The 57,545-nt window shown below is 67.2% G+C and carries 46 protein-coding genes, 2 tRNA genes and 1 pseudogene (2 of these 49 only partly in view); 27 read left to right on the top strand and 22 right to left on the bottom strand.

Annotated elements, in window-relative coordinates:
* Both AABN02_RS06550 and AABN02_RS06545 read left to right on the top strand, forming a co-directional pair.
* Positions 1-276, top strand: the 3' end of a protein-coding gene (locus tag AABN02_RS06550) for a SurA N-terminal domain-containing protein (RefSeq protein WP_338414116.1). It extends 1,665 nt beyond the left edge of the window; only the last 276 of its 1,941 coding nucleotides appear in the window; its start codon lies off the left edge, out of view; it ends in the stop codon at positions 274-276.
* 88 nt (positions 277-364) lie between these two features.
* A tRNA-His gene (locus tag AABN02_RS06545) sits at positions 365-440 on the top strand.
* Positions 441-494: 54 nt separating this feature from the next.
* Here the strand turns inward: AABN02_RS06545 and AABN02_RS06540 are convergent.
* Positions 495-1,196: a response regulator transcription factor gene (locus AABN02_RS06540; RefSeq protein ID WP_338414115.1), complete on the bottom strand. Its 702-nt coding sequence runs from the start codon at positions 1,194-1,196 to the stop codon at positions 495-497.
* A gap of 153 nt (positions 1,197-1,349) precedes the next feature.
* On the opposite strand from AABN02_RS06540, the gene surE reads away from it, so the two are divergent.
* From surE to AABN02_RS06500, 8 genes are all read left to right on the top strand, one after another.
* Positions 1,350-2,108: a 5'/3'-nucleotidase SurE gene (surE, locus tag AABN02_RS06535; protein WP_338414114.1), complete on the top strand. Its 759-nt coding sequence runs from the start codon at positions 1,350-1,352 to the stop codon at positions 2,106-2,108.
* A 19-nt stretch (positions 2,109-2,127) separates the two neighbouring features.
* Positions 2,128-2,979 carry a protein-L-isoaspartate(D-aspartate) O-methyltransferase gene (locus tag AABN02_RS06530; RefSeq protein WP_338414113.1) on the top strand — a complete coding sequence of 284 codons (852 nt, stop codon included), beginning with the start codon at positions 2,128-2,130 and terminating at the stop codon, positions 2,977-2,979.
* A 59-nt stretch (positions 2,980-3,038) separates the two neighbouring features.
* Positions 3,039-3,977: a peptidoglycan DD-metalloendopeptidase family protein gene (locus AABN02_RS06525; RefSeq protein WP_338414112.1), complete on the top strand. Its 939-nt coding sequence runs from the start codon at positions 3,039-3,041 to the stop codon at positions 3,975-3,977.
* 17 nt (positions 3,978-3,994) lie between these two features.
* A complete protein-coding gene (gene rlmD / locus AABN02_RS06520) occupies positions 3,995-5,452 on the top strand; it encodes a 23S rRNA (uracil(1939)-C(5))-methyltransferase RlmD (RefSeq protein ID WP_338414111.1) in 1,458 nt (485 codons plus the stop codon).
* Between the two features lie 912 nt (positions 5,453-6,364).
* Positions 6,365-7,234, top strand: a complete 870-nt coding sequence (locus tag AABN02_RS06515) for a hypothetical protein (protein WP_338414110.1) — start codon at positions 6,365-6,367, stop codon at positions 7,232-7,234.
* A 78-nt stretch (positions 7,235-7,312) separates the two neighbouring features.
* Positions 7,313-7,948: a DUF2238 domain-containing protein gene (locus AABN02_RS06510; protein WP_338414109.1), complete on the top strand. Its 636-nt coding sequence runs from the start codon at positions 7,313-7,315 to the stop codon at positions 7,946-7,948.
* A 72-nt stretch (positions 7,949-8,020) separates the two neighbouring features.
* Positions 8,021-8,311, top strand: a complete 291-nt coding sequence (locus tag AABN02_RS06505) for an AbrB/MazE/SpoVT family DNA-binding domain-containing protein (RefSeq protein WP_338414108.1) — start codon at positions 8,021-8,023, stop codon at positions 8,309-8,311.
* Entirely contained in the window at positions 8,298-8,735 is a 438-nt protein-coding gene (locus tag AABN02_RS06500) for a type II toxin-antitoxin system VapC family toxin (protein WP_338414107.1), read from the top strand. Before AABN02_RS06505 ends, AABN02_RS06500 begins: the two co-directional genes overlap by 14 nt.
* A 33-nt stretch (positions 8,736-8,768) precedes the next feature.
* Here the strand turns inward: AABN02_RS06500 and AABN02_RS06495 are convergent, their stop codons facing one another.
* On the bottom strand, positions 8,769-11,402 hold the full coding sequence (locus AABN02_RS06495) for a [protein-PII] uridylyltransferase (protein ID WP_338414106.1): 2,634 nt from the start codon (positions 11,400-11,402) through the stop codon (positions 8,769-8,771).
* Between the two features lie 36 nt (positions 11,403-11,438).
* A complete protein-coding gene (map, locus tag AABN02_RS06490) occupies positions 11,439-12,251 on the bottom strand; it encodes a type I methionyl aminopeptidase (protein ID WP_338414105.1) in 813 nt (270 codons plus the stop codon).
* A gap of 40 nt (positions 12,252-12,291) precedes the next feature.
* Between map and AABN02_RS06485 the strand changes: the two genes are divergently transcribed.
* Both AABN02_RS06485 and purL read left to right on the top strand, forming a co-directional pair.
* On the top strand, positions 12,292-13,422 hold the full coding sequence (locus tag AABN02_RS06485) for an NAD(P)/FAD-dependent oxidoreductase (protein WP_338414104.1): 1,131 nt from the start codon (positions 12,292-12,294) through the stop codon (positions 13,420-13,422).
* A 47-nt stretch (positions 13,423-13,469) separates the two neighbouring features.
* On the top strand, positions 13,470-17,504 hold the full coding sequence (gene purL / locus AABN02_RS06480; RefSeq protein WP_338414103.1) for a phosphoribosylformylglycinamidine synthase: 4,035 nt from the start codon (positions 13,470-13,472) through the stop codon (positions 17,502-17,504).
* 129 nt (positions 17,505-17,633) lie between these two features.
* On the opposite strand, the gene AABN02_RS06475 is transcribed toward purL, so the two are convergent.
* On the bottom strand, positions 17,634-18,263 hold the full coding sequence (locus AABN02_RS06475; RefSeq protein ID WP_338414102.1) for a TetR/AcrR family transcriptional regulator: 630 nt from the start codon (positions 18,261-18,263) through the stop codon (positions 17,634-17,636).
* A gap of 245 nt (positions 18,264-18,508) precedes the next feature.
* Positions 18,509-19,318: a pseudouridine synthase gene (locus AABN02_RS06470; protein WP_338414101.1), complete on the bottom strand. Its 810-nt coding sequence runs from the start codon at positions 19,316-19,318 to the stop codon at positions 18,509-18,511.
* Positions 19,319-19,411: 93 nt separating this feature from the next.
* Between AABN02_RS06470 and AABN02_RS06465 the strand changes: the two genes are divergently transcribed.
* Positions 19,412-19,969: a hypothetical protein gene (locus AABN02_RS06465; RefSeq protein ID WP_338414100.1), complete on the top strand. Its 558-nt coding sequence runs from the start codon at positions 19,412-19,414 to the stop codon at positions 19,967-19,969.
* A gap of 75 nt (positions 19,970-20,044) precedes the next feature.
* On the top strand, positions 20,045-20,872 hold the full coding sequence (locus AABN02_RS06460; RefSeq protein WP_338414099.1) for an undecaprenyl-diphosphate phosphatase: 828 nt from the start codon (positions 20,045-20,047) through the stop codon (positions 20,870-20,872).
* A gap of 2 nt (positions 20,873-20,874) precedes the next feature.
* On the opposite strand, the gene trmB is transcribed toward AABN02_RS06460, so the two are convergent.
* Positions 20,875-21,642: a tRNA (guanosine(46)-N7)-methyltransferase TrmB gene (gene trmB, locus AABN02_RS06455; protein WP_338414098.1), complete on the bottom strand. Its 768-nt coding sequence runs from the start codon at positions 21,640-21,642 to the stop codon at positions 20,875-20,877.
* A gap of 182 nt (positions 21,643-21,824) precedes the next feature.
* Between trmB and dacB the strand changes: the two genes are divergently transcribed.
* Positions 21,825-23,333 carry a D-alanyl-D-alanine carboxypeptidase/D-alanyl-D-alanine-endopeptidase gene (gene dacB / locus AABN02_RS06450; protein ID WP_338414097.1) on the top strand — a complete coding sequence of 503 codons (1,509 nt, stop codon included), beginning with the start codon at positions 21,825-21,827 and terminating at the stop codon, positions 23,331-23,333.
* A gap of 26 nt (positions 23,334-23,359) precedes the next feature.
* Positions 23,360-23,433, top strand: a tRNA-Gly gene (locus AABN02_RS06445).
* A 22-nt stretch (positions 23,434-23,455) separates the two neighbouring features.
* Here AABN02_RS06445 and prmB read toward each other — a convergent pair.
* The 8 genes from prmB to AABN02_RS06405 all read right to left on the bottom strand — a co-directional run bounded on the left by prmB (position 23,456) and on the right by AABN02_RS06405 (position 31,831).
* Positions 23,456-24,364, bottom strand: a complete 909-nt coding sequence (prmB, locus tag AABN02_RS06440) for a 50S ribosomal protein L3 N(5)-glutamine methyltransferase (protein ID WP_338414191.1) — start codon at positions 24,362-24,364, stop codon at positions 23,456-23,458.
* Between the two features lie 11 nt (positions 24,365-24,375).
* Positions 24,376-25,524, bottom strand: coding sequence for a succinyl-diaminopimelate desuccinylase (dapE, locus tag AABN02_RS06435; protein ID WP_338414096.1), 1,149 nt, complete (start codon positions 25,522-25,524; stop codon positions 24,376-24,378).
* Between the two features lie 44 nt (positions 25,525-25,568).
* Positions 25,569-26,846 (bottom strand): PilT/PilU family type 4a pilus ATPase, encoded by a 1,278-nt coding sequence (locus tag AABN02_RS06430; protein WP_338414095.1) that lies wholly within the window; start codon positions 26,844-26,846, stop codon positions 25,569-25,571.
* Between the two features lie 29 nt (positions 26,847-26,875).
* Positions 26,876-27,706 carry a 2,3,4,5-tetrahydropyridine-2,6-dicarboxylate N-succinyltransferase gene (dapD, locus tag AABN02_RS06425; protein WP_338414094.1) on the bottom strand — a complete coding sequence of 277 codons (831 nt, stop codon included), beginning with the start codon at positions 27,704-27,706 and terminating at the stop codon, positions 26,876-26,878.
* A 56-nt stretch (positions 27,707-27,762) separates the two neighbouring features.
* Positions 27,763-28,992 carry a succinyldiaminopimelate transaminase gene (gene dapC / locus AABN02_RS06420; RefSeq protein ID WP_338414093.1) on the bottom strand — a complete coding sequence of 410 codons (1,230 nt, stop codon included), beginning with the start codon at positions 28,990-28,992 and terminating at the stop codon, positions 27,763-27,765.
* Positions 28,993-29,134: 142 nt separating this feature from the next.
* Positions 29,135-29,425 carry a nucleotidyltransferase family protein gene (locus tag AABN02_RS06415; protein ID WP_338414092.1) on the bottom strand — a complete coding sequence of 97 codons (291 nt, stop codon included), beginning with the start codon at positions 29,423-29,425 and terminating at the stop codon, positions 29,135-29,137.
* Positions 29,426-29,450: 25 nt separating this feature from the next.
* On the bottom strand, positions 29,451-30,590 hold the full coding sequence (locus AABN02_RS06410; RefSeq protein ID WP_338414091.1) for an acyltransferase family protein: 1,140 nt from the start codon (positions 30,588-30,590) through the stop codon (positions 29,451-29,453).
* 14 nt (positions 30,591-30,604) lie between these two features.
* Positions 30,605-31,831, bottom strand: coding sequence for an MFS transporter (locus tag AABN02_RS06405; RefSeq protein ID WP_338414090.1), 1,227 nt, complete (start codon positions 31,829-31,831; stop codon positions 30,605-30,607).
* 148 nt (positions 31,832-31,979) lie between these two features.
* Here AABN02_RS06405 and smc point away from each other — a divergent pair, with 148 nt between their 5' ends.
* The 5 genes from smc to AABN02_RS06380 all read left to right on the top strand — a co-directional run bounded on the left by smc (position 31,980) and on the right by AABN02_RS06380 (position 41,029).
* Positions 31,980-35,495: a chromosome segregation protein SMC gene (gene smc, locus AABN02_RS06400; RefSeq protein ID WP_338414089.1), complete on the top strand. Its 3,516-nt coding sequence runs from the start codon at positions 31,980-31,982 to the stop codon at positions 35,493-35,495.
* A gap of 46 nt (positions 35,496-35,541) precedes the next feature.
* Entirely contained in the window at positions 35,542-36,699 is a 1,158-nt protein-coding gene (locus AABN02_RS06395; RefSeq protein WP_338414088.1) for a cell division protein FtsZ, read from the top strand.
* 48 nt (positions 36,700-36,747) lie between these two features.
* Complete coding sequence (gene ligA, locus AABN02_RS06390) at positions 36,748-38,922, top strand: NAD-dependent DNA ligase LigA (protein ID WP_338414087.1); 2,175 nt, start codon at positions 36,748-36,750, stop codon at positions 38,920-38,922.
* 189 nt (positions 38,923-39,111) lie between these two features.
* The gene (locus AABN02_RS06385) at positions 39,112-39,639 is read left to right on the top strand and encodes a hypothetical protein (protein ID WP_338414086.1); all 528 of its coding nucleotides are present in this window, start codon (positions 39,112-39,114) and stop codon (positions 39,637-39,639) included.
* Entirely contained in the window at positions 39,632-41,029 is a 1,398-nt protein-coding gene (locus AABN02_RS06380) for a hypothetical protein (protein ID WP_338414085.1), read from the top strand. The genes AABN02_RS06385 and AABN02_RS06380 overlap by 8 nt, the downstream gene beginning before the upstream one ends.
* A gap of 87 nt (positions 41,030-41,116) precedes the next feature.
* On the opposite strand, the gene AABN02_RS06375 is transcribed toward AABN02_RS06380, so the two are convergent.
* The 8 genes and pseudogenes from AABN02_RS06375 to AABN02_RS06340 form a co-directional block, all read right to left on the bottom strand.
* Positions 41,117-42,088, bottom strand: a complete 972-nt coding sequence (locus AABN02_RS06375) for a glucokinase (RefSeq protein ID WP_338414084.1) — start codon at positions 42,086-42,088, stop codon at positions 41,117-41,119.
* Between the two features lie 122 nt (positions 42,089-42,210).
* The gene (gene ugpC / locus AABN02_RS06370; RefSeq protein ID WP_338414083.1) at positions 42,211-43,281 is read right to left on the bottom strand and encodes a sn-glycerol-3-phosphate ABC transporter ATP-binding protein UgpC; all 1,071 of its coding nucleotides are present in this window, start codon (positions 43,279-43,281) and stop codon (positions 42,211-42,213) included.
* A 15-nt stretch (positions 43,282-43,296) separates the two neighbouring features.
* On the bottom strand, positions 43,297-44,145 hold the full coding sequence (locus AABN02_RS06365; protein ID WP_338414082.1) for a carbohydrate ABC transporter permease: 849 nt from the start codon (positions 44,143-44,145) through the stop codon (positions 43,297-43,299).
* 16 nt (positions 44,146-44,161) lie between these two features.
* A complete protein-coding gene (locus AABN02_RS06360) occupies positions 44,162-45,049 on the bottom strand; it encodes a sugar ABC transporter permease (RefSeq protein ID WP_338414081.1) in 888 nt (295 codons plus the stop codon).
* Between the two features lie 90 nt (positions 45,050-45,139).
* Positions 45,140-46,399: an ABC transporter substrate-binding protein gene (locus AABN02_RS06355; RefSeq protein ID WP_338414080.1), complete on the bottom strand. Its 1,260-nt coding sequence runs from the start codon at positions 46,397-46,399 to the stop codon at positions 45,140-45,142.
* A gap of 139 nt (positions 46,400-46,538) precedes the next feature.
* Entirely contained in the window at positions 46,539-48,020 is a 1,482-nt protein-coding gene (locus AABN02_RS06350) for a sensor histidine kinase (RefSeq protein ID WP_338414079.1), read from the bottom strand.
* A gap of 39 nt (positions 48,021-48,059) precedes the next feature.
* Positions 48,060-48,755 carry a response regulator transcription factor gene (locus tag AABN02_RS06345; protein WP_338414078.1) on the bottom strand — a complete coding sequence of 232 codons (696 nt, stop codon included), beginning with the start codon at positions 48,753-48,755 and terminating at the stop codon, positions 48,060-48,062.
* 80 nt (positions 48,756-48,835) lie between these two features.
* A pseudogene (locus AABN02_RS06340) lies at positions 48,836-48,952 on the bottom strand (enoyl-[acyl-carrier-protein] reductase FabI); the annotation flags it as partial.
* Positions 48,953-49,258: 306 nt separating this feature from the next.
* Here AABN02_RS06340 and rimP point away from each other — a divergent pair.
* The 6 genes from rimP to typA form a co-directional block, all read left to right on the top strand.
* A complete protein-coding gene (gene rimP / locus AABN02_RS06335) occupies positions 49,259-49,807 on the top strand; it encodes a ribosome maturation factor RimP (protein ID WP_338414077.1) in 549 nt (182 codons plus the stop codon).
* Entirely contained in the window at positions 49,804-51,282 is a 1,479-nt protein-coding gene (nusA, locus tag AABN02_RS06330; protein WP_338414076.1) for a transcription termination factor NusA, read from the top strand. The genes rimP and nusA overlap by 4 nt, the downstream gene beginning before the upstream one ends.
* A 56-nt stretch (positions 51,283-51,338) precedes the next feature.
* Positions 51,339-54,638: a translation initiation factor IF-2 gene (gene infB / locus AABN02_RS06325; RefSeq protein WP_338414075.1), complete on the top strand. Its 3,300-nt coding sequence runs from the start codon at positions 51,339-51,341 to the stop codon at positions 54,636-54,638.
* Between the two features lie 70 nt (positions 54,639-54,708).
* The gene (gene rbfA, locus AABN02_RS06320; RefSeq protein ID WP_338414074.1) at positions 54,709-55,125 is read left to right on the top strand and encodes a 30S ribosome-binding factor RbfA; all 417 of its coding nucleotides are present in this window, start codon (positions 54,709-54,711) and stop codon (positions 55,123-55,125) included.
* Entirely contained in the window at positions 55,122-56,105 is a 984-nt protein-coding gene (truB, locus tag AABN02_RS06315) for a tRNA pseudouridine(55) synthase TruB (RefSeq protein ID WP_338414073.1), read from the top strand. The genes rbfA and truB overlap by 4 nt, the downstream gene beginning before the upstream one ends.
* A 50-nt stretch (positions 56,106-56,155) precedes the next feature.
* Positions 56,156-57,545, top strand: the 5' portion of a protein-coding gene (gene typA / locus AABN02_RS06310; protein WP_338414072.1) for a translational GTPase TypA. The gene runs 434 nt beyond the window's last position; the window shows 1,390 of its 1,824 coding nt (coding positions 1-1,390); it begins with the start codon at positions 56,156-56,158; the stop codon falls past the right edge of the window.

Genomic DNA, 57,545 nt, shown 5'->3' with positions numbered 1-57,545 from the left:
AAGGCCAAGGCCGACGCGCTGCCGGCCTGGGTGGGTGTCGACCTCGGCGACGAGGGCTATGCCGTGGCCGTGATCGAGAAGGTGCTGCCCGCCGACATGGCCGACACCGGCTCGCTCGACAAGGCGCGCGAGCAGTACACCCAGCTGTGGTCACAGGCCGAGAGCGAGGCCTACTACGCCGCGCTGCGCAAGCGCTACAAGGCCGTGGTGCTGGACAGCGCCAAGGCGGTGACGTCGGCGGAAGAGGCGGCGCCTTCCACGGCGGCGTCCAAGTGATTGGTGTCGATCAGAACGGCGCATCAAATAAATGCGCTGAATCACTGGTGCTGACGTGAATTTCTGATCTATAATTTCTTTCTCTGCGGTGGCTATAGCTCAGTTGGTAGAGTCCCAGATTGTGATTCTGGTTGTCGTGGGTTCGAGTCCCATTAGCCACCCCACCAAACGCAGATAAAAAGCCAGACTGGCAACAGTCTGGCTTTTTTCTTGGCCGCTCAGAAGTCGGCCTGCCGCCCCACCTGCAGTCCTTCTTCCGGCGAACTGGCCAGGGCGAGCTTGCGGTAGACCACGCGAACGTGGTCGTTGACGGCCTGCCACTTGATGCCCATCAGGCGTGCGATTTCCTTGACCGTGTAGCCCTTGCTCAGGTAGGTCAGCACTTCGTTTTCGCGCGTGCTCAGGCTGTCGGCCGAGCCGCTGCTGTCCAGCGCGCCGTGGCCGCTGTCGAGCGGCGCCAGCCGGCTGTCGTGCTGCCGGAACTGTCCGAGCATGCGCCGGGCCATGGCTGGCGACAGGGGTGGCTGGCCGCGCACGATGCGCTGCAGCTCCTCCACCAGCACTTCGAAGCGGTCTTCCTTGAGCAGATAGCCGTTCGCGCCGCAGAGCAGGGCGGGGAAGAGGTGCTCGTCGTCGGAGTGCAGCGTGGTGGCGATCTTGATCGCGGGGTAGTCCGCCAGCTGGGCCAGCAGCTCCAGCCCGGCGCTGTCCGGCTGCTCCAGATCGCACAGGATCAGGCGGAAGCCGTCGGCCGATGCGTGGGCGTGCTCTCCGGGGCCGATGCCGAGCCACCGGCGTGCCGAGTCCAGGTCGGTGGCCTCGCTGAAGCGGATCTCGTCGCTGAAACTTTCCCGGACGACGCGGGTCAGGAAGCTGCGGGCGACGGCGTTGTCTTCAACGATCAGCACGCGGATGGACATGAATGGAATCCTTGACTGGGGTCACGATGGCACGGTGCCCGATTATCAGCGCTGCGCTGCGCGGACCCGACCCTCGGGTTCAGGGTCGCACGCCGCGAAAGAAGGTGGTCGGCCGGCACGCTCGCGCAGGATGCACTGCCTACAATCGGCCGCATGCGCATTCTCGTAGCCAATGATGATGGATACCTCGCCCCGGGCCTGCTCGCCCTCGCCGAGGTGTGTCGCGAATTTGCCGAGGTCGACATCGTCGCCCCCGAGCAGAACGCCAGCGGAACCTCCAACGCCCTGTCGCTGCACCGGCCGCTGTCTGCCTGGAAGGCGTCCAACGGGGTGCAGGTCGTCAACGGCACGCCGTCCGACTGCGTCCACGTGGCCCTCACCGGCCTGCTGGCGCACCGGCCGGACCTGATCGTTTCCGGCATCAACAACGGCGCTAATCTTGGCGACGACACGCTCTATTCCGGCACGGTCGCCGCCGCCACCGAAGGCTATCTGTTCGGCGTGCCCGCGATCGCGTTTTCGCTGGTGGACCACGGCTGGGCGCACCTGGACGCCGCGGTCGCGGTCGTGCGCCGCCTGCTGGTCGACGTGATCCAGCGCCCGCCGGCCTCGGCGCCCTGGCTGCTGAACGTGAACATTCCCAACCGGGTCGACGCCGGCACGCTGCCGATGCAGGTCACCCGGCTCGGCCGGCGCCATTCCAGCGAGCCGGTCGTGCGCCAGTTCAGTCCGCGGGGCGATCCGATCTACTGGATCGGCGCGCAGGGGGAAGTGCGCGAGGCTGGTGCCGGTACCGATTTCCACGCCACGGCCAACGGCCAGATCTCGATCACGCCGCTGCAGATCGACCTGACCGACCACGCCGCTTCGCCGCAGTGGGCGCGCTGGGTCGCGCCTGCTGCGGGTGGCTGAAGCGGGGCGGCGCGTCGCCATGTCTGATCCGGCCGCGCGCAAACCCCGGCGGTGGCCGCTCAGCCTGGACCGCATCGGACTGCCCGCCAGCGCCCCCGGCGAGCGCACCATGACCACCGCCGACGCGCAGACCTTGCGCCCGCAGCGCCCCCTGTCCGACGCCCTGCGCGAAGCCAACCGGCAGCGCGCGGCCCCGGTCCCGCAGAGTGACCCGCAGGCCTTCCGCCAGCACATGGTGCTGCGCCTGCGCCAGGCTGGGTGTCAGGACGAGCGGGTGCTGGCCGCCATGAACGCCGTGCCGCGGCACCTCTTCGTGGACAGCGCGCTGATGGCGCAGGCCTACGAGGACACCAGCCTGCCCATCGGGCTCGGCCAGACCATCTCCAAGCCCTCGGTGGTGGCGCGCATGATCGAGCTGCTGAGGCACCGGCCGGGTGGTCCGGCCATGGCGCGCGTGCTGGAAATCGGCACCGGCTGCGGCTACCAGGCCGCGGTGCTGGCGCAGGTGGCGGACCGGGTCGTGACCATCGAGCGCCTGCGCGGCCTGCACGACCGCGCCCTGCGCCAGCTCGCGCCGCTGCAGCTGCCGGGGATTCAGCAGGTCTATGGCGACGGCCGGCTCGGCCACGCGGCGGCGGCTCCCTATGACGGTATCATCGCGGCGGCCGGTGGTCACGACCTGCCGGCGGCCTGGCTGGACCAGCTGGCGCGCGGCGGACGGCTGGTCGCGCCGGTGCACGATCCGGCGCTCCGATCCCAGGTGCTGATGGTGGTCGACAAGCTCGACGACGGCAGCATCGTGCAACGCATCCACGAGGCGGTGCGGTTCGTCCCTTTAGAATCCGGTACTAGCGATTTCGGACACTCCTGAGGTGACGCTCACCGCCCCGTCCGACACTCTTTGAGGCTGCGGGCCCTCCACGACACTCCATGACGACTCCTCCCATCAAGGCATCCGGCTTCAGGCTGCTCATCTGTTCCGTTCTGGCGCTCACGCTGGTCGGCTGTGCATCCCATCTGCGCCCCCCGGCGCCGGTGGACCACCGCGGAGGCAGCAGCCGCCCGGTCACCACGGAAACCGAGCGCGTGCTGCCCGGCGCCGAGAACGCCGGCAAACCCGGCTACTACATGGTCAAGCCCGGTGACACGCTGATCCGTGTCGGCCTGGAGTCCGGCCAGAACTGGCGCGACATCCAGCGCTGGAACCAGCTCGACAACCCGGACCTGATCGAAGTCGGTCAGGTGCTGCGCGTGGTGCCGCCCGGCCAGGATCCGACACAGGTCGCCACCCGCCCGGTGGTGACGCCGCGCATCGAGACCCGCCCGATCGACGCCAAGCCCGCGCCGGTGCCGCCTGTGGCGCCGACCACATCGGCAGTGGCTGCCGCGGCTGCAGCCGCCGCTTCAGCGGCTGGCACGGCGCCCGCATCGGCGCCTGTGGCCGCATCGGCCGCCACGCCTGCGCCGGCACCCGCTGCGGCGCCGGCCCGCGAGGGGGATGACAACGTCAACTGGATGTGGCCGGCCCAAGGTTCGATCGTGTCCTCGTTCGAGGACACGCGCAGCAAGGGCGTGGCCATCGGCGGCAAGCTGGGCGACCCGGTCTATGCCGCCGCTGACGGGCGCGTGGTCTACGCCGGCTCCGGCCTGCGCGGCTACGGCAATCTGGTCATCATCAAGCACAACGAGACGCTGCTGACCGCCTACGCCCACAACCAGACCCTGCTGGTGCGCGAGGACCAGGTCGTGCGCCGTGGCCAGAAGATCGCCGAGATGGGATCGAGCGACACCGACCGCGTGAAGCTGCATTTCGAGGTGCGCCGCCGCGGCAAGCCGATCGACCCGACCAAGGTGCTGCCGGCCCGCTGAGACGCTCCCGAGATTCCATGACCGACATCAACGAATGGCTGGTGGTCGACGCGCTCGACCTCGACGCCCAGGGCGTGGCCCGCAATGCCGAAGGCAAGGTCGTCTTCATCGACGGCGCGCTGCCCGGCGAGAAGGTGCGGGTCCAGACCGGCCGCCGCAAGAACAACTGGGAACAGGCCGCCCTGGTCGAGATCCGCCGCGAGAGTGCGCAGCGGGTCACGCCGGGCTGTCCCAACTTCGGCCTGCACGCGGGGGCCTGTGGCGGCTGCAAGATGCAGCATTTTCACCCGTCCGCGCAGGTGGCCGTCAAGCAGCGCACGCTCGAAGACAACCTCTGGCACCTCGCCAAGGTCCGCCCCGAGCGCGTGATGCGCCCGATCGAAGGGCCGACCTGGGGCTACCGCTACCGGGCGCGGCTGTCGGTGCGGCACGTGATCAAGAAGGGCGTCGTGCTGATCGGTTTCCACGAGCGCAAGTCGCGTTACGTGGCCGACATGACCGAGTGCCCCGTGCTGCCGCCGCACATCAGCGCGATGCTCGTGCCGCTGCGCACCATGATCATGTCGATGGACGCCCGTGAGCGGCTGCCGCAGCTGGAGCTGGCGCTGGGAGAATCGCCGGACGGCCTGGTCAACGCGATGGTGGTGCGCCACATGGATCCGCTGAGCGCGGGCGATGTGCAGAAGCTGCGCGATTTCGCGGCCGAGCACAACGTCCAGTGGTGGCTGCAGCCGAAGGGGCCGGACACGGTGCACCTGCTCGACCAGGGCGGCCCGGTGCTGGCCTACACGCTGCCCGAGTTCGGCGTGACGATGCCGTTCAAGCCGACCGACTTCACGCAGGTCAACCACCAGATCAACCGCGTGCTGGTCGCGCGGGCGTTGAAGCTGCTGGACGCCCAGGCGGACGAGCGCGTGATCGACTGGTTCTGCGGCCTCGGCAACTTCACGCTGCCGATTGCCACGCAGGCGCGCGAGGTGCTCGGCATCGAGGGCAGCGAGACGCTGGTGCAGCGCTCGCGCGAGAACGCTGCGCTCAACGGCCTGTCTGCGAAGACGAGTTTCGAGGCGCGCAACCTGTTTGAGATGGGCGCGGCCGATCTGGCGGCGTATGGCTCGGCCACGCGCTGGCTGGTCGATCCGCCGCGCGAGGGCGCCTTCGCGCTGGTCAAGGCGCTGGCCGAGGTGCGCCAGAACCCGGTCGAGGGCTACACGCCGCCACAGCGCATCGTCTACGTGAGCTGCAGCCCGGCCACGCTGGCGCGGGACGCGGGCCTGCTGGTGCATCAGGCCGGGTATCGCTGCGTCGCGGCGGGCGTGGTCAACATGTTCCCGCACACGGCGCACGTGGAGTCGATCGCGGTGTTCGAGCGGGTCGACGGGTGGACGCTGCCGGTGGCACCGGTGGTCGTCGAGGCCGACGTCGCGGCGCCGGCCGAGGTGGGCGCTGACGTGGTGGTCGCCGCGGCTGAGTGATTCACGGGGCGGTGCGCACACCGCCCCTTTCTGCGCTGGTGCTGGCCAGTACGTGTGACCTTTCACACGAAACCCCACCCCCGTCATGCCCGCAAACGCGGGCACCCACGCGCCGCACCCACCTTCCCATAGACGAAAAACGCGCAGTCTGTATGCTGGCGACCGTTACCAAGACGGCGTAACAGTGAAACCCTGCAGTGCAGGGTTTGCGTCGATTTTTAGGGGGTGAAACCATGCAGGGCAGAGAAAAATCTCAATGCCGACAACGACTTGGGGGCGATCTTTGCTCTGAGTTAGGCAGCACGAGCCAAGTTAGACAGCAGGGCCGTGGGGTCTAAATTACGTTAGGCAGTCCATTTAATAGAGCTCTACTCATGCGTTAAGCCTCTTATGCACCGACTACTTTCGATACTGCTAATTGCCCTTGCTTTAAACCCTGCCGTCGCACAAGAAAAGCCACGAATTCAGTTCACGAAAGAACAGCTCATAGGTGAATTCGCAGGAATATGCCGCAACCCCAACGCGGCATTTCCAAAGCCGGTTCCGGTTGAGAAGAAAGCAGCCCTAGACGCCTGGTGTTTGTGCGTGCACAGTGCCGTTGACGGAATACCGGACTCCAAGCTTCAGCAAGCCGCCGAGGAGACATTTCAAGATTATGCGCAATACAAAAACGACCCAAGTGGGTTTACTTCAACCGCCGAGTACTCGCTCATAAGAATTTCAAAAGCGTGCATCAAAAAATAAACAAAAGACACAATCAGATTTGTACAACACCATGAATTCAATCGCCAGTTTGCGTGTGGGAGCCGAGATGCCTAACTGGTCGTTCAACCGGACAAATTGCGGCTGGCTTCGCCATCCTCAATTTGCCGGTTAACTTTAACGTTAGAGCGCAATGAAGCCATATTCAAAATGCCAGCGACCGCAATGAAAAAAATCAGAGACAACCTCCATTGGCTTTTCATCGCCGCAACAACGGTGCTAGTTTGGAGTTGGCTCGACCATGGGCTCGCGAAAAACTTCGATGTGCTAAAGCCAATCGTCGAGGGGGTCATCGGTGGTGTTGTCACAGCTCTTCTACTTCTTGTTTTTGCAACACTATGGAAGACCAACATTACGCCGTGGTTCGAGAACATCACGTATCGAGACGCAAAGATCGAGGGCGTTTGGCATGGGTTTCTAGTTCCATACATAGGAATTGAAGAGATTGACCGTTTGCGCGTTCAAGCCGCTTGGCGAAAGGTCATGAACGGCTCAAACGAAACGACGCCGAAGGAACAGGCTGAAGAGCCCGTGCCAGTGGAATCGAGCGTTGTGGGAACCGACGGCGGGAAAACCACTTCAAGTGCCGAGCTAATTTTTCCGCCACGTGAGCAATCAGCAAAGTCAAATGAAGCAGATGCACCCAGGAAGAGAAAGACGATAAGCATTGCTCTGGGCGTTCAGCCCATTAGGGTGCGCGCCGAGTTCTGGAGGGTCGGTCACAAAGTCGAGGGACGCCTCATTGAGATCGGGGGCGCAAGTGAAGTACACACGTATCACGTTGTTGGAACCTTCAGGAATCTCATTCTCTGTGGGTGCTATGAGAACGAAAATCCCCAGAACATTGATAGGGGGAGCTTTTCTTTGATGCTCAGAGCAAACGGTGGCCGATTCGAAGGGTTCTTTGCCTCCTACGCTGATGAGCAGCACAAAATTCATCCGTTCCGCTGCGTGTTGAAGCGAAGCCCAGCCGGCAGCCAGAATGCTGTTGCGGCCTCTCAAGAAAATCCTTCCAAGTGATTGATTTTCCATGATTTTTTCAGATGATCTCGGCAATCGATTCGACAAGCACGAGCGCCACAACTCCAGTCTGACCCCATGCCCCGCGAACAACCCCTCCTCGCCGCACTCACCATCCTGCTCGGCCTCCTGGCCTGGTCCGGCTGGCACCCGTACGACCGCGCCACGTGGCTCATGGAGGTCTTCCCGATCTTCGTCATCGCCCCGCTGCTCGTCACGACCTACGCGCGCCGCCCGCTGACGAATCTGCTCTACGCCTGCGCCTTCCTGCACGCCGTCATCCTGATGGTCGGCGGCGCCTACACGTACGCCCGGGTGCCGCTGGGTTTCCAGATCGCCGAGGCGCTCGGGCTGCACCGCAACCCCTACGACAAGATCGGCCACTTCGCCCAGGGCTTCGTCCCCGCACTGGCCGCCCGGGAGATCCTGCTCCGCGGCGGGCACCTCCGCCCCGGCAAGATGCTCGCCTTCCTGGCCGGCTGCGTGGTCCTCGCCATCAGCGCCTCGTATGAACTCATCGAGTGGGGCGCCGCCGTCGCGCTCGGGCAGGGCGCCGACGAATTCCTCGGCACCCAGGGCGATCCCTGGGACACGCAGTCCGACATGCTGTTTGCGCTCATCGGCGCGGTGGTCGCCCTGGTGACGCTGACCCGCGCCCAGGACCGCCAGATCGCCCGCTTGCCGCCGCGCAGACCCGCGCCGGAACCTGTCTGACGCAGCCGGGTCGCCTGATCCGGTGATCCAGCGTTAGGATTCCTACTTCTGATTCCTACCGACGAGGTTGCGATGTTCGTCACCGAAAAAGGGCAAGTCACGATCCCCAAGCACATCCGCCTGGCGGCAGGGGTCGCGCCGGGCAGCGAGGTCACCTTCAGCCTGGAGGGCAGCAGGATCGTCATCACGCCCGTCGGCACGGGCATCAAGGAAGACCGGCGGGCCAGGCTGAAGGCGGCGGCGGCACAGGTGCGCGGTAGCCTCGGCGCCGACTTCCAGCAACTGGGCGCTGACGAGATCATGGAGTTCATCCGCGGCGACGGCCCCGATCTGGAGGCTTCCGAGCGCCATGGTTCCCGCTAGCCTCGCCCGTTACGACGGTTCGGCCGGCGTGCTGGTCGACACCAATGTTTGGGTGGACTGCATCGACGACACCAGCCCTTGGCACGGGTGGGCCACGGAGCAGTTGCAGGCGTGCAGCGAGCGCAGCCCCTTGCATGTCAACATCGTCATCTACACCGAACTGCTGATTCCCGGCCCGGACGTCCGAGCGCTCGACGCGATGCTGGATGTCTACGAGACGTCGCGAACACCCTTGCCGTGGGCAGCAGCGTCACTCGCCGCCGCGGCCTTTGCCCTGTATCGCCGCCGCGGCGGCTCCAAACACAAGCCACTGCCCGACTTCTTCATCGGCGCCCACGCGGCCGTCTCCAACCTGAGTGTGCTGACGCGCGATGCGAAGCCGTACAAGGGCTACTTCTCGCGGCTTGAAGTCATTGCACCATGAACGGACCGGGGCGCTGCCTCGGCTCCGTTCAGCTCAGCCCATCGCGTCCAGCAACTCCGTCTCGAACTCGATCTGGCTGCGGTTGTGCTGCAAGGCCGCCCCGTCGACCAGGAAGGTGTCCTCGACCCGCTCGCCCAGCGTGCTGATCTTGGCGAGCTGCAGGTTGATGTGGTGCTTGGCCAGCACGCGGGCGACGCAGTAGAGCAGGCCCGAGCGGTCGCTGGCCGACACCGACAGCACCCAGCGCTGCGCGCGCTCGTCCGGCCGCAGCTGCACCCGTGGCGTCACCGGGAAGGACTTGACCCGCCGTGACAGCCGTCCGCGGCTCGGCTGCGGCAGCGGCCCTTCGGCCTGCAGCGCCAGGGCCAGCTGATTCTCGACCAGCGCGATCAGGTCGCGGTAGGCCTGGTCGAAAAACGGCGTGATGACCTGGAAGGTGTCCAGCGCATAACCGGCGCGCGTGGTGTGGACCCGCGCGTCCAGGATGCTGAACTGCGCCGAATCGAAATAACCGCAGATGCGCGCGAACAGGTCCGGCCGGTCGGGTGAATACACCAGCACCTGCAGCCCCTCGCCGAGCGGCGACAGGCGCGCACTCACCAGCGGCTTGGTGACCTCGACCTTGCGGTTGAGCGCGCGGGCGTGCCAGGCGATCTCGCCGCTGTCGTGGCGGGCGAAGTAGTTCAGGTCCAGCGTCTTCCAGAGCGTTTCTTCCGCGCCGGGCAGCATCGAGTGCAGGGCCAGCATCTGCCGCGCTTCCTGCTTGCGCAGTTCGATCTCGGCGTCCAGCTGCGGCTTGGCGCCCCCCAGCGCCCGCAGCGTCGCGCGGAACAGGTCTTCGAGCAGCTTGCCCTTCCAGGCATTCCACACCTTCGGGCTCGTGCCGCGGATGTCCGCCACCGTCAGCAGGTACAGCGCGGTGAGCCGGCGCGGGTCCTTCACATGCCGCGCGAAGGCGTCGATCACGTCCGGGTCGGACAGGTCTTCCTTCTGCGCCACGCGGGACATGGTCAGGTGTTCCTTGACGAGAAACTCGATCAGCCGCGCGTCTTCCTTGTCGATGCCGTGGTCGCGGCAGAAGCGCCGCACCTCGACCGCGCCCAGGACCGAGTGGTCGCCGCCGCGGCCCTTGGCCACGTCGTGGAACAGCGCCGCGACGTAGAGCAGCCACGGCTTGTCCCAGTGCGCGGCGAGCTGCGAGCAGAAGGGGTACTCGTGCGTGTGCTCGACGATGAAGAAGCGCCGCACATTGCGCAGCACCATCATGATGTGCTGGTCGACGGTGTAGACGTGGAACAGGTCGTGCTGCATCTGCCCGACGATGCGCCGGAAGACCCACAGGTAGCGGCCGAGCACGGAGGTGTCGTTCATCAGCCGGAAGGCGTGCGTGTGGCCCTGTGACTCACACATGATCTGCATGAAGGTCCGGTGGTTCTCCGGGTCCTTGCGGAAATCGCCGTCCATCAGCTCGCGGGCGTTGTAGAGCGCGCGCAGCGTGCGGGCCGACAGGCCCTTGATGCCCACCGTCTGCTGGTAGACGAGGAAGGTCTGCAGGATGGCGTGCGGGTCGCGCTGGTACAGATCGTCGCTGGCGACTTCGAGCATGCCGGCGCGGTCGAAGAAGCGCCCGTCGATCGGCCGCATTGGCGCGTCGCCCGAGCCGGAGACGTGCTCCTCGATGCCCAGCATCAGGATCTGGTTGAGCTGCACCACGGCCTTGGCCGCCCAGTAGTAGCGGCGCATCAGCGCTTCGCTGGCGCGGCGTTCGTGGGTCGAGACGTAGCCGAAGCTCTCCGCCACGGCGGTCTGCAGGTCGAACACGAGGCGGTCCTCGCGCCGGCCGGCGATGGTGTGCAGCCGGGCGCGGATCAGCTTGAGCAGGCCTTCGTTGCGCTGCAGCTGCGTCGCCTCGAAGCGGGTGATCAGGCCCTTGCTCGCCAGCTCGCGCCAGGAGCGACCCAGCCCGGCCCCGAGTGCGATCCAGCGCACCACCTGCAGGTCGCGCAGGCCGCCGGGGCTTTCCTTGCAGTTCGGCTCCAGCGAGAAGGGCGTGTTCTCGTACTTGACGTGGCGCTGCTGCATCTCCAGCGACTTGGCGCGCAGGAAGGCGGCCGGATCGAGCACCTCCTGCGTCGCGCGGCGGAAGTGGTCGAACAGCCGCTTGGCGCCGCAGAGGTAGCGCGCCTCGATCATCGAGGTCTGGATGGTGACGTCGGCCTGCGCCTCGAAGACACATTCCTCGACCGTGCGCACGCTGGAGCCGATCTCCAGACCGATGTCCCAGCAGGCGGTGATGAAGACTTCGATGCCGGCGCGGCGCGGGTCGGTCGCGTCCTGCTCGTGCGGCTGGGCCATCTCTTCGGGCAGCAGCAGCAGGACATCGACGTCCGAATACGGGAACAGCTCGCCCCGGCCGTAGCCGCCGACCGCCACCAGCGCCGCCCCGCGCGGCAGGTCCGACTGGAGCCACAACTGGTTCAGCACGTCGTCGACGTGGTGGGTCAGTTGCCGCACCAGGCGCGCGGCGTTCGGCACGGTGGCCTTTTCGGCGCGGAACTGGGCGATCAGCGCCTGCTTGCCTTCGCGCAGCAGGCGGCGCAGGTCGGGCAGGGTGAGGGCGGGCACGGCGTGCCGGCGTTCGGCGTCGGCGCCGGTGGTTTCAGACATCGGCATCGATCTCGGCAGTGGGGGCGGGGAGCGGGGTCAGCAGGACGTGGTCGTGACGAAGGCGGGCAGCGGCGGGCTGCCGGCCGACAGGGTCATGACCTCGAAACCGGTCTCGGTGACGACCAGCGTGTGTTCCCACTGCGCCGACAGCGAACGGTCCTTGGTGACGATGGTCCAGCCGTCGCCGGCTTCCTTCAGCTCGCGGCGGCCGGCGTTCACCATCGGCTCGATGGTGAACACCATGCCGGGCACCAGCACGTCGAGCGTGCCGGGGCGGCCGTAGTGCAGGACCTGCGGCTCTTCATGGAACTTCTCGCCGATGCCGTGGCCGCAGAACTCGCGCACCACCGACAGGCCCTGCTTCTCGACGAAGGTCTGGATCGCGTGGCCGATATCGCCCAGGCGCGCGCCGGGCTTGACCTTCAGGATGCCGTGCCACATCGCGTCGTAAGTGACCGAACACAGGCGCTTGGCCGCGATCGAGCCTTCGCCGACGATGAACATGCGGCTGGTGTCGCCGTGCCAGCCGTCCTTGATGACGGTGATGTCGAGGTTGACGATGTCGCCGTTCTTCAGCACCTTGTCGCTCGGGATGCCGTGGCAGATCACGTGGTTCACCGAGGTGCAGATCGACTTCGGGTAGGGCGTGTAGCCGGGCGGCTGGTAGTTCAGCGGCGCGGGGATGGCCTGCTGCACGTTCACGATGTGGTCGTGGGCGATGCGGTCCAGCTCGTTGGTGGTCACACCCGCCTTGACGTGCGGCGTGAGGATGTCCAGGACTTCGGAGGCGAGTCGGCAGGCGACGCGCATGGCGGCGATGTCCGCGGCGGTTTTGATCGTGATCGACATGGGGCCGGATTATCGCACCGGGGGTGGGCTAAGCTTGTGCATGGACAAGATCGACACCCTCGTCATCGGTGCTGGCGTGGTCGGGCTGGCCGCGGCCCGGGCCCTGGCGCAGACCGGCCGGGACGTCATCGTGCTCGAAGCGGCCGACGCCTTCGGCACCGTCACCAGCGCGCGCAACAGCGAGGTCATCCACGCCGGCCTCTACTACCCGACCGGCTCGCGCAAGGCGCAGCTCTGCGTGCAGGGCCGGGAACAGCTCTATGCCTACTGCGCCGCGCGCGGCATCGCCCACCGGCGCTGCGGCAAGCTCATCGTGGCGACCAGCGCGGCGCAGCTGGACAAGCTCGACGCGCTGCACGCCCAGGCCCGCGCCAACGGTGTCCACGACCTGCAGCGCCTCACCGCCGACGAGGCCCGCGCGATGGAGCCGGCGCTGGCCTGCGTGGCGGCGCTGTGGTCGCCCTCGACCGGGATCATCGACAGCCACGGCCTGATGCTGGCGCTGCTGGGCGACGCCGAGGCGGCGGGCGCGTCGCTGGCGCTGTGTTCGCCGGTGACCGGCGGCGCGGCCACGGCGGATGGCCTCGTGCTCGACGTGGGTGGCGCGCAGCCAATGCAGATCCTCGCCCGCGAGGTGGTCAACGCCGCGGGGCTGAGTGCTCCTGCGATCGCCCGCAGCTTGCGCGGCTGGCCGTCGACGCCTGAGGCAGTGGCGCAACAGCCGGTGCCGTATTTCTGCAAGGGCAACTACTTCGCCTGCAGCGGACGGCCGGCGTTCTCGCGGCTGGTCTATCCGATTCCGGAAGCCGCGGGGCTGGGCGTGCACGTGACGCTCGACCTGGGCGGCCAGATGCGTTTCGGCCCGGACGTGGAGTGGCTCGACATCACCGACGCGGCGCAGATCGACTACGCCGTCGCCCCCGAGCGCGTGCAGGGCATGGCCGAGGCGATCCGCCGCTACTGGCCGGGCCTGCCGGATGGCGCGCTGCAGCCCAGCTATTCGGGCGTGCGGCCCAAGCTGGGCGGGCCGGACGTGGCGGCGGCGGACTTCCGCATCGACGGGCCGGCGGTGCACGGCGTGCCGGGGCTGGTGCAGCTGCTGGGCATCGAATCGCCGGGCCTGACGTCCTGTCTGGCCATCGCGGACGAGGTGGTTCGGGCGCTGTCCTGAGGGCTCGCCTAAAATCGCACGCTTTCCAGCCCTTCGGGACTCACCGCGTGTCTTCCTCCTCCTCCACGACCTCCACGACCTCCAAGCACCTCCAGCACTTCGAGGGTGGCAATGCCCTCTCTGCCTTCCGCGCCCAAGCGCTGCTGCCCCGCCTGCAGGCCGTCAGCGCCCGCATCGTCGATGTGTCGGCGCGGCATGTGCACTGGGTCTGGAGCGACGCTGCGCTGGAGCGCGCGGACCTCGACAAGCTCTCGGCGCTGCTGACCTACGGCGACGCGTACACCGCCAGGCCGGAAGGCGAGCTGATCGTCGTGATGCCGCGGCTGGGCACGCTGTCGCCGTGGGCCTCGAAGGCCACCGACATCGCCCACAACTGCGGCGCCACGCTGCACCGCGTCGAGCGGGTCACCGAGTACCGGCTGGTGCTGAAATCCGGCCTGCTGGACACCTTCAAGGGTGGCGCCAAGCCGCTCACGGCGGACGAGCTGCAGGCCTGCGCGCTGGTGCTGCACGACCGCATGACCGAGTCGGCCGCCTTCGCGCGTGACGCCGCCCGCCACCTCTTCGACGAGCAGCCGGCCGAGCCGCTGGCGCATGTCGACGTGCTGGGGCAGGGCCGCGCGGCCCTGGTCGTGGCGAACAAGGAATTCGGGCTGGCGCTGTCCGAGGACGAGGTCGACTACCTGGTGAACGCCTTCACCGGCCTGGGCCGCAACCCGAGCGACGTCGAGCTGATGATGTTCGCGCAGGCGAATTCCGAGCACTGCCGCCACAAGATCTTCAACGCCGACTTCACCATCGACGGCGAGCGTCAGCCGATGAGCATGTTCGGCATGATCCGCAACACCGAGAAGGTCTCGCCGCAGTCCACCGTGGTGGCCTACAGCGACAACGCCTCGGTGATGACGGGCGGCGTGATTGAGCGCTGGACGCCGCAGGGCTACACCAACGCGCCGCAGTACACCGCCCGCGAGGAGCTGGTCCACGTGCTGATGAAGGTCGAGACGCACAACCACCCGACGGCAATCTCTCCGTTTCCGGGTGCGGCGACCGGCGCAGGCGGCGAGATCCGCGATGAAGGCTCGACCGGCCGTGGCTCGAAGCCCAAGGCGGGGCTGACCGGCTTCAGCGTGTCGAACCTGAACCTGCCGGGCACCAGCGAGCCGTGGGAGCACAACCCCATCGGCAAGCCGGCGCACATCGCCAGCCCGCTGCAGATCATGACCGAAGGCCCGCTGGGCGGCGCCGCGTTCAACAACGAGTTCGGCCGGCCCAACCTGGCGGGCTACTTCCGCGTGTTCGAGCAGGACGTGGCGGGTGTCAAGCGCGGCTACCACAAGCCGATCATGATCGCCGGTGGCCTGGGCACCATCGCCGACAGCCAGACGCACAAGCTGCCCTTCGGCGCCGGCACGCTGCTGATCCAGCTCGGCGGCCCGGGCATGCGCATCGGCATGGGCGGCGGCGCCGCGTCGTCGATGGCGGCGGGCACCAACACCGCCTCGCTCGACTTCGACTCGGTCCAGCGCGGCAACCCCGAGATCCAGCGCCGCGCGCAGGAGGTCATCAGCCACTGCTATGCGCTGGGTGCGAGCAACCCGATTGTGGCGATCCACGACGTCGGCGCGGGCGGCATCAGCAACGCCTTCCCCGAACTGGTGGACGGCGCGGGCAAGGGCGCAACCTTCGACATCCGCAAGGTGCCGCTGGAAGAGACCGGCCTGGCCCCGAAGGAAATCTGGTGCAACGAGAGCCAGGAGCGCTACGTCATGGCGGTGACGCCGGAGGCGCTGCCGCTGTTCGACGAGATGTGCCGCCGCGAGCGCGCACCGTACGCGGTGGTCGGCATTGCCACGGATGACCGCGAGCTGGTCCTCGAAGAAGGTCCGAATGGCGAGCGCCCGATCGACATGCCGATGGACGTGCTGCTCGGCAAGCCGCCGAAGGTCCACCGCGACGTGACCCGCGTCGAGCGGACCGAGGCGCCGCTGAACCTGACGGGCGTGCAGCTCGATGAGGTGGCCTTCAGCGTGCTGCGCCACCCGACGGTGGCCTCCAAGCGCTTCCTGATCACCATCGGCGACCGCACCGTGGGCGGCATGAGCCACCGCGACCAGATGGTCGGCCCGTGGCAGGTGCCGGTGGCCGACTGCGCGGTGACGCTGGCCGACTACAGCGGCTTCCGCGGCGAGGCGATGGCGATGGGCGAGCGCACGCCGCTGGCTTCGCTGGACGCACCGGCGTCGGGCCGCATGGCGGTGGCCGAGGCGATCACCAACCTGCTGGCGGCGCCGTTCGAGCTGTCGCGCGTCAAGCTGTCGGCGAACTGGATGGCGGCGTGTGGCGAGCCGGGCGAGGACGCCGCGCTGTACGAGACGGTCAAGGCGGTCGGCATGGAACTCTGCCCGGCGCTGGGCGTGGGCATCCCGGTCGGCAAGGATTCGCTGTCGATGCGCACCAAGTGGAGCGACGATGGCCAGTCCAAGCAGGTCGTGGCGCCGGTGTCGCTGATCGTCACCGCGTTCGTGACGCTGGACGACGTGCGCGGCACGCTGACACCGCAGCTCAAGACCGACACGCCCGCCGGCCTCGACACCTCGCTGATCCTGATCGACCTCGGCAACGGCCAGAACCGCATGGGCGGCTCGATGCTGGCGCAGGTGATCGGCCAGTTCGGCCACGAGGTGCCGGACGTGGACGATCCGGCGCAGCTCAAGGCGCTGGTCACGGTGATCAACCAGTTGCGCGCGGAAGGCAAGCTGCTGGCCTACCACGACCGCAGCGACGGCGGTCTGTGGGCGGCGGCCTGCGAGATGGCGTTTGCCGGCCACGTCGGCGTGAGCCTGAACGTGGACATGCTGGTCACCGAAGGTGACGGCATCACCGACAGCCGCGCCGACACGGGCGACTCGAAGAACTGGGCCACCCAGGTGGGCGAGCGCCGCAACGAACTGACGCTGAAGGCGCTGTTCAACGAGGAACTCGGCGCCGTGATCCAGGTGCCGACCAGCGTGCGCAACGAGGTGATGCAGACGCTGCGTGCGCATGGCCTGAGCAAGCACAGCCACGTCATCGGCAAGACCAACGACCGGGCGGCGGTCGAGGTCTGGCGCGATGCGAAGACGGTGTTCACCGCACCGCTGCAGAAGCTGCAACAAGCGTGGGATGACGTGAGCTGGCGCATCGCCGCGCAGCGCGACAACCCGGCCTGCGCAGACAGCGAGCACGCTGCGGTGGGTGCGCCGGACGACACCGGGCTGCACGTCGCGCTGAGCTTCGATCCGCTGCAGGACGTGGCCGCACCGTTCATCCACAAGACGCGGCCGAAGGTAGCGATCCTGCGCGAGCAGGGCGTCAACTCGCACGTCGAGATGTCCTACGCGATGGCCAAGGCCGGCTTCGACACCTTCGACGTCCACATGACCGACCTTCAGCGCGGCCGCGCGCGGCTGGACCAGTTCCAGGGCTTCGTGGCCTGCGGCGGCTTCAGCTACGGCGACACGCTGGGCGCGGGCGAGGGCTGGGCGCGCTCGGTGCTGTTCAATCCTGTGCTGGCGGAGCAGTTCGCGGCCTTCTTCGGCCGGCCGGACACCTTCGCGCTGGGCGTGTGCAACGGCTGCCAGATGATGGCGGCGCTGTCACCGATCATCCCCGGCGCGCAGGACTGGCCCAAGTTCACCCGCAACAAGAGCGAGCAGTTCGAGGCGCGTCTGAGCCTGGTCGAGGTGCTGGAGAGCCCGTCGATTTTCTTCCAGGGCATGGCCGGCAGCCGCCTGCCGATCGCGGTCGCGCATGGCGAAGGCTATGCCGACTTCTCGCAGCGCGGTGATGCGACGCGGGTGCAGCGTGCGATGCGCTTCGTGGACCACGCGGGGCGTCCGACCGAGACTTATCCGCTGAACCCGAACGGCAGCCCGGATGGCCTGACCTCGGTGACGACGGCGGATGGCCGCTTCACGGTGCTGATGCCGCATCCGGAACGCGTGTTCCGCAATGTGCAGATGAGCTGGACGGCGGGCGCGGTGTCGGAGCAGAGTCCGTGGCTGCGCATGTTCGGCAACGCCCGGAAGTGGGTCGGCTGAACGGAAGGGAGGTCGAGGGAGGTGTCCGGGAGGGCATTTCCTGGCAAGCGCATGTGTGGGGAAAGCGCTTGCCGGTCCTGAAAATGCAACGGCACCGGAATCGGTGCCGTTTTCACATCGGCGATCCAGTCAGTGTGGATCGGTGCCGGGTACCGGAGGGATGACCGGATGGGCAAGCTGTGACTGCATGGCGGCGCGGATGACCTGCGCTGCCTCGTCCGCACATTCGGGCAACTGTTCCACCCGGTCCTGCTCGATGGCCTGCAGCACGATTTCGGTCAGTGAACCGATGATCGCGTTGGCCTGCCACACATTGAGTTCGCTGTCCGGCTGCTCGGCAGTGCTGGCGATCAGCTCTGCCAGTTGCTGGTGTACCTTGCGCCGCGCCTGGAGACCTTCCGGACCCACAGCCAGCACATCGATGAACAGCGTGCGCATCAACAGCGGGTTGGCCGCCAGATGGCTGAAATAGGCCTTCACGGCATGATCGACACGGGCCGGCCACTGCTGATCAGGTTCGATCGCTCTTGCCAGGCTGTTCAAGCCCCGCTGGCTGGCGTTTTCATACAGTGCGATCAGGCATTCTTGTTTTGTTTTGAAGTGTTCATAGAACGTACGCTTGGATACACGCGCCGCCGTGGCAATGTCGGCGATCGTGGTATCGGCATACCCTTTGGTGGCCACGCAGCGAGCCATGCCTTCAAGAAGCCGGGTGCGGTGGTCTAGCGAAGAAGAAATTATGGCTGTTTGTTCGATCATGAGGCTTCCCCACTTCCCAATCGTACTTTAGCTTTTATTCCCAAAAGCAGCAAAAGTGATAAAAAAGGGTACTTTTTATTACCGTTGTACTAACGATGACGTCAGTTCGATAGATGTTGCCGACCGCAGGATCGGCTTGACATCTCTACGGACAGTGTCTGCGATGGGCCATGGGGGGATTGCCGAAAAGTGGTACGGTTCTTACCCGTTTATTCAGGTGTTGTATCTTGAAATCAGTGAATGATTCACGCGAAGAATTCATCACGTCGCAGGTATCGCCACTGACCTGGAGGTAGATGACCCAATGAAACGCTGCCAATGCGCACCCGTTTCAAACCGACCACCTTGAGACCGACGGCTTCGCACATGCGCCGGATCTGGCGCTTGCGGCCTTCGCGCAGCACGAAGCGGAGCTGGTCCTCGTTCTGCCAGCTGACCTTGCAGGGGCGCAGCACATGGTCGTCCAGCGTGAGCCCGTGGTTGAGCAAGGCCAGATCGGCGTCGGGCAGGCGGGGGCCGTGGTGGTATTCGACCCGGACGAGGTATTCCTTCTCGACGTTCGAGTCTTCTCCGATCAGCTGCCGGGCGACCCGGCCGTCCTGGGTCAGCACCAGCAAGCCCACCGAGTCGATGTCCAGACGGCCAGCAGGCGCCAGGCTGCGCATGTGGCCGGGATGCCAGCGCAGACCGGACTGGTCTTCGTTCCACTGGTTTTCTGGCCGCAGCAGCACGGAAGCCGGCTCGTAGCCATCTTCAGCTTGGCCGCTGACGTAGCCGATCGGCTTGTTCAGCAGGATCGTGACGCGTTGTGCCTGCTCGCGGTGTGCGGCGGGATCGACAACGATCTTGTCTTCCGGACGCACGCGCTGTCCCAGCACGGCCAGACGGCCATTGACGCGCACCCATCCCGCCTCGATCCATTCGTCGGCTTCCCGGCGCGAGGCCAGGCCGAGCGCGGTCATGCGCTTGGACAGGCGATCCCCTTCCGCGGAAGGCAGGCCGGCGGGGCGGTTGGTGGGTGCGGCGGGCGATGTCCCCGGGCGGTCGGAACCCATCTGGCGGGCGACCTGGGGATTGACGACACTCTTCAGCGGTCGGGTCGGCGCCGCGGGTGGGTACTGGCGGGGCGCTTCGGGCTGCTGCTGCCAATGGGGTGCGGGCGCATCCCGCCGTGGCGCACCACGGTCGGCCAGGTTCTGGGCGAAGCGCTGGTTGTTGACGCTCAGCGGGCCACCGCCATCCCGGCGCTGGGGTTGCTGCTGCGGTCGGCGGTCGTCATGGCCACGCTGCGGGGCGGCATCGCGTTCCCAGCCCTGCTGCTGCCTGGGTGGCGGGGCGTCCCGGCGCGGCGCACCGCGGTCGGACAGATTCTGCGCAAATCGCTGGTTGTTGACGCTCAGCGGGCCGCCGCCATCCCGGCGCTGGGGCTGCTGCGGTCGGCGGTCGGTGTGATCGCGTTGCTCTGCCTGTTCCCGTTCCCACGCCTGCTGCTGCTCGACGCGCTGCGCCTGGGCTTCAGCGAGCGTCGGACGTGGGCGTGCACCAGGCCCGCGCAGGGGGCTGCGTCCGGCAGGCTTCCCCTGATCGTGGGAAGGGGCGGATTTTTTTTTCAAAGTGAGTGTGACCATGTCGTCATGCGCGCGCAGACACAAGGCTTCCGGAACGGAACGCCACTGCGCCTGTGCTATCTTCTTTTGCAGTATTGAACACCAGTATCACGCCCCGTCAATCGGGGCGTTTTCTTGTCTGGCCCGCAGAGGGCGAATCGAAGGGATGTGAGCGTGGATATCGTGATGTTGTTGAAGGCCGCGGTGATGGGCGTGGTCGAGGGTCTGACGGAGTTCCTGCCGATTTCCAGCACGGGACATCTGATCCTCGCAGGCTCGCTGCTTGGCGGTTTTGACACCGAAAGTGGCAAGGTCTTCGAGATCGCCATCCAGACGGGCGCCATCTTCGCGGTAATCCTGGTCTACTGGCAGCGCCTGTCGAACACGGTGACCCATCTGGGAAGCAGTCGGGACGCGCAGCGGTTCGTGCTGAATGTGCTGATCGGCTTCCTGCCGGCGGTGGTCCTGGGTCTGGCCTTCGGCAAGACGGTCAAGGCCCATCTGTTCACGCCCGTGATCGTCGCGTCGGCCTTCATTGTCGGTGGTCTGATCATCCTCTGGGCCGAACGCCGCCCCGCCAGCTCCGTGCGCGTGACCTCGGTCGATGACATGACGCCGATCGACGCGCTGAAGGTGGGCCTGGTGCAGTGCTTCGCCATGATTCCGGGCACCAGCCGCTCCGGCTCGACCATCATCGGCGGGATGCTGATGGGCCTGTCGCGGCAGGCTGCGACCGATTTCAGCTTCTTCCTCGGCATCCCGACCCTGATCGGCGCCGGCGCCTACAGCCTCTACAAGGAGCGTGCGCACCTGTCGATGGCCGATGCGCCGGTGTTCGCCGTCGGGCTGGTGTTTTCCTTCCTGTCGGCCTGGCTGTGCGTGCGCTGGCTGCTGAAGTATGTGGCGACGCACAACTTCGTGCCCTTCGCCTGGTACCGCATCGCCTTCGGCCTGCTGATCCTGCTGACGTCCTACACCGGCATGGTCAGCTGGCACGACTGAACTCAGTCCGCGCGGCGCCGGAACACCAGATCCCAGACGCCATGCCCCAGCTTCAGACCGCGGTTCTCGAACTTGGTCAGCGGGCGGTAGTCGGGGCGGGGCGCATAGCCGTCGGCCGTGTTCTCCAGCGCCGCCTCGGCTGACAGCACCTCCAGCATCTGCTCTGCATACGGCTGCCAGTCGGTTGCGCAGTGCAGGTAGCCGCCGGGGGCCAGCCGGGTGACGAGGCGGGCAATGAACTCGGTCTGGATGAGGCGGCGCTTGTTGTGCTTCTTCTTGTGCCAGGGATCAGGGAAGAAGATGTGGATGCCTGCCAGCGAGGCCGGCGTGATCATGCGGTCCATGACTTCCACTGCGTCGTGCTGCACGATGCGCAGGTTCTCCAGGCCCTGTTCGTCGATCAGCTTGAGCAGGGCGCCGACCCCGGGCGTGTGGACCTCGACGCCGAGGAAATCCACCTCCGGCCGGTGGCGGGCGATTTCCGCCGTGGCGCCACCCATGCCGAAGCCGATCTCCAGCACCACCGGTGCGGTGCGGCCCCAGATGGCCTGCGGATCCATCGGCTGGTCGGACCAGGGCAGCACGTAACGCGGGCCGAGTTCCTCCAGCGCACGCATCTGCCCCGTGCCCATGCGGCCGGCCCGGACCACGAAGCTGCGGATCGCGCGGTGGTGGACGGCGGGCGGCTCGGTGGGGCTGGTGTCGGCCTCGGTGTTCGCGGGCAGGTCGGTCGGGGCGGGCTGGACGAGGGACGGATCGGTGACAGTCATGAACAATGGGTACCGCGGCGTGTGCAATCGGTATGAATATTTCAGAAAGAAATCCCTGAAACCGATGGTCACGGGATTGAAGGGGCTAGTTCAGGCTATTTTGCCTATGCACCTGGGCGATGCGCGCCTAGGCTCGGCGCATGAGTGATTCTGCATCAACCGTGAGGGCCTCCGATTCGCCCGTGCATCCGTCCCGGCGCCAGTGGCTGGCCCTCGCCGTGGCCGCGTCGACGGGCTTGACCACCGGTCCGCTCCAGGCCCGTGCCCGACGGGCAGCCCCCGCCGCACCGCCGGTACCACTGGCCGAGCCGGTCGAGGCGCTGCCCGCAGTGCTGAAGGATCGGCTGATTGAAACCGGCCTGTCGCTGGACGGCTTCGGCCTGCACGTGCAGGCGCTGGACGGGGAGGCCGCGGTCCTGTCCTGGCAGGCTGCACGGCCCTTCGTGCTCGCGTCGACCTCCAAGCTGATCACCTCGATGGCGGCGCTCGACCTGCTCGGCCCGGCCTACCGCTGGCGCACCCGCGCGTATCTGAGTGGTCCGCTCACCAACGGGCGCTTGCTGGGTGATCTGGTCATCCGCGGTGGCGGCGACGCCAGCCTGACGTCGCAGGACCTGCTGGCCTGGTTCCAGGAACTGCGTGCACAGGGTCTGCAGGAGGTCTGGGGCGACATCATCCTCAACCGCGACGCCTTCCGCCTGCGCCCGCAGGACCTGAGTTCCACGCCGGAGCCGTCGCCCGACCGTCCGCACCATGTGCGCCCCGATGCGCTGGCGCTGGATGCGGGCGTGGTGCGCGTGGCCGTGCAGTCGGACGGCGGCGGCCGGGCCAACATCCAGGTCACCCCGGCCCTGCACGACGTCAAGCTGATCAACGCGCTGGGGCGCGGCGGTGCCTGCGTGGCGAACGCCGTCTACCGCGATGTCGAGGGCTCGCCGCAGCCGCAGTTGCAGATCAACGGACAGTGGTCGCCCCGCTGCGGCGCACAGCAGATCAGATTTTCGCCCGTCAGCATGCGCGATCTGGGGCTGCGCGCCATCGAAGGGCTGTGGCTGCAGGCCGGTGGCGTGCTGCGCGGGCGGGTGATCGAGCACTCCGCGTCCTCGCCGGTGCCGTGGCAGCTGGCCGATGCCCAGGCTGCGGCACCGTTTGCCGAGCACCTGTCGGACCCGTTGTCGCGGCAGCTGATCGAGATGAACAAGCGCAGCGACAACCTGGTCGCGCGCCACCTCATGCTCAGCCTGGCGCCCGATTTCCCGAACCGTCCCGCCACGGCCGACGCCGCGCAAGCCCGCGTGCGGGAGTGGCTGACCCGCAAGGGCGTGCGCCGCGAGATGGTCGGACTGGACACCGGCTCGGGCCTGTCCCGCCTGGAGAAGGCGACGCCGCAGGCGATGGTCCATCTGCTGAGCCGCGCCGCGCGTGGCCCGCAGGGCAAGCTGCTGCTGAAGTCCCTGCCCATCGCGGGCGTCGATGGCACGCTCGAGGGCCGTCTGCGCGGTGGCACCGCAGAAGGGCAGGCCTGGCTGAAGACCGGCACCCTGCTCGACACCCGCGGTCTGGCCGGCTATGTGCGGACCCGCAGCGGGCGCATGCTGGGTGTGTGCCTGCTCGCCAACCACGCGGAGAATGTGGCAGCGGCCACGCCTGCACTCGATGCTTGCGTCGAATGGGCGGCGCGTCTGGCATAATCTCGGTCTGCAGTTTCTGGCAGCGCGCGGGTGTAGTTCAATGGTAGAACGGCAGCTTCCCAAGCTTCATACGAGGGTTCGATTCCCTTCACCCGCTCCAGATCAAGCCCAAGCCCAAGCGCTCAATCTCCCTGCTGCAACGCCAGCAAGGCCTCGCGCGTGACCAGCAGCACCTGGTCCTCCCCAGCACTCGTCTCCAGCCAGACCACTTCCAGCATCGGAAACGCCGCTTCGAAGTAGGCGCGCTCGTTGCCGATCTCCAGCACCAGCACGGCGTGCGGCTGCATCCGGGCCGGCGCGTCGAGCAGGAGCTGGCGCACGAAGTCCATCCCGTCGGTGCCACCTGCCAGCGCGAGTTCCGGCTCGGCGCGGTATTCGGCGGGCAACTGCGCCATCGAGGCCGCATTCACGTACGGCGGATTGCACAGGATCAGGTCATAGGGGCCGGTCAGCGCGGCCAGTCCGTCGCTCTCGACCAGCGTGATGCGCTCGGACAGCCCGTGCCGGCGCACATTGATGCGTGCCACGTCGAGGGCGTCGGTGGACAGGTCGGCGGCGTCCACCTGCACCTGTGGATAGGCCATCGCCGCCAGCACCGCGAGGCTGCCATTGCCGGTGCAGAGATCGAGCACGCGGTCGGTGTCGACCGACAGCCAGGCGTCCAGCGCTTCGCCGAGTTCCGGATCCGCCAGCAATTCGGCGATGAAGGAACGCGGCACGATCACCCGCTCATCGACGTAGAACGGCACGCCCTGCAGCCACGCCTCACGGGTCAGGTAGGCGGCGGGTTTGCGGGTGGCGATGCGCTGATCGACCACGGCCTCCACCTCCGCCTGCCGGGCGGGTGTGACGGGCGACGCGGCCACGGCATCCAGCTCGTCCAGCGGCAATCCCAGCTTCCACAGCGTCAGCCAGACCGCCTCGTCGAAGGCGTTGGTGGTGCCGTGGCCGAAACCGACGCCCGCCTGGGTCAGCCGTTCGCCCATGGCCTCGGCCAGCGCGAGGACGGTGGTGGCCGGCGGGGTGTTCATGGGGATCGGGGTCATGCGAGCATCGCCTCCAGCGTGCGGCGGTAGATGTCCTTGAGCGGGCCGAGGGCGGCCAGCGCGCAGTGTTCGTCGATCTGGTGGATCGTGGCGTTGACGGGACCGAACTCGACCACCTGCGGGCAGATCTGCGCGATGAAACGGCCGTCCGAGGTGCCGCCCGTCGTCGACAGCGCGGTCTCCAGCCCGGTCACCGCGCGGATGGCACCCGCCAGCGCGTCGACCAGCGGACCGGGGCGCGTCAGGAAGGGGCGCCCGCTCAGGCTCCAGTCGATCTGGTAGTCCAGACCATGGCGGTCCAGCACCTCCCGGACCCGCTGCTGCAGGCCTTCCGGGGTCGATTCGGTCGAGAAGCGGAAATTGAAGTCCACCACCATCGTGCCGGGAATGACGTTGGTCGCGCCCGTGCCCGCGTGGACGTTGGACATCTGCCAGCTCGTCGGCGGGAAGTGGTCGTTGCCGCGGTCCCACTCGATCGCGCACAGCTCGGCGAGTGCCGGAGCCGCGAGATGGATCGGGTTCTTCGCCAGCTGCGGATAGGCGATGTGGCCCTGCACGCCGCGCACCGTCAGCCGGCCCGACATCGAGCCGCGCCGGCCGTTCTTCACCATGTCGCCGACGCTGCGCACGGAGGTCGGCTCGCCCACGATGCAGGCATCCAGCCGCTCCCCACGTTCGACCAGCCACTCGCAGACCTTGACGGTGCCGCTGTGGGCCGGACCTTCCTCGTCGCTGGTGAGCAGGAAGGCGATGGCGCCGCGGTGGTCCGGGTGCGCGGCGACGAATTCCTCCACCGCCACGACCATCGCCGCCAGCGAGGTCTTCATGTCGGCGCTGCCGCGGCCGTAGAGGCGGCCGTCGCGGTGCGTGGGCACGAAGGGGTCCGAGGTCCACTGGTCGAGCGGGCCGGTCGGCACCACGTCGGTGTGGCCGGCCAGGACCAGCGTCGGGCCTTCGGACACGCCGCGGCGGATCGCCCACAGGTTGCTGACCCGGAAATCGTCCGGACCGAAGGGCAGGTCGACGCAGTCGAAGCCCAGCGGGCGCAGGCGATCCGCGATCAGGGCCTGACAACCCGCATCGTCCGGGGTGAGGGAAGGGCGGGCCAGGAGTTGCTCGACCAGGGCGAGGGTAGGCAGGTGCATGTCGGGGACGGCCGCGCGGGCGGCTGTTCAGCGTCCGGCGCGTGTCAGCGCTTCTTGGACAGGAAGGGCAGCGGTTTGATGGCGGCTGAACTCGGGGGCATGGGCGACGCCATGTCGGTGGACATCGGTGCGGGGGCCGGCGAGAAACTGCCCCGCGCATTCGGGTTGTTGCCCGACACGACATCGAGCGTGATTTCCGTGAAGGACGGCCCCGGCTCGGCCTCCTTCTCCTCTTCCTGCTGGCGCTTGCTGCTGGCCATGTCGTTCTGCAGGCGCCAGAGCAGGTTGGTCGGCGAGTCGGCGTGGCTGATGCCCTCGTCGCGGGTGACGAGGTTTTCGGTGACGAGCCGGGCGATGTCCTGCTCGAAGGTCTGCGAGCCCTCGGCCATCAGGCGGTCCATCGCTTCCTTGATGCCGGAGAAGTTGCCCTGCTCGATCAGCTCGGAGACAAACTGCGTGTTCAGCAGCACCTCGACCGCCGGCACCCGTCCGCCCTGGGTCGAACGCAGCAGGCGCTGCGAGACGACCGCCTTCAGGCCCGCCGCCAGGTCCGACAGCAGCGCTGGCCGCGACTCGGGCGTGTAGAACGACAGGATGCGGCTCAGCGCGTGGTGGCTGTTGTTGGCGTGCATGGTCGAGAGCACGAGGTGGCCCGACAGCGCATAGGACAGCGCCGCGCTCATCGTCTCGCGGTCGCGGATCTCGCCGATGAAGATGCAGTCCGGCGCCTGCCGCATCGCGTTCTTCAGGCCGATCTGCAGCGACTGCACGTCGCGGCCGACCTCGCGCTGGTTCACCACCGACTTGTAGTTGGTGAACAGGAACTCGATCGGATCCTCGATGGTCAGGATGTGCCCCGCCACCTGCTTGTTGCGGTTCTGGATCATCGAGGCCAGCGTCGTGCTCTTGCCCGTGCCGGTGGCGCCGACCATCAGCACCAGCCCGCGCTTGGCCAGACAGAGCGTGTTCAGCAGCTCCGGCAGGTTGAGCGAATCCAGCGCCGGAATCTCGGTCGGCATGAAGCGGAAGACGGCAGCGACGGAGTCGCGCTGCTTGAAGCCCGAGAGTCGGAAGGTGCCCACGCCGCTGATGTGGACGCCCATGTTCAGCTCGCCGGTCTCCTGCAGCTCTTCCATCTGCGCTGCCGTGATCACCTCGCCCAGCAGCATGCGCGGCTGGTTGGGCGCCAGCGGCTCCTGCGTCAGCTGCAGGATCTGGCCGTGGATCTTGATGAGCACCGGCATGTTGGCCGAGAGGAAGACGTCGGACGCCCGCTTCTCGGCCATCAGCCGCAGGATGCGTTCCATGTTCTTGGTGCTCATCGTTCCCCCGGATGTTCTTGTGTTGGCGTTCAGCCGCGCAGCAGATCGTTGATGCTGGTCTTGGCGCGGGTCTGCGCGTCGACGCGCTTGACGATCACGGCGCAGTACAGGCTGTACTTGCCGTCGGCGCTCGGCAGGTTGCCGCTGACGACGACCGAGCCGGACGGGATGCGGCCGTAGGTGACTTCGCCGGTGGCGCGGTCATAGATCTTGGTGCTCTGGCCGATGTAGACACCCATCGACAGCACCGAGTTCTCCTCGACGATCACGCCTTCGACCACTTCGGAGCGGGCGCCGATGAAGCAGTTGTCCTCGATGATGGTCGGGTTGGCCTGCATCGGCTCCAGCACGCCGCCGATGCCGACGCCGCCCGAGAGGTGCACGTTCTTGCCGATCTGCGCGCAGGAACCAACGGCGGCCCAGGTGTCGACCATCGTGCCTTCATCGACATAGGCGCCGATGTTGACGTAGGACGGCATCAGGATTGCGCCCTTGGCGATGAAGCTGCCGCGGCGCGCCACAGCCGGCGGTACCACGCGCACGCCAGTGGCACGCAGCTGCGCTTCGCTCATGCCGGCGAACTTGGTCGGCACCTTGTCGAAGAAGTTCAGGTCGCCGGCGGCCATGGGCACGTTGTCGTTCAGGCGGAAGCTCAGCAGCACGGCCTTCTTGGCCCACTGGTTGACGTGCCACTGGCCCACGCCCTGGCGCTCGGCCACGCGCAGCTTGCCGGTGTCCAGGGCGTCGATGACGTGGTTGACGGCGTCACGCACTTCCGCTGGCGCCGAAGCGATGGACAGGTTGGCGCGGTCTTCCCAGGCGGCTTCGATGACGTTCTGGAGTTGGCTGAGGTCGGACATGGCGGGTTCTCGGATTCGGTTGGAATTCGGTTGGAATTCGGTGGGGCGCAGGGGGTTCAGGCGGCGCGGTGGCTGTTGGCGCGCACGAAGTCGGCGATGCGGCGGGCGGCTTCGAGGCATTCCTCGACCCCGGCCACCAGCGCCATGCGCACGCGGCCGGCGCCGGGGTTCACGCCGTGCGCCTCGCGCGCCAGGTAGCTGCCGGGCAGCACCGCGACATTGTATTGAGCCAACAGCTCCCGCGTGAACGCGGTGTCGCTGCCGCCGAAGACGGACTCGGGCACCTTGGCCCACAGGTAGAAGCTGGCATCGGGCAGGGCCACGTCCATCACCTCGGCCAGCACGGGCGTGACCTGCGCGAACTTTTGGCGGTACAGCGCGCGGTTCTCGACCACATGCGCCTCGTCGTCCCAGGCGGTGATGCTGGCCTGCTGCACGGTCGTGCTCATGGCGCTGCCGTGGTAGGTGCGGTAGAGCAGGAAGGACTTCAGGATCTGCGCGTCCCCAGCCACGAAGCCCGAGCGCAGGCCCGGCACATTCGAGCGCTTGGACAGGCTGGTCAGCACGATCAGGCGCTGGAAGTCGTCGCGGCCGAGCTGCTGGGCGGCTTCGAGTGCGCCGAGCGGGGCCTCGTCGCGGAAGTAGATCTCGGAGTAGCACTCGTCCGAGGCGATCACGAAGCCGTGTTGGTCGGACAGCGCGAACAGCTCGGCCCATTCTTCCAGCGGCACCACCGCACCCGTCGGGTTGCCGGGCGAGCAGACGTAGAGCAGCTGCGTGCGCGCCCAGGTGGCCTCGTCGATCTGCGACCAGTCGGCGGCGAAGTTGCGCGCCGGGTCGCTGTTGGCGAAGACGGGCGTGGCGCCGGAGAGGTAGGCCGCGCCTTCATAGATTTGATAGAACGGGTTCGGGCAGACGACGACCGGGCCGCCGGTTGCCGCGTCGCGGGTCGGGTCGATGACGGTCTGCGCCAGCGAGAACAGCGCCTCGCGCGAGCCGTTGACCGGCAGGATCTGCGTGTCGGCGTCCAGCGCCACGCCGTAGCGGCGCTGCACCCACCCTGCGCACGACTTGCGCAGCGCGGGCAGGCCGGCGGTCGCCGGGTACGCGGCCAGCCCGTCGAGCGACGAGGTCAGCGCGAGTTTCAGGAACTCGGGCGTCGGGTGCTTGGGCTCGCCGATGCCGAGGCTGATCGGGGTGAAGTCCGGGTTCGGGCGGACATCCTTGACGAGGGCGCGCAGCCGCTCGAAGGGGTAGGGCTGGAGGCGCGAGAGCAGCGGGTTCATGGGGCGGGATTATCGGGCATGGCTTGCGCGTCAATGCCCGTCACCCTCGCGAAAGCGAGGGTCCACATCAGTCAACCAATTTCATCTTGACGCATGGGTGCCCGTCTTCACGGGCATGACATGGCGTCTGTGTTCCATTGCATCAGACACGCACGGCCTCCCGCTCCACAAACGGCCGCAACTCCGCCCGCAGTGCCTTGTCGGTGACCAGATCCACCGGCGACTCCAGCAAGTCTTCCAGATAGAACTGCACTCCGAAGTAACGCGCTGCCGTCGCCGGTCCGTCAAATTCCACGAGGATGTCGATGTCACTGTCCGGTCGTGCTGTGTCGCGGACCGTGGAGCCGAACAGCGCCAGCCCGGTCACGCCGAAGCGCGTGGCGAGGTCCGGTTTGCACTGGCGCAGCAGGGTGAGGGTGGCGTCGCGTTGCATGGCAGCAGCAAGGTGATGGCTCAGTTTAGCCTCGCAGCCCTAACCACTGCCGCAAGAACCTCTGTCGCCGCACCAACCGGTAGACGCCGAAGCTGATCCCGCCCGTGGCGCTCAGCAGGACCAGCGCCTCCACCCCCACTGGCAGCGACCAGCCGAGCAGTACCTGACTGAACACGATCATCACCGTCTGATGCACGAGGTACACCGGAAAGACCGCTTCGGTGAGCATCGGTCGAACGCGAGCGTCGCGGTCGAAGTGTGCGACCGCCAGACCCAGCAGGGCCGCGATGGCCGACCATTGGAAGAGAGCGGTCAGCCCGGGGCCGAGCGACCGTGGCACGGGTGTCAAGGCAAGCCCGGCCCACGCCAGCGCTGCCACGACCAGTGCAACGCGACGCGCAGCCGCCAACCGGGACCAGGCGCCCTCCATCCGCATCAGCAGCGCACCCATCCCGAATGCGAACCCGTACATCGCGTGGGCGTACAGGTCACCCCAGAGCGCGTGGGTCTGCGGATATCGCGGCTGCAGCTCACCTCGGCACAGCACCAGCCACAGCGTCGGCAGCACGAACAAGCCCGCGCCTTGCAGCCCGCGTGTCAGCGTGGTGGCGAGGGTGCGGGTCGCGGCCGGGAACCAGCGGACCGCCCCGTACAGCACGACCGTGTAGCACCACAGGTAAGGCAGAAACCACAGGTGGTTCCACGTCGGCATCACCAGGCACCTGGCTTCGGCTCCCACCCCTTCGCAGAAATCCCGGCCGTTCGACAGGACAGAGAAGTACCGCCCGAGAAAGGCGACGAAGCCGTCGTGATAGCCGAACTTTTGCACCACTTCGAAGTAGGTCTGCGGCGGCACGATCAGCACCACACCCGTCAGCAGCGGCAGCAGCAGGAACCGCGTCCGTCGGCGCAACCACCGCTCGGGTGAGCCGCCACGCAGCAGGTTCGCCGTCGCGGCACCCGAGACGAGGAAGATCAGGCTCATCCGCCACGGCTCGGCCAGCCGCATCCAGGGCTCCAGCCCGGCCACCGGGTGCGGGCTTTTGACATGGAACGGCCAAGGGACGTAGTACATCCCGACGTGGTAGAGCACCAGCAGTCCGAAAGCACCGATGCGTAGCCAGTCCAGGAAGTACAGGCGTCGGTGGGGCGCTTGGTGCTCCATGGCGCCACGGGTTCTCAAGTTGGCCGGTTGCCCGACACCACCCGCAGCCGCCCCACCAGCCCCACCATCGCCACCGTGCAGCCCAGCGCCAGCCACCCCGTGCGCTCATACCCCTGCACCAGCCCCTGCGCATCGCGCGAGATCATCAGCCCGCCGACCAGCGAGGCCACGCCCATCGCCGCCGACTGCAGCGCGTTGTTCAGGCTCATGAACGCCCCGCGCCGGCGCGGCTCGACGGCAGAGGTGATCAGCGCCATGCCCGGCACCATGCGGCCCGACACCAGCACGAAGAACAGCGTCGTCACCACCAGCACGCCCACCAGCGACACCCCCGCCAGCCGCGGCAGCGTCAGGATCGGCACCAGCGCCAGCAGCGCGATCAGCCGGAAGGTCGGCACCTTGCCCCACTGGTCGGCCAGCCGGCCCCACAGCCGCGCGGTGAACAGCGTCGCCACGCCGCCGACGAGGTAGATCAGCGGCACCTGCTGCGCGGTCAGGCCGAGGTTGGTGGTGGTGAAGATGGTGATGTAGGGAATCATCGCGAAGCTGCTCGCCATCATCAGCATCGACAGCCCGAAGGCGCGCCAGTGGTTGCGCTCGGCCAGCACGGCGCGCAGGTGGTGCAGCGTGCCTTCGGCGGTCTGCTTCGGGCCGAGGTGGCTGGTCAGCGTCGGCACCTGGCGCAGCGCGAGCGCCCAGACCAGCACCGAGACGCTCGCGATCGCCACGAACGGCGCGTGCCAGCCGTACAGGCTCGCCAGCCACAGCGACGCGGGCACCCCTGCGACCGTCGCCATCGAGAACGCCGACATCACGATGCCCATCGCCGCACCGCGTCGCTCGAACGGAATGGTGTCGGCCACGATGGTCTGCACCAGCGCCCCGAGCACCCCGCCGAACAGACCGGCCGCCACGCGCGCGGCCATCAGCGTCGTGAACGTCGGTGCCAGCCCGCAGGCCAGCGTCGCCACCGCCAGCCCGGCGAACAGGATCAGCAGCAGGCGGCGGCGCTCGAAGCGGTCGATGTAGGTCGTGGCCGCCAGTCCGGAGGCACCGCCGGCCAGCGTGTAGGCGGAAATCAGCAGGCCGAACTGCGCGTCGCTGATGCCGAACAGGCGCGTCAGTTGCGGGCCGAGCGGCATCATGACCATGAAATCGACGATGTGGACGAACTGGACCGCCGCCAGGGTCAGCAGCATGGCACGTTCGCGGCGCGGGGTCAGGGCAGGGGCGTCTGGCATCCAGGCCTCGGGTAGGGTAAGCCGGACAGTGTGCCCAAGTTGGCAGGCTGGCGTGGGGGCGGTGCTATCATCGCCGCCGCCCGGTGCGGTGTATTTTCAAGAAATCCTCATTGGAATCAAAGGCTTAGATCGCCATCACCCCTGAACAATGCGTCTGAACTCGATCAAGCTCTCGGGCTTCAAGTCCTTCGCCGATCCGACGCATTTCCAGCTGCCTGGCCAGCTCGTCGGCGTCGTCGGCCCCAACGGCTGCGGCAAGTCCAACATCATGGACGCCGTGCGCTGGGTGCTGGGCGAGTCGAAGGCCAGCGAGCTGCGCGGCGAGTCGATGCAGGACGTGATCTTCAACGGCTCCGGCAACCGCAAGCCCGCCAGCCGCTCCAGCGTCGAACTCGCCTTCAGCAACGACGCGGGCCGGGCGGGCGGCTCTTGGAACCAGTACGCCGAGATCGCCGTCAAGCGCGTGCTGACCCGCGACGGCACCAGCACCTACTACATCAACAACCAGCCGGTGCGCCGTCGCGATGTGCAGGACGTGTTCCTCGGCACCGGCCTGGGCCCGCGCGCCTACGCCATCATCGGCCAGGGCACGATCAGCAAGATCATCGAGTCGCGCCCCGAAGAGCTGCGGCTGTTCCTGGAGGAAGCGGCCGGCGTGTCCAAGTACAAGGAACGCCGCCGCGAGACCGAGAATCGCCTCAAGGACACCCGCGAGAACCTGACCCGCGTGGACGACATCCTGCGCGAGTTGACGACGAACCTCGACAAGCTCGAAGGGCAGGCCGAGGTCGCGCTGCGCTACCGGACGCTGCAGGACACGGGCACGCTCAAGCTGCACCAGCTCTGGTTCCTGAAGCACCGCGACGCCACCAGCGAGCGCGAGCGCGTCCGGCTGGCCGAGCTGGCGGCGACGAACGCGCTGGAGCTGCGCATCGCGGAGCTGCGCCACGTCGAGGCCGAACAGGAGTCGCTGCGCCAGTCGCACTACGACGCCAGCGACGGACTGCACGCCGCCCAGGGCGCGCTGGCCGAGGCCTCGATGCAGGTCAGCCGGCTGGAAGAGCGCATCCGCCATGTCGTCGATGCCCGCCAGCGCGGCCTGCAGCGCCAGGCCGAGATCGGCGTGCAGACGCAGCAATGGACGCTGCGCCGCGAACACGCCGAGGCCGAGCTGGAGACGCTGGCCGAGCAGCTCGCCGAGGCCGAGGAGCAGGGCGAGATCCTGGCCGCACAGGTCGAAGAGCGTTCTATGGCCTTGCCCGCCGTCGAAGACACGCTGCGCCAGGCCAGCCAGCGCGCCGCCACGCAGCGCACCCGCGCCAGCGAGGTGCAGCAGCAGATCCAGTTGCTCGCCGCGCAATCGCGCCATCTGGACGAACGTGGCCGCGAGCTGCAGGGCCGCCGCGAGCGCCTGTCCACTGAACGCCGCCAGCTCGGCACACCCGATGACCACCGCCTCGATGACCTGCGCGCCCAGCTCGCCCGGGCTCAGGAGGTGCAGGAACTGGCCGATGCGCGCCTGCACGAACTCTCCGAACTGGTGCCGACGCTCGACGAGCAGCGGCGCGGCCAGCAGAGTGCGGCGAACAGCGAATCCGCCCGGCAGTCGGCGCTGACGGCGCGGCTCGACGCACTGCGCGCGCTGCAGGAGAAGGTCCAGACGGAGGGCAAGCTGCGGCCCTGGCTGGCGCGGCACGGGCTGGACGGGCTGCAAGGCCTGTGGCGGCGCATCCACATCGAGCCGGGCTGGGAGACGGCGCTGGAGTCGGCCCTGCGCGAGCGGCTGCAGGCGCTCGAAGTCGGGCGCATCGAGACGGTGCGCGGCTTCGACCTCGATCCGCCGCCGGCCAAGCTGGCCTTCTACTCGCCGCCCAGCGAGGCCCTCACCAACACCCACCGCACGCTGCCGCGGCTGACCGACCTGCTGCGCGTCGGTGATCCGGGGCTGGTGGCGCTGCTCAACGACTGGCTCGAAGGCGTCTACACGGCAGCCAACGTCGAGGAGGCGCTGGCGCTGCGCAGCCGCCTGACCCACGGTGAGCTGATCCTGACGCCGGCCGGCCATGCGGTGAGCGCCTATGCGGTGAGCTTCCACGCGCCGGATTCGGAGCAGGCCGGGCTGCTGGCGCGCGCACAGGAAATCGAGAACCTCGAAACCCAGGTCCGCGCCCAGGCGCTGATGGCCGACGAGGCCCGCAGCGCGCTGGTCCGCGCCGAAGCTGCCTACACCGACGCGGCGCAGCGGCTGGCTGGCGCACGCCGTGACGCGGCCGACAGCCAGACGCGGGCGCACCAGCTGCAGGTCGAGGTGCTGCGCCTGACGCAGCAGGCCGAGCAGGTGACGCGCCGCCGCGACCAGTTGGACGCAGAACTCGCCGAGGTCGACGCCCAGACCGAGGAACTCGAAGAGCGCCGCATGACGGGCGAGGCGCGTTTCGAGGAACTCGACCTGCAGCTCGCCACCGAGCAGGAGCGCCACGCCGAGCTGGAAGACGCCGTGATCGGCGCCGAGCGGCGGCTGGCGGATGCGCGCGAGCAATTGCGCGGCCTGGAGCGCACGGCGCAGGAGTCGCAGTTCGCCGCCCGCTCGCTGCTGGCGCGGCGCGGCGAGTTGCAGCGCGGGCTGGAAACGGCGGGGCAGCAGCTCACCGTCAACGAGCGGGCGCTGGAGCAGCTCGCGGCCGAGCTGGCAGGCCTGGACGACGCAGCGGCGGAGGGCGGCCTGCAGGAAGCGCTGGCCTTGCGGCTCGAGCGCGAGCAGGCGCTGGCCACCGTCCGGCAGACCTGGGACGAACTCTCGCAACAGATGCGCCGCGCCGACGAGCAGCGCGCTGCGCACGAGCGCAGCCTGCAGCCCCTGCGCGACGAGATCACGAAGCTCCAGTTGGAAGCCCAGGCCGCGCAGCTCGGTGGCGCGCAGTTCCTGGAGCAGTTGCAGGTCGCCGCCGTGGATCTGGACGCGCTGGCCGCCGGCATCGAGCAAGGCGGCGTGCGCCTGCACGGGCTGCAGGGTGAGATCGACCGCATCCAGCGCGAGATCAACGCGCTGGGCGCCGTCAACCTGGCGGCGCTGGACGAGCTGGGGGCTGCCCGCGAGCGGCGGCAGTTTCTCGATGCGCAGGTCGCCGATCTCACCGAGGCCATGCAGACGCTGGAAGCCGCGATCCACAAGATCGACCTGGAAACCCGCGATCTGCTCAAGGCCACCTTCGACCAGGTCAACGACGGCTTCGGACGCATGTTCCCGAGCCTGTTCGGCGGCGGTCAGGCCCGGCTGGTGATGACGGGCGACGAGATCCTGGACGCTGGCGTGCAGGTCATGGCCCAGCCGCCGGGCAAGAAGAATTCGACCATCCACCTGCTCTCCGGCGGCGAGAAGGCGCTCACCGCGATCGCGCTGGTGTTCGCGATCTTCCTGCTCAACCCGGCGCCCTTCTGTCTGCTCGATGAGGTGGATGCACCACTGGACGATGCCAATACCGAGCGATATGCCCGACTGGTCCGCCAAATGTCGTCTGGAACGCAGTTTCTTTTCATTTCGCACAACAAAATTGCAATGGAGATGGCCGAACAATTGATCGGCGTGACAATGCAGGAACAAGGTGTGTCGCGGATCGTCGCGGTGGACATGGAGGCGGCAGTCTCACTGGCTGAGCTACCGTGAGGTGGACGACACACTGTTCAGGCCATGACCAGGAACCCGGGGACCGATGAATTCATTGCAAGTATGGTTGGCCATCGTCGGAGGGCTGGTGCTCGCCGCTGTCGTCGGGCATGGCGCTTGGCAGACCCGAAAGCTCGGGGGCAAACCACGCCTTCCCAAGCCTTCCGCGGCCGATGCCGCAACACTCGGAGCGCCTGACGCGGCCACGGCGGCTGCCGCCGTGCAGCCGGTCCACCAGGAGCCGAGTTTCGATCCGGACCACGCGCCGACCGAGCCGATCCCGCTGGAGGACGTGCCGTTGGCCGCCCCCGTCGAGGCCATTGAGCAGCGGCTGGTGGATGTGCCCGCGGCGCTGAATGTGCTGGCGCGCCGGCCCGCCGCGGTGCCCCGCATCGATCTGCTGATCGACGCGGTGGCCCGCCTGCTGTCCGATCCGCCGCTGCCCGGCGAGACCGTGCTGGCGCACTGGCCGCCGTCCCGCCGTGCCGGGGGCAAGCCCTTCCTGATCGAAGGCTGCAACAGCCAGACGGGCGAATGGGAAACCCCCGTCGCTGGTCAGACCTACAGCGAACTGCGCGCAGGGCTGCAGCTCGCCAACCGGCTCGGCGCCGTCAACGAGATCGAGTATTCGGAGTTTGTCCAGATCATCCAGCGCTTCGCCGAGCCGCTGTCGGCCGAGGCCGAGTTTCCGGACATGCTGGACGTCGTGGCCCGGGCGCGCGCGCTTGACCGGGTGGCCGTGCACCACGACGCGCAGCTTGCCATGCGGCTCACCGCGCGCCAGGGCCAGTGGCCGGTGAGCTGGATCCAGCAGCACGCGGCGCGCCACGGCTTCGTCAGCGGGCCGGTGCCGGGCAAGCTCATCCTGCCGGGCCGGGAAGAGGACGCGCCGCCGGTGCTGGCGCTGCTGTTCGATGCCCAGGCCGCGCTGGCCGAAGATCCCGACCAGTCCTGGGTGTCCGAGATGTCGCTGGTGTTCGACGTGCCGCAGACGCCGCAGGCCGAGCAGCCCTTCAACGCCTGGTGTGCCTCCGGACAGGCGCTGGCCATCGCGCTGGATGCCGATGTCAACGACGATGAAGGCAGTCCTCTCAATGCGGGTGCGTTCACGCTGATCCGCGAGGATCTGGACGGCCTGTACGCCAAGCTGGCGGAATACGAGCTGGCGGCAGGCTCGCCCGCGGCGCGGCGCCTGTTCAGCTAGGCGACGGCCTGATTCACCGGTTGCACAGGCGCGCCTACACTGGCGCGCATGTCGCAAACCGATCTCTTCTCGTCGCCGCCGGACCTCTCCTCCGGCCCCGATTCGCAGTCCCAGCAGGCAGTCCAGGCCTCGCCGGCCGAGCAGGCCGCCGAGCTGCGCCGGCAACTGCACCACCACGCCCACCGCTACTACGTGCTCGACGCGCCGGACATCCCCGACGCCGAGTACGACCGCCTGTTTCAAGAACTCCAGGCGATCGAGGCCGCACACCCGGACTTGCGCACCGCGGATTCCCCGACGCAGCGGGTGCTCGGGCGGGTGCTCGACGGGTTCGCTTCCGTGCGCCACGTGGTGCCGATGCTCTCGATCCGCACCGAGACTGACACCGAGGCGACCGGCGCCAGCACCTTCGATGCCCGTGTGCGGCGCGAACTGGCGCTGGGCGAGGACGCACCCGCGCTGCGCTATGCCTGCGAGCTGAAGTTCGACGGGCTGGCGATCAACCTGCGCTATGTGGACGGCGTGCTGGTGCAGGCCGCCACCCGGGGCGACGGCGAAAGCGGCGAGGACGTCACCCAGAACATCCGCACGATCGGCCAGATTCCGCTGCGCCTGCGCGACGGCCCGGGTGGCCTGCCGGCGGTGCTGGAGGTGCGCGGCGAGGTCTACATGCGCCGTGACGACTTCGACCGCCTCAACGAACGCCAGCGCGAGCGCATCGCGCGCGGCGACAAGGGCGAGAAGACCTTCGTCAACCCGCGCAACGCCGCCGCCGGTGCGGTCCGCCAGCACGACCCGGCGCTGGCGGCCGAGCGTCCGCTGAGCTTCTTTGCCTACGGACTGGGCGAGGTGCAGGGCTGGGCGCTGCCGGCCACGCACAGCGGCGTGCTGGACGCGCTGGATGCCTTCGGGCTGCCGGTGTGTACCGAGCGGGCGGTGGTGGAGGGCGCGGACGGTCTGTCGGCCTTCCACCAGCGCATTGGCGGTCAGCGCGACCAGCTGCCCTTCGACATCGACGGCGTGGTCTACAAGGTGGACGACCTGGCCCTGCAGCGGCGGCTCGGGTTTGTCAGCCGCGAGCCGCGCTGGGCCGTCGCGCACAAGTACCCGGCGCAGGAGCAGATGACCACCGTGCGCGAGATCGACATCCAGGTCGGCCGCACCGGCAAGCTCACGCCGGTGGCCAAGCTGGAACCGGTCTTCGTCGGCGGCACCACGGTGAGCAACGCCACGCTGCACAACGAGGACGAGACGCGCCGCAAGGACGTGCGCACCGGCGACACCGTCATCGTGCGGCGCGCGGGCGACGTGATTCCCGAGGTGGTCGGCGTGGTGCTGGAGCGCCGGCCGGTGGACGCGGGCGAGCCGTTTGATCTGTACAAGCGCCTGGGCGGCCATTGCCCCGTCTGTGGCAGCGACATCGTGCGCGAGGAGGGCGAGGCCGACTGGCGCTGCACCGGCGGCCTGTTCTGCCCGGCGCAGCGCAAGCAGGCGATCCTGCACTACGCCGGCCGGCGCGCGATGGACGTCGAGGGGCTGGGCGACAAGGTGGTCGAGCAGCTCGTGGATGCGGGCATCGTGCGGACCTTGCCGGAGCTGTACAGGCTCGGTGTCGCCAAGCTCGCGGCGCTGGACCGCATGGGCGAGCGCAGCGCGCAGAACCTGGTCGATGCGCTGGAGAAGAGCCGGCACACGACGCTGGGGCGCTTCCTGTACGCGCTCGGTATCCGGCACGTCGGCGAGGCCACCGCGAAGGCACTGGCGCGCCACTTTGGCAATGTCGACCGGCTGATGGACGCCACGGTCGAGCAGCTCACCGAGGTGGCCGACGTGGGCCCGGTGGTGGCGCAGAGCCTGCGCACCTTCTTCGACCAGCCGCACAACCGCGAGGTGGTCGAGCAGCTGCGCGCCTGCGGTCTGACCTGGGACGAGCACGACGGGGTGCCCGACGCGGGTCCGCAGCCGCTGGCTGGTCTGACACTGGTCCTGACCGGCACGCTGCCCACCCTCGGGCGCGATGCGGCCAAGGACCTGATCGAGGCCGCCGGGGGCAAGGTCAGCGGCTCGGTCTCGAAGAAGACGCACTACGTGGTCGCGGGTTCGGAAGCGGGTTCCAAGTTGGAAAAGGCGCAGGCGCTGGGCCTGTCGATCCTGGACGAGGCGGGACTGCTGGCCCTGATCGGGGGGTCCGCTGCGCAGGACATCCCGCCAGTTGATGCGTAATTGGCAATAGTGGAAATGTTCAATTCCCGACCACCTGAATAGAGGGTGTGTTCGGTTCTACGCCGGTTCGAGAATGTGTTTCGTCGGGCAGCAGGACCCGCTGGACAAGCCCACCGTGGACCCCATGGCTGGCTCATCTGGTGAGACTGTTCGACGCGACAAGATCTAAACCTATATTGCGTGGAATCGATGCTGAACAAGACAACTCGACTCCTGGGGCTGGTGGCCCTGGGTGTGCTGACAGGGTGCGGTGGTGGTGGTGGCGGTGCAGCGGCTCCGGTGGCTGAGCCGACCGCGACGGTGATGACCAAGCTGCAGACCAGCGGTGCCTTGCTGTCGCTGGACCGCTCCACGGCGCTCGCTGGTACCGATGCCAATGGCGATGGTGTGCGCGACGACGTCACGGCATGGATCGGCACCCAGGGCTACGCCGGGAATCTGCCGAAAGCGGCCGCCCAGCTGGCCAAGGCCTACCAGAGCGTGCTGACCGTGCCGCTGACGGATGACGCTGCCGTGCGTGCTGCACGACTCGCGTCCAGCGATGCGGTGGAATGCATCATGCAGAAGGCCCCTTCGATCGAAGCCGGCTACAAGGCCGTGGCTGATCTGCGCCGCGTGACGGTCAACACCGATGCCCGCGTCAAGGCCTATCTCTCGTATGTCGAGCTGGTCAATGACACGGTGGCCCGTGCACCTGAAGGAGACGGCTGTGTTTGATCGCCGCATTACCGATACCCATATCCGTTCCCTCGTCCGCCCGCTGACGGGCGCTGCCCTGGGCTTGGTGGCTGCCAGCACGCTGGGCGTCGCGCAGGCGGCCTCGACGATCTGCGAACCCGATGGCGGCTACGTCGTCGCGTACTACAACGGCACCTTCTCGATGCCCGAGGATGCCGACGCCCAGCGTGCCGCGCTGCGCATCGCGCGCCATGGCAAGTACTCTGGTGCCCCCGAGACCGCGACGACCGCCTCCGGCAAGGCCGAGCCGGTCCGCTACGAAACCTTCTACAGCACCGCCGGCACCGCCAGCGGCGCGTCCGAGTCGCGCTTCCAGTCGGTGGCGGCGGAATACCGCAAGCTGCTGGACGGCGCGCTGACCCAGAACTGGGAATACTTCTGGGACATGGCGGCAGGCAACATCGACAGCTGGTCGGTGCTGGCGGCCAAGGCCGGTGACTCCCGCTTCCTCGCGATCACCTCGGCTTTCCCGTCCACGGTCACCAGCCTGGCGACGGCGGCAAAGACGGCCCTGCAGACCGAGCTGGACAGCAGCAACACCACGCTGGCGGCGCGCCAGATGGCCCGTGCCCAGGCGCTCTACACCGAGCGCCAGAAGCTGCTGATGGTGTCCGTTGCCTCCTCGCAGGGTGCGCTGTTCGCGAACAAGGCGTTTGCCAAGCTGGGTGTGACCGACTCGTCGGTGGCCCGCCATGAACTGGCGGCGCTGCCAGCGGACGCGGTCAAGACGGCGCTCACGACCAACATGGCGGCCTTGACCATTCCGACGCCCGCCAGCAATCAAGGGTTCTTCACGGCGACGTTGTCGTGGACGGTGCCGGCGACTGGCGCTTATGGCACAGGTTCGGACGGCAAGGCACTGGTCAATGACTTCGACCTGCATGTCATCGAGCCGACTCCGCCGGTCACGGGTGACAACTACGTCCAGTGGGTCCACTTCTCGGCGACAGGCGATCCGGGCAAGGGCGGCGGCGGCGAAATCTCGAAGCAGGGCTACGCAGGCTTTCTCGACAAGGACGGCAAGGGCACCTCGGCCACCGACACCGGACCGGAGCACTACTACGCCTCGTGCGATGCCGGCAAGCTGCTGGAAGGCTCCTACTGGGTGGCGATCACGAAGGTGCGCGCCCAGATCCCCGAGCGGACCTTCGTAACGCTGCAGATCGCGACGGCCAAGGAGGGTGAGGTGTATTCGCACACCTTCAACTACGCCGCCATTGCCGACTTCCAGCAGCAGACCAAGCTGACCTTCCCGGTCAAGGTGGTGCTGAAGAAGAATGCCGATGGCACCTGGGCCAAGCCGGAAGTGACACCTTACAGCCCGGTTGCCGCTTACGACACCACCGGATTGCCGAACTTCGCGCTCTGATCCGACCCGATCGGACCCCAAGAAGCCGCAGTGATGCGGCTTTTTTCATGGGCCGAAGGTTCGGGCTGCCGGCGTGGTGCCGTGCGCTCAGAGTTCCTGGTCCAGCGCCCGCGCCACGCCCAGCAGCGCCGGCGACACACTGGCGTCGATCACGAACACCGGCATCTGCGCCAGATAGGCCTGGAAGCGGCCCTTGGCCTCGAAGCGCTGGCGGAAGTCCGAGCGGTCGAAGGCCTCTCCCAGCCGCGGCACGATGCCGCCGCCGATGTAGACCCCGCCCAGCGCGCCCAGCGTCAGCGCCAGATTGCCGGCCACGCTGCCCAGCAGCGCGCAGAAGTGCGCCACCGCCTCGGCGCAGCGGGTGCAGCTGGCCGCCAGCGCGCGTGCGGTGACGTCGGCCGGGCTGAGTGCTTCCGGCACCGCGCCATCGAGCGTGCACACCGCGTCGTACAGCGCCACCAGCCCGGCGCCGCTCAGCGCCCGCTCCGACGAAGCGTGGCCGTAGCGCTGGGCCAGCAGGGCGATCAGCGCGGCTTCGCGTTCATTGGTCGCTGGCAGCGTGACGTGACCGCCTTCGCCCGCCAGCGCCACCCATTGCGCGCCCGCAGGCAGCAGTCCGGACACGCCCAGCCCGGTTCCCGCTCCGATCAGCGCCATCGGGGCCTGCGCCCGGGCTGCGCCGCCGCCCACCTGCCGCAACTCGTGCGGCTGGAGCGAGGGCAGCGAGAGCGCCAGCGCCGTGAAATCGTTGATCACCACCAGCCGCTGCAACCCGAGTTCCGCCTGCAGGCCCGAGATCGAGAACTGCCAGTGGTGGTTGGTCATGCGCACCTCGTCCCCGGTGATCGGGTTGGCGATGCCCATGCCCATGGAGCCCGGCTGGCTCCGGCCGAGTCCGGCCAGGTAGGCGCGTACCGCATCGGCGAGCGTGGCGTGGTCGGCGCAGGGCAGGGTGCGCACGGCGTCGATGGCCGCGCCTTCCTCGGCGATCCAGCCGAAGCGGGCGTTGGTGCCGCCGACGTCGGCCACGAGACGGGGGAAGGGCGAGCGTGTGGTCATGGCAGGCAGAGGGCGAAGAGGGACGTTCCATGGAGATCGGGGCCCAGGCGGAGCGGCTGGACCCACAAGCGCCGACGGCGCGCATCGTAGCGCGCCGTCGGTTTCTCGCCTACTTCAATCCGTCAGTCGGCGAGGCGCTTCTGGCTCTCGGCGTCGAACAGGTGCACGTCGTGCGTGCCCCAGCTGAGGTTCACCTTGTCGCCGACCTGGTGCAGCACCTTGCCCGGTGCGCGCACGACCAGCATCCCCGCCGCCGTCTTGACGCTGACGTAGGTTTCCGGACCCGTCGGCTCCAGCATCGTGATCTCGCCGGCCACGCCGGTCGCGCTGCTGTCCGCGAAGTTCAGTGCCTCGGGGCGCAGGCCGTAGATCAGCTTCTGGCCCGGCTTGACGGCGGCCCGCTGCGCCGCGCTGACCGGCAGCGTCACGCCATTGGCGACCACCCCTTGCGCGCTGCCCTGCACCTGCACCATGTTCATGGCCGGCGAGCCGATGAACTCGGCGACGAACACCGTGGCCGGGCGGGCGTAGATGTCGTCCGGCGAGCCGAACTGCAGCACCACGCCGTCCTTCATCACCGCGATGCGGTCGCCCAGCGTCATGGCTTCGACCTGGTCGTGGGTCACGTAGACGGTGGTCGTCTTGGTGCGCTGGTGCAGCAGCTTGATCTCGGCGCGCATCTCGACGCGCAGCTTGGCGTCGAGGTTGGACAGCGGCTCGTCGAACAGGAACAGCAGCGGATCGCGGGCCAGCGCCCGGCCCATCGCCACACGCTGGCGCTGACCACCGGAGAGCGCGCCCGGCTTGCGGTGCAGCAGGTGCTCGATCTGCAGCATCTTGGCCACGCGGGCCACGGCCTTCTCGCGCTCGGGCTTGGGCACCTTGCGCATCTCCAGACCGAAGGCGATGTTCTCGGCCACGTTCATGTTCGGGTAGAGCGCGTAGCTCTGGAACACCATGGCGATGTCGCGGTTCTTCGGCAGCTCGTGGGTGACGTCGCGGTCACCGATGTGGATGGTGCCGGAGGTGGGGGAGTCGAGGCCGGCGATCATCGACAGCAGCGTCGACTTGCCGCAGCCGGACGGCCCGACCAGGATCAGGAACTCGCCCTTGTCGATCTCGAGGTCGATGCCCTTGAGGATGTTCGTCTCGCCGTAGCTCTTGCGGACGTTGCGGATGGAAAGTGCGCCCATGATGAATAAGTCCTCTTAACCCTTGACGGCGCCGGCGGTCAGGCCACGCACGAAATACTTGCCCGCGACGACATAAACAAACAGCGTCGGCAGCGCGGCGATCATCGCGGCGGCCATGTCGACGTTGTATTCCTTGACCGAGCTGGAGGTGTTGGCCAGGTTGTTCAGGCCCACCGTGATCGGCTTGGAGTCCGCGCCGGAGAAGACGACCCCGAACAGGAAGTCGTTCCAGATGTTGGTGAACTGCCAGATCAGCGTGACGACCAGGATCGGCGCCGACAGCGGCAGCACGATGCGCCAGAAGATGCGGAAGAAGCCCGCGCCGTCCAGCATCGCCGCCTTGATCAGCTCGTCCGGCAGGCTCAGGTAGTAGTTGCGGAAGAACAGCGTGGTGGACGCCAGGCCCATCAGCACGTGGACGCAGACGAGGCTCCACACCGAGTCGGACAGGCCGATCCAGCCCAGCACCTGCGACATCGGCAGCAGCACCACCTGCAGCGGCATGAACACGCCGAACAGCATGAAGGAGAACAGCAGCTCGCTGCCCTTGAAGCGCCACTTCGTCAGCACGTAGCCGTTGAGCGCCCCGAGCGTGGTCGAGATTGCTACCGCCGGGATGATCATCGTCATCGAGTTCCAGAAGTAGGGCTGCAGGCCGCCGCAGTCGGTGCCGGTGCAGGCGGTGGACCAGGCCTTGCCCCAGGCGGCGAAGTTCAGGCCGGCGGGCAGCGACAGCAGGTTGCCGTTGCGGATCTCGGCCATGTCCTTCAGCGAGGTGGCCAGCATCACGTACAACGGCAGCAGGAAGAAGACCGCGAACAGCCCCAGCAGGGACCACAGAATCAGTCGGTGCAGATGTTTCATGGTGTTGTCCCCCGACTCAGCGGTCACGCGAGCGCAGCTCGCTGTAGAGATACGGCACGACGATCGCGGCCACCGTCGCCAGCATCACGGTCGCCGAGGCGGCGCCCAGGCCGATCTGTCCGCGGGTGAAGGCCATCGTGTACATGAAGGTCGCCGGCACGTCGGTCGCGAAACCCGGGCCACCGGCGGTCAGCGCCATCACCAGGTCGAAGCTCTTGATGGCGATGTGTGCCAGCACCATCAGCGTGCTGAAGAACACCGGCCGCATGCTCGGGATGACGATGCGCCAGTAGATGCGCGGCAGCGAGGCGCCGTCGATCTGGGCGGCCTTGATGATGGAGTCGTCGATGCCGCGCAGGCCGGCCAGGAACAGCGCCATCACGAAGCCCGCGCTCTGCCATACGCCGGCTATGACGACGGTGTAGATCGCGTAATCCGGGTTGACGAGCCAGTCGAAGCTGAAATTCGGGAAGCCCCAGCCGTGCATCAGGTGCTCGATGCCCAGGCCGGGGTTCAGGATCCACTTCCATGCGGTACCCGTGACGATGAAGCTCAGGGCCATCGGGTAGAGGTAGACGGTGCGCAGCACGCCTTCGGCGCGGATCTTCTGGTCCAGCAGGATCGCCAGCAGCAGGCCGACCGCCATCGAGAAACCGATGAACAGCGTCGAGAAGATGCCCAGGTTCTTGAGCGCGACCATCCAGCGCTCGGATTCGAACAGCAGCGTGTACTGGTGCAGTCCGACAAATTCGTAGTTCGGCAGCAGGCGCGAGGCGGATACCGACAGGTAGCCGTTCCAGGCGATCAAGCCGTAGATGAAGAGGAAGGAGAGGAGGAAACTGGGCGCCAGAACGATCCGGGGCAGCCAGTGGTCCAGACGCGCAGCGGCGCTAGGGGAGGCCATGTCGTGTGTCCCGCAGGTGCAAACGAAACCACCGGCTTGTCAGGGCCGGTGGTTCAGAGGGAGGCCGCCACAAGTGACGGCCGATCCGGCTTACTTGGTCTGGGCGGCCGTGGCGATCTTGGCCATGGCGTCAGCGGCGGTCATCTTGTCGCTGTTCCAGTACTGGCTGACCGCGTCCTGGATCGCGCCAGCGGCAGCCGAAGGAACCGCCATGCCGTGGGCGACGGACGGCACCAGCGCGCCGGTCTTGGCGGTCTCGACGAAGTCCTTGGACGACAGCTTGGCGCAGTCGTCGAACTTGGCCAGGTCCATGTTCAGGCGAACCGGGATCGAGCCCTTGTTCAGGTTGAACACTTCCTGGAAGTCGGTCGACATGATCGCGGCGGCCAGATCCTTCTGGGCCTTCACGTTGTTGTCGTTCTTCAGCTTGAACATGGCGAAGGAGTCCACGTTGAAGGTGAAGGCCTTGGCGGTGCCCGGAGCGGCGGCGCAGACGAAGTCCTTGCCCGGCACCTTGCCGGCGGCGATGAACTCGCCCTTGGCCCAGTCACCCATCAGCTGCATGCCGGCTTCGCCCTTGATGACCATCGCGGTCGCCAGGTTCCAGTCACGGCCCGGGGCGTTCTTGTCGGTGTAGCTGTGGACCTTCTTGAAGGTCGTCAGCACCTTTTCCATGGTCGCGCTCTTCAGCGTGGCCGGGTCGAGCTGCACGAAGGCCTTCTTGTAGAACTCGGCACCACCGACACCCAGCGCGACGCTTTCGAAGGTGGTGAAGTCCTGCCAGTTCTGGCCGCCGTGGGCGATGGGGATGATGCCGGCCTTCTTCAGGGCTTCGGCGGCGACGAAGAACTCGTCCCAGTTGGTCGGGACCTTGGCACCGGCCTTCTTGAACGCTTCCGGGTTGGCCCACAGCCAGTTCACGCGGTGCACGTTGACCGGTGCGGCGATGTAGTTGCCCTTGTACTTCATGACGTTGGCGACCACCGGGGGCAGCAGGCTGTCCCACTTCTCGGCCTTGGCCACGTCGTCGATGTTGGCCAGCACGCCTTCGGCAGCCCACTCTTGCAGCGACGGGCCCTTGATCTGGGCCGCGGCCGGGGCATTGCCCGACACGACGCGCGACTTCAGCACCGTCATGGCCGAATCACCACCACCGCCAGCGACCGCGAAGTCCTTCCACGTGTGGCCCTTGGCCTGCAGCGTGGCCTTCAGCGCGGACGCTGCCTTGGCTTCGCCACCCGAGGTCCACCAGTGCAGCACTTCGACCTCACCCGCCTGCGACAGGCCAGCAACGGTCAGGCCAGCCACGACCGCCAGCAGCGTGCGGGCGTGGGCGGGGCGGCGGGTCATCTCCAACTTTTTCATATGCACTCCGGAATCAATCATGGGTGAGGGTGTGAACGAGGCTGAAGATTAATAACAGTTTAAAAAATTAACAGTAGGTGAAATCCCTGAATGGACACGGTGGACACGGGTCCGCTTTTCCGACCTAGGCGGCCGGCAGTCGGATGTCCACCCGCAGCCCCTTCGGCTGCCGAGATGCCACGCTGACCCGGCCACGGTGCCGCTCGACGATCTCCTTCACGATGGCCAGTCCCAGTCCGCAGCCACGCCCCTCGTTCGTGCCGCGGAAGAAGCGGTCGAAGACCTGCGCGTGCAGCTGCGGAGGCAGGCCGGGGCCGGTGTCGTCGACCTCGATCACGGCCGTGCGGGGCTGGTCGCTGCCGGCGGCGGGCTCTTCCCGGACCCGCACGGTGATCTCGCTGCCCCGTCCGGCGTAGCGGATGGCGTTGTCGATCACATTAACAATAGCTTCACGGATTAACAACGCATTGCCTTCGATCGTCAGGGCGGGTTCGGGGCGGTCGTCGTCCTGGCCGGCATCGTCCAGCCCGAGGTCGATGCCGTCGTTCAGGGCGCGCGGGACCAGTTCGGCCGTGAGGTCCTGCACCAGCCGGCGCAGGTCGAAGCGGCTGCGGCCGAGCGTGGCCAGCGACTCCGGCTCGGCCCGGGCCAGCGTGAGCAGCTGGGTGACGAGGTGGGCGCTGCGGGTGGCGCTCTCGCGCACCATCTCCAGCCGGGCGCGCAGGGCGGGGTCGGTGGTTTCCTTCAGCGCGAGTTCGGACTGGCTCTTCAGCCCAGCCAGCGGCGTGCGCAACTGGTGGGCGGCATCGCTGATGAAGCGCCGCTGCTCCACCACCGAGGCGTGCACGGCCGCCAGCAGCGTGTTGACCGCGGCCGCGAGGTCGCGCACCTCCTCGGGCGCCGACTCCAGCTCGATCGGCGCCAGATCGTTCGGCCCGCGCCCGCTGACCGCCTCGCGCAGACGTGCCAGCGGCGCGAGGCCCGTGCGCACGCCGGCCCACACCAGCCCGGACATGGCCAGCATCAGCAGCGACAGGGGCAGCACGGTATCGATGAGGATATCGCGGGCCAGCGCCTCGCGGCTGACCCGGCTCTTGGCCACCTGCACCATCATCTGGCGCTGCTGGCTCGGATCGCCATAGTCCAGCAGGATGGCCGCGACCCGCACCTGCACCGTGCCTTCCGGTGTCTCGACCTGGCCGTCGTAGAAGGTGGGGCGATCGGGTCGCAGCGTGTCGGCGTCGCGGGGTGGTGGCAGCTTGTGGTTGCCCAGGATGAACTCGCCGGGCGGGCTGCTGACCATGTAGTAGATGCGGTCGTCCGGGTCGGCCTCAATGATGTCCTTGGCCGCGCGGGGGAAGTCGACGAACAGTCCGCTGTCGATCGGCTTGACCTGCCGGGCCAGTGCGCGCGAGGACAGGTAGAGCCCGTGGTCATTGGCCCGGTCGGCGTAGCGCACGGCGACGTTGTAGGTCACGGCGGCGGCCGCCAGCCACAGCACGAGCTGCGGCAGCAGCAGCCAGGCCAGCAGGTGCCGGCGCAGCGAGCGGCCGCCGGGCGAGACCACCGGCAGCCGGTTGAGCAGGGGTTGGAGCAGGTTCAGCATGGCAGCGCAGTGTCGCCGCGATGCAAGCACCGCTGGCGTTCAGTCCTGTGTTTCGAGCAGGTAACCCAGCCCGCGCACGGTGCGGATGCCCACGCCGGAGCCTTCGAGCTTGCGGCGCAGGCGGTGGATGTAGACCTCCAGCGAACTGGGGCCACCACTTTCGGAGACATCGGTGGACCAGGCCTGCGCGATCTGCTCCTTGGTGATGACCTTGCGGCGCTGGCTCAGCAGCAGATCCAGCAGCAGCCATTCCCGCGGTGACAGGTCCACCGGCTGGCCGGCGATGGTCACCCGGCGGGCATCGCGGTCGAACTGGAGCTGGCCGACCATCAGCGCGTCGACGGGCTCGGCGGGTGCACCCGCTGGCGGTGGGGGCTGGCTGCGGCGCAGCACGGCACGGATGCGCGCTTCGAGTTCGGGGAAGTCGAAGGGCTTGGTCAGGTAGTCGTCCGCTCCGGCGTTCAGGCCGGCGACGCGGTTGTGCAGGCCGTCCAGCGCCGTGAGGATGAGCAGCGGCATGGCGGGCTTGGCGGCCCGCACCCGCTGCACCACCGTCAGCCCGTCGATCAGCGGCAGGCCGATGTCGATGATGCCGACGTCGAAGGCCTGCCGCGTCAGCAGGTACTCCGCCACGGCGCCGTTGTCGGCCACCTCGACGTCAAAGCCCGCCGCACGCAGGTTGGCACCCAGCGCGTCAGCGAGGATGGCGTCGTCTTCGGCGAGCAGGGCGCGCATGTCGGATCTCGGTGAAGGTGACTCAGGGTGACTCAGGTACCGCCCGAGCCGACCATGACGTGGTTATAGCCGCCGTCAGCGTAGCTGAGAGCAAGTTCGGCGCCTTCTTGGTGGCACGCCTTCGCGATGCCATACGCGTTCGAGCGATTCGACAACAGGCTGGTGATCAAAAGGCGCTTGCCTGCGAGAAAACCCATGGACTCTTCGAGGTGTGCATCTAATGTCGAAGTGGGTGCGCTGGTGATCAGTGTTCGAAACAACGGATTCTCGCACGCACCAGCGGGGCCGGTGGGCAGTGGTTGCCCGCGAGGCCCGGGTCGGGTATCATCACGTTTTCGCTAAAACGCTGAATGGGCGGAGGAATCCAGCCCATTTTTTTTGCTTGAACCGCCGCAAGGCACCGGAAGGAGCGCGGCAGCCGGCTGGCGTGACAGCATGACGCATGACGAAAGTCGTGTTCATTGTTGTTGCGTGGCTAAGAGGCTGCCGTTTGTACTGCATTGATGAACTGGCAGCAGGCTGTCGAACGCACCGTGACCGGATTGGGCTACGACCTCGTGGATTGCGAGCGTGGCCTTCGGGGGTTGCTGTGCGTCTATATCGACCGAATGCCCGACGTCGTCTATCCGACCGGGCCGGGCGAATTCGTTACCGTGGAAGATTGCGAGCAGGTGACCCGCCAGCTCCAGCGCGTGCTGGAAGTGGAGGGTTGCGATTACGAGCGGCTCGAAGTGTCTTCCCCGGGTCTGGACCGGCCGCTCAGGCGGCTGGACGCCTTTGTGCGGTTTGCAGGGTCGGAGATCGATCTGACGCTCAAGGTGGTTTTCCAGGGACGCAAGAAATACCGCGGCGTGTTGCGCGTGGTGGGCGACGACCCTGCTGCAGGTCTCGAGCTGGTTTTCCATGAAGGCAAGGAAAGTCACGTGCTGGGGTTTGTGCTCGATGAGGTCCGTGATGCCCGGCTGGTGCCGGTGGTGGATTTCAAGGGGCGCAGCCGGCGAGACACGGCGGCGGGCGGGGCGACACAGGAATCCGGAGGTCACGAAGAATGAACCGCGAACTGTTGATGCTGGTGGAAGCGATCTCGCGTGAGAAAAACGTGGATCGTGAAGTCGTGTTTGGTGCCGTCGAGTTGGCACTGGCATCGGCCACCAAGAAACTCTATGAAGGCGAAGTCGATATCCGTGTCGCGATCGATCGCGAATCGGGTGCCTACGAGACTTTCCGTCGCTGGCACGTCGTGCCGGACGAAGCGGGTCTGCAGCAGGCCGAAGCCGAAATCCTGCACTTCGAGGCCAAGGAACAGATCGACGACATCGACGTGGGCGACTACCTCGAAGAGGCGGTCGAGTCCGTGCCCATCGGCCGGATCGGTGCGCAGGCGGCCAAGCAGGTCATCCTGCAGAAGATCCGTGACGCCGAGCGCGAGCAGCTGCTGAACGATTTCCTGTCGCGTGGCGACAAGATCTTCACCGGCACGGTCAAGCGTCTCGACAAGGGCGATCTCATCATCGAGAGCGGCCGTGTCGAAGGGCGCCTGAAGCGCAGCGAGCTGATCCCGAAGGAAAACCTGCGCAGCGGCGACCGCGTGCGGGCCATGATGATCGAGATCGACCCGACGCTGCGTGGCCCGCAGATCGTGCTGTCGCGCTCGGCACCGTCCTTCATGATCGAGCTGTTCCGCCAGGAAGTGCCCGAGATCGAACAAGGTCTGCTGGAGATCAAGAGCTGCGCCCGTGACCCGGGTTCGCGCGCCAAGATCGCGGTCGTCTCCTACGACAAGCGCGTCGATCCCATCGGCACCTGTGTCGGTGTGCGCGGCTCGCGGGTCAACGGCGTGACCAACGAACTCGCCGGCGAGCGGGTGGACATCGTGCTGTGGTCGGAAGATCCGGCGCAGTTCGTCATCGGCGCGCTGGCGCCGGCGAACGTCCAGTCCATCGTGGTGGACGAAGAGAAACACGCCATGGACGTGGTGGTGGACGAGGAGAACCTCGCCATCGCCATCGGCCGCGGCGGCCAGAACGTGCGGCTCGCCTCCGAGCTGACCGGCTGGCGCATCAATATCATGACCGCCGAGGAATCGGTGGCCAAGCAGGCTCAGGAGAGCGACGGCATCCGCAAGCTCTTCGTCGACAGGCTCGACGTGGATGAAGAGGTTGCCGACATCCTGATCGCCGAAGGCTTCACCAGTCTCGAAGAAGTGGCCTATGTGCCGATTCAGGAGATGCTGGAAATTGAATCCTTTGACGAAGAGACGGTGCAGGAATTGCGGACCCGCGCCAAGAACGTGCTGTTGACGATGGAAATCGCCAAGGAAGAGCGCGTCGAGGAAGTCACCCAGGACTTGCGCGATGTGGAGGGGGTGACCCCCGAACTGATCGCCAAGCTGTCCGAAGGCGGTGTCCACACCCGCGATGATCTGGCCGATCTCGCCGTGGATGAGCTGACGGAAATGACGGGCATCGACGAAGCGGCGGCCAAGGCCCTGATCATGAAGGCCCGTGAACACTGGTTCACCGCCTGAACGCTCACTCTGTCCGACCCGACCGCACACGACGCACGTCCCAAGGAAACAAACACATGGCTGTGACCACCGTTGCCCAGTTCGCTGCCGAACTCAAAAGTTCGGTATCGACTGTGCTCGAGCAACTTCAACACGCCGGCGTGAGCAAGGGGTCCGATCTGGATCCCTTGACCGAGGCAGACAAGGAACGCCTGCTGGCCTACCTTCGCACCTCGCACGGCACGGTTGGCGGAGATCGCAAGAAGATCACGCTGACCAAGAAGTCCACCAGCGAGATCAAGCAGGCTGATGCCTCGGGCAAGGCCCGCACGATCCAGGTGGAAGTACGCAAGAAGCGCACCTTCGTCAAGCGTGATGACTTCGTCTCGGGTGCTGCGGCGTCGGATGCGCTGGCCGCTGGTGAGTTGGAAGAAGTCGAGTCTCCCGCAGGTGAAGCTGCCGGCGTCGAGATCGACGCCGAGGCGCAACGTCGCCAGGCCGAGGCTGCTGCCGAGGCCGAGCGCCAGGCGAACGAAGCCCGTGCCCGCCAGGAAGCCGCGGAACGTGCGGCGGCCGAGGCTGCTGCCGAAGCCGCCCGTGTCGCTGCCGCCGAAGCCGCAGCCCGCGAGGCCGCAGAGCGTGAAGCCGCTGCCCGTGCGCAGGCCGCTGTCGTGGTGAGCGACGCCGATCTGGCCGCTCAGGCCCAAGCGGCCAAGGATGCGCAAGCCCGCGAGACCCATGCCCGCACCCGTGCCGAGGCGCAAGCCCGTGCAGCGGCTGAAGTCGCTGCGCTGAACGCAGCGGCCGATGCGCGCCGCCGTGGCAATGGTCCGGCTGGTGCCCGTCGCGGTGCTGCTGCGCCTGCGGTCGCCGCTCCGGTCGCTGCTGTGGCAGAGCCGGCGCCCGTCGCCGTGGAGGCTCCGGCGCTGGTCGTGGCGGAAGCTGCGCCGGTCGCCGCACCGGTGGTGGCGGTCGAAAAGACTGCGCCGCAGGCTGCTGCCCGCGCCCCGGGCGTGCCGATGCCGGTGCCGCCGCGTGGTGTCGCCCCGACGCCGGCACCCGTTGCCGTGACGCCGGTGCGTGGTGTCCAGGCGCCGTCCCTGCCTGGAGCCGGTGCACGGGTCGTCAAGGCCGCGGATGTCGTTGCCGGTGATGCCCAGCGCCAGGTCGAACAGGACCGCCGCCGCAAGGCCGCCGAGGCCGAGGCCGCTGCCATTCGCGACATGATGTCGCGCAAGAGCAAGGTGCTGGTCGCCAAGAAGCCCGAAGAGCCGAAGCCGGCCGCTGTCGCACCCGCTGCGGCCGCCGCTGCCGGCAAGGATGGCATCAAGGGCACCATCCACCGTCCGAAGCCCGGTACCCCCGGCGCGCCGGGCACGACGACCGCTGCCAAGCCGGGCGAAAAGCCGGGTGACAAGAAGGCCGTCAAGTCCGAGAAGCTCTCGTCGAGCTGGGCCGATGACGCTGCCAAGAAGCGCGCTGCCGCCAAGGGCGGGCGCACTGATCCGCCGCGTCCGGGTGGTGGCACCGCTTGGCGTGGTCCCGCAGGTCGTTCGGGTGGTCGCCGTGGCGAACGCCATGACAACAGCAACGAACGTTTTGCACCGCAGGTCGAAGTCCAGATCCACGAAGTCCATGTGCCCGAAACCATCTCGGTGGCCGATCTGGCGCACAAGATGTCGGTCAAGGCTTCCGAGGTCATCAAGCAATTGATGAAGCTGGGTCAGATGGTCACCATCAACCAGCAGCTGGACCAGGAAACGGCCATGATCCTCGTCGAGGAAATGGGCCACAAGGCCTTCGCTGCCAAGCTGGACGATCCGGATGCCTTCCTCGAAGAGGAAAACGCAGCCGAGGCGGGCGAATCCCTGCCGCGTCCCCCGGTGGTCACCGTCATGGGTCACGTCGACCACGGCAAGACCTCGCTGCTCGACTACATCCGCACCACCCGTGTCGCCATGGGCGAAGCCGGTGGCATCACGCAGCACATCGGCGCCTACCACGTCGAGACCGAGCGTGGCGTGATCACCTTCCTCGACACCCCGGGCCACGAAGCCTTCACGGCCATGCGTGCCCGCGGTGCCAAGGCGACGGACATCGTCATCCTGGTGGTGGCGGCGGACGACGGCGTGATGCCGCAGACCAAGGAAGCCATCCACCACGCCAAGGCGGCGGGTGTGCCGATCGTGGTCGCGATCAACAAGATCGACAAGCCCGATTCGAACCTCGAGCGCGTCAAGAGCGAACTGGTCGCCGAGGGCGTGATTCCGGAAGAGTTCGGCGGTGAAGCGCCGTTCTGTCTGGTATCGGCCAAGACCGGCCAGGGCATCGACGCCCTGCTGGAGCAGGTGCTGCTGCAGGCGGAAGTGCTGGAACTGCGCGCACCGGTCGCCGCACTCGCCAAGGGCCTCGTGATCGAAGCCCGTCTGGACAAGGGCCGCGGCCCGGTCGCGACGGTGCTGATCCAGTCCGGCACGCTCAAGCGCGGTGACGCCGTGCTGGCGGGTCAGAGCTATGGCCGCGTGCGTGCCATGCTCGACGAGAACGGCAAGGCGTGCCAGGAAGCTGGTCCGTCGATCCCGGTGGAAATCCAGGGTCTGACCGAAGTGCCGCGTGCAGGTGACGAGTTCATGGTGCTGATCGATGAGCGGCGTGCCCGCGAAATCGCCACCTTCCGCCAGGGCAAGTACCGCGAAGTGAACCTGAACAAGCGTCAGGCCGCCAAGCTCGAAAACCTCTTCGACGGCATGGGCCAGGGCGCAGCGCAGATGCTGCCGCTGATCATCAAGGCCGACGTGCAGGGTTCGCAGGAGGCACTGGCCACCTCGCTGCTCAAGCTGTCGACCGACGAGGTCAAGGTCCAGATCGTGCACGCGGCGGTGGGCGGCATCAGCGAGTCGGACGTCAATCTGGCGATCGCCTCGAAGGCCGTCATCATCGGCTTCAACACCCGGGCAGATGCCGGCGCGCGCAAGCTCGCCGACAACAACGGGGTGGATCTGCGCTACTACAACATCATTTACGACGCGGTCGACGAGATCAAGGCGGCCATGTCGGGAATGCTGGCTCCGGAGCAGCGCGAAGAGGCCATCGGTTCCGCCGAAATCCGCACGGTGTTTGTGGCCACCAAGATCGGTACCATTGCAGGTTCGATGGTCACCTCCGGTCTGGTGCGTCGCAATTGCAAGTTCCGCCTGCTGCGTCAGAACATCGTCATCTACACCGGCGAAGTCGATTCGATCCGCCGCCTGAAGGACGATGTGAAGGAAGTCAAGGAAGGCTTCGAGTGCGGTATCAAGCTCAAGAACTACACCGACATCGCTGAAGGCGACCAGCTGGAGTTCTTCGAGATCAAGGAAGTGGCGCGTACGCTGTAAGGCTTCGCTCCTGCGTTCCGGGCCCCGACGATGTGTCGGGGCCTCGTTGTTTTTCCGTGTGACTTCTTCCATGCGACACAAGCGTTCCATTCCCAACCGCAGCTTCCGGGTGGCCGACCAGATCCAGCGCGATGTGGCCGAGCTGATCCGCGACCTCAAGGATCCGCGCATCGGCATGGTCACGATCAGCGCCGTGGACATCACGCCGGACTATGCGCATGCCCGCATCCGTTTCTCGGTGCTGACCGGCGAAGTCAGCGAGACCGAAGTGGCGCTCAACGAGGCGGCTGGTTTCCTGCGCAACGGCCTGTTCAAGCGGCTGCAGATCCACACCGTGCCGACGCTGCACTTCCATTTCGACCGCACCACCGAACGTGCGGCGGAACTGAGCGCGCTGATCACCCTGGCCAATTCGCAGCGCGTTCCCGACGACGCTCCGGTGGACGCTGCGGTGGATGGCGAACCGAAAGACGACGCCAGCCAATGAGTGCCGACGTGACCCCGGTGGCTGCTGAAGTGGCGGCCCCGATGCCTCCACGCGTGCGCATCCAGCGCCGCGCGGTGCATGGCGTGCTGCTGCTCGACAAGCCCATCGGCCTGTCGAGCAACGACGCCCTGCAGAAGGTCAAGCGCCTGTTCCGCGCCGAGAAGGCGGGGCACACCGGCACGCTCGACCCGCTGGCAACCGGCCTGCTGCCGATCTGCTTCGGTGCGGCCACCAAGTTCTCGCAGGTGAGCCTGGAGGCCGACAAGGGCTACCGGGCAACGCTACACCTCGGTCAGCGTACCGTCGGCGGCGACCGCGAAGGCGAGGTGATCGAGGAGCGCCCGGTGCAGGTGGACCGCGCGTTGATCGACCTGGCCTGCGCGCGTTTCACGGGTCTGATCTCGCAACTGCCGCCGATGCAGTCGGCGCTCAAGCACAACGGCAAGGCGCTCTACGAGTACGCCCGTGCCGGGATCACCATCGAGCGCCAGCCGCGGCAAGTCACGATTCACCGCATTGACTTCATCGCGTGGCAGGCTGACCGGCCGGAAACGCTGGTGATCGATGTGCTGTGCACCAAGGGCACCTACATCCGCACGCTGGCCGAGGACATCGGTGAAGCGCTCGGCTGTGGCGCCCACCTAGCCGGACTGCGGCGCATCGCCAGCGGTCCGGTCGATCTGCGCGGCTCGGTCACGCTCGACGCCCTCACGGCGATGAGCGAGGCCGAGCGCGATGCACGGGTGCTGCCCGTCGATGTGCTGCTGTCGGACTGGCCGGCGGTGCATCTGAGCCCTGAAGACGCCGGTCGTTTCCTCTCGGGCATGCGCCGCCGCACGGGTCAAGCCGATGCCGAGCGCGTGCGTGTCTACGGTCCCGACGGTCGCGCCCTGCTGGGCAGCGCCCACATCACGGCTGGCGAGTTGATCGCCGATCGGCTCCTGAGCCCTCTTGAAGTCCAGGCCCTGCAGCCGTCCTGAATCCTCAAACCTGAACGATCCGAACGGCCAGCCCCCTGGCGTACAACCCCATGACCAAGCAAATCCGCAACATCGCCATCATCGCCCACGTCGACCATGGCAAGACCACCCTGGTGGACCAACTCCTGCGCCAGAGCGGCACCTTCGCCGACCATGAAAAGGTCGTCGACTGCGTGATGGACAACAACGCGATCGAAAAAGAACGCGGCATCACCATCCTGGCCAAGAACTGCGCCGTGAGCTGGGAAGGCACGCACATCAACATCGTCGACACCCCGGGCCACGCCGACTTCGGCGGTGAGGTCGAGCGCGCGCTGTCGATGGTCGACGGCGTGGTGCTGCTGATCGACGCCCAGGAAGGCCCGATGCCGCAGACGCGCTTCGTGACCAAGAAGGCGCTTGCGCTGGGTCTGAAGCCGATCGTCGTGGTGAACAAGGTCGACAAGCCGGGCGCGAAGCCGGACGCCGTCATCAACGCCGCGTTCGACCTGTTCGACAAGCTCGGCGCCACCGACGAGCAGCTCGACTTCCCCGTCGTCTATGCCTCGGGCATCAACGGCTGGGCCTCGCTGGAAGAAGGCGCACCGGGCGAGCAGTGGGGCCCCGACATGTCGGCCCTGTTCAACACGGTGCTCAAGCACGTGCCGGCCAACGAGGGTGACCCGACGGCGCCGCTGCAGCTGCAGATCTCCTCGCTCGACTACTCCACGTTCGTGGGCCGCATCGGCGTGGGCCGCGTGAGCCAGGGCACCATCAAGCCGTCCATGGACGTGCTGGTGATGGAAGGCCCGGACGGCAACACCATCAAGGGCCGCATCAACCAGGTGCTGACCTTCCACGGTCTCGACCGTGTGCAGACCACTGAAGCCGGCCCCGGCGACATCGTGCTGATCAACGGCATCGAAGGCATCGGCATCGGGGTGACCATCACCGACCCGATCAACCCCGCACCGCTGCCGATGCTCAAGATCGACGAGCCGACGCTGACGATGAACTTCTGCGTCAACACCAGCCCGCTGGCTGGCCGCGAAGGCAAGTACGTCACCAGCCGCCAGATCTGGGACCGCCTGCAGAAGGAACTCCAGTCCAACGTCGCGCTGCGCGTCAAGGAAACCGACGAAGACGGCATCTTCGAAGTGATGGGCCGGGGCGAACTGCACCTGACCATCCTGCTGGAAAACATGCGCCGCGAAGGCTACGAGCTGGCCGTGTCGAAGCCGCGCGTGGTGTTCCAGGAAATCAACGGCGAGAAGTGCGAGCCGATCGAGCTGGTCACCGCCGACGTCGAAGAGCAGCACCAGGGCGGCGTGATGCAGGCCATGGGCGAGCGCAAGGGCGAGCTGGTCAACATGGTGCCGGACGGCCGTGGCCGCGTGCGCCTGGAATACCGCATTCCGGCGCGAGGTCTGATCGGGTTCTCGAACGAGTTCCTGAACCTGA

The organism is uncultured Sphaerotilus sp. (assembly GCF_963924895.1).
GTDB lineage: Bacteria > Pseudomonadota > Gammaproteobacteria > Burkholderiales > Burkholderiaceae_C > Sphaerotilus.
This window is presented reverse-complemented; position numbering and strand designations above follow the sequence as displayed.

Excerpts from the sequence above, each read along its gene's own strand:
- map (WP_338414105.1), bottom strand. The coding sequence starts at position 12,251 with ATGTCGATCACGATCAAAACCGCCGCGGACATCGCCGCCATGCGCGTC.
- surE (WP_338414114.1), top strand. The coding sequence starts at position 1,350 with ATGCGCATTCTCGTAGCCAATGATGATGGATACCTCGCCCCGGGCCTG.
- AABN02_RS06465 (WP_338414100.1), top strand. The coding sequence starts at position 19,412 with ATGGGGTGCGGGCGCATCCCGCCGTGGCGCACCACGGTCGGCCAGGTT.
- AABN02_RS06505 (WP_338414108.1), top strand. The coding sequence starts at position 8,021 with ATGTTCGTCACCGAAAAAGGGCAAGTCACGATCCCCAAGCACATCCGC.
- AABN02_RS06350 (WP_338414079.1), bottom strand. The coding sequence starts at position 48,020 with ATGCTGAACCTGCTCCAACCCCTGCTCAACCGGCTGCCGGTGGTCTCG.
- AABN02_RS06485 (WP_338414104.1), top strand. The coding sequence starts at position 12,292 with ATGGACAAGATCGACACCCTCGTCATCGGTGCTGGCGTGGTCGGGCTG.
- AABN02_RS06430 (WP_338414095.1), bottom strand. The coding sequence starts at position 26,846 with ATGAGCACCAAGAACATGGAACGCATCCTGCGGCTGATGGCCGAGAAG.
- AABN02_RS06510 (WP_338414109.1), top strand. The coding sequence starts at position 7,313 with ATGCCCCGCGAACAACCCCTCCTCGCCGCACTCACCATCCTGCTCGGC.
- AABN02_RS06415 (WP_338414092.1), bottom strand. The coding sequence starts at position 29,425 with ATGCAACGCGACGCCACCCTCACCCTGCTGCGCCAGTGCAAACCGGAC.
- AABN02_RS06540 (WP_338414115.1), bottom strand. The coding sequence starts at position 1,196 with ATGTCCATCCGCGTGCTGATCGTTGAAGACAACGCCGTCGCCCGCAGC.
- infB (WP_338414075.1), top strand. The coding sequence starts at position 51,339 with ATGGCTGTGACCACCGTTGCCCAGTTCGCTGCCGAACTCAAAAGTTCG.
- AABN02_RS06375 (WP_338414084.1), bottom strand. The coding sequence starts at position 42,088 with ATGACCACACGCTCGCCCTTCCCCCGTCTCGTGGCCGACGTCGGCGGC.
- AABN02_RS06475 (WP_338414102.1), bottom strand. The coding sequence starts at position 18,263 with ATGATCGAACAAACAGCCATAATTTCTTCTTCGCTAGACCACCGCACC.
- rimP (WP_338414077.1), top strand. The coding sequence starts at position 49,259 with ATGAACTGGCAGCAGGCTGTCGAACGCACCGTGACCGGATTGGGCTAC.
- AABN02_RS06495 (WP_338414106.1), bottom strand. The coding sequence starts at position 11,402 with ATGTCTGAAACCACCGGCGCCGACGCCGAACGCCGGCACGCCGTGCCC.
- rlmD (WP_338414111.1), top strand. The coding sequence starts at position 3,995 with ATGACCGACATCAACGAATGGCTGGTGGTCGACGCGCTCGACCTCGAC.
- AABN02_RS06410 (WP_338414091.1), bottom strand. The coding sequence starts at position 30,590 with ATGGAGCACCAAGCGCCCCACCGACGCCTGTACTTCCTGGACTGGCTA.
- AABN02_RS06395 (WP_338414088.1), top strand. The coding sequence starts at position 35,542 with ATGAATTCATTGCAAGTATGGTTGGCCATCGTCGGAGGGCTGGTGCTC.
- dapD (WP_338414094.1), bottom strand. The coding sequence starts at position 27,706 with ATGTCCGACCTCAGCCAACTCCAGAACGTCATCGAAGCCGCCTGGGAA.
- dapC (WP_338414093.1), bottom strand. The coding sequence starts at position 28,992 with ATGAACCCGCTGCTCTCGCGCCTCCAGCCCTACCCCTTCGAGCGGCTG.
- AABN02_RS06470 (WP_338414101.1), bottom strand. The coding sequence starts at position 19,318 with ATGGGTTCCGACCGCCCGGGGACATCGCCCGCCGCACCCACCAACCGC.
- AABN02_RS06405 (WP_338414090.1), bottom strand. The coding sequence starts at position 31,831 with ATGCCAGACGCCCCTGCCCTGACCCCGCGCCGCGAACGTGCCATGCTG.
- truB (WP_338414073.1), top strand. The coding sequence starts at position 55,122 with ATGAGTGCCGACGTGACCCCGGTGGCTGCTGAAGTGGCGGCCCCGATG.
- AABN02_RS06515 (WP_338414110.1), top strand. The coding sequence starts at position 6,365 with ATGCCAGCGACCGCAATGAAAAAAATCAGAGACAACCTCCATTGGCTT.
- AABN02_RS06360 (WP_338414081.1), bottom strand. The coding sequence starts at position 45,049 with ATGGCCTCCCCTAGCGCCGCTGCGCGTCTGGACCACTGGCTGCCCCGG.
- prmB (WP_338414191.1), bottom strand. The coding sequence starts at position 24,364 with ATGAACACCCCGCCGGCCACCACCGTCCTCGCGCTGGCCGAGGCCATG.
- AABN02_RS06530 (WP_338414113.1), top strand. The coding sequence starts at position 2,128 with ATGTCTGATCCGGCCGCGCGCAAACCCCGGCGGTGGCCGCTCAGCCTG.
- smc (WP_338414089.1), top strand. The coding sequence starts at position 31,980 with ATGCGTCTGAACTCGATCAAGCTCTCGGGCTTCAAGTCCTTCGCCGAT.
- AABN02_RS06355 (WP_338414080.1), bottom strand. The coding sequence starts at position 46,399 with ATGACCCGCCGCCCCGCCCACGCCCGCACGCTGCTGGCGGTCGTGGCT.
- AABN02_RS06365 (WP_338414082.1), bottom strand. The coding sequence starts at position 44,145 with ATGAAACATCTGCACCGACTGATTCTGTGGTCCCTGCTGGGGCTGTTC.
- rbfA (WP_338414074.1), top strand. The coding sequence starts at position 54,709 with ATGCGACACAAGCGTTCCATTCCCAACCGCAGCTTCCGGGTGGCCGAC.
- ugpC (WP_338414083.1), bottom strand. The coding sequence starts at position 43,281 with ATGGGCGCACTTTCCATCCGCAACGTCCGCAAGAGCTACGGCGAGACG.
- ligA (WP_338414087.1), top strand. The coding sequence starts at position 36,748 with ATGTCGCAAACCGATCTCTTCTCGTCGCCGCCGGACCTCTCCTCCGGC.
- dapE (WP_338414096.1), bottom strand. The coding sequence starts at position 25,524 with ATGCACCTGCCTACCCTCGCCCTGGTCGAGCAACTCCTGGCCCGCCCT.
- AABN02_RS06500 (WP_338414107.1), top strand. The coding sequence starts at position 8,298 with ATGGTTCCCGCTAGCCTCGCCCGTTACGACGGTTCGGCCGGCGTGCTG.
- trmB (WP_338414098.1), bottom strand. The coding sequence starts at position 21,642 with ATGACTGTCACCGATCCGTCCCTCGTCCAGCCCGCCCCGACCGACCTG.
- AABN02_RS06525 (WP_338414112.1), top strand. The coding sequence starts at position 3,039 with ATGACGACTCCTCCCATCAAGGCATCCGGCTTCAGGCTGCTCATCTGT.
- AABN02_RS06385 (WP_338414086.1), top strand. The coding sequence starts at position 39,112 with ATGCTGAACAAGACAACTCGACTCCTGGGGCTGGTGGCCCTGGGTGTG.
- AABN02_RS06345 (WP_338414078.1), bottom strand. The coding sequence starts at position 48,755 with ATGCGCGCCCTGCTCGCCGAAGACGACGCCATCCTCGCTGACGCGCTG.
- nusA (WP_338414076.1), top strand. The coding sequence starts at position 49,804 with ATGAACCGCGAACTGTTGATGCTGGTGGAAGCGATCTCGCGTGAGAAA.